Here is a 49,654-nt window from a genome sequence, read left to right on the forward strand (position 1 = left end):
TAGGTCGATGATGATGGCGTCGGGATCATACTTGTATGCCTTTTCGACAAGGTCCGGTCTGTTGCCGGGCGTGTAGAGGGTTACGAGCGGCTTTCTCATTTCCTCCCCCCGCAGAATCCGATTGTCGGAATTCCGGGCATCCAGGCGGTCCTTCCTTTCAGGAACTCTTCACCTCCAGGCTGGGCCTCTGCGCCAATCGTATCCGCCACTCAAAGCCCACCGCGAGGACAAAAAACGCCATCCCGACGAGACGGATCCCCGTCGCCGGAAATATCAGAAGCGCGGCTAACACCACGCAAAATGCCCTTTCCCACGGCTGGAGCGGCCGGTGCGTGTGCCCCTCCGCCGCCGCCGCAAAGGCATACAGGCTGCAGGCAATGGCCAGGCCGGCGAAGAGGATCTCGGTGAGGGTCCCATTGATGATCGTTCCATACGCCATCAGAACCGGTATCACATAGAGCCCGATACCAAGCCTCACCGCATACCATCCGATTCGGCTGGCGCTCGCGCCGGCGATACCGCTCGCCACGAATGCGCCGACGGCGACCGGCGGGGTCCAGAGAGCGGCCAAGCTGTACCACATGATGATCAGATGCGCATTGAAGAGAGGAAGCCCAAGCTCGACCAGCCCTGGCACCGCGATAACCGCCAGGATGATGTATGCCGCAATCATGGGGATACCCATGCCGAAGACATATGAGGTGATGATCATCAAGAAGAGCATCGCCAGGAGATTCCCCTGGGAGAGCATCACCGCGAAGGAGGCCACCTTGAGGGGGAGGCCGGGCAATACCAGCATGGACACGATGACTCCGATGGCCCCCGCGCTGGCCCCGACCGAAAGCTGTAGCTTGGCGCCATCGCCGAAGGTGAGAAAGGTCTCGGTCAGATTCATCCTGTCCGTGCCATAGGGCCGGATGAAATGCAGGAGGATGGTGGCGGCGATGGCCCAGAGCGCAGCCCTGTAGGGGCTCAGCCCCCCGAAGATCAGGATGAAGACCAGAGCGATGGGGATCAGCATGTGCCATCCCTTTCGCATGACCTCTGCCATCGGCGCCGCGTCCCTCACTTCGGGGATTCCCAGCTTGTGCGAGAGGAAATGAACCTGAATATAGATGCCCCAGTAGAAAAGCAGGGCGGGCAGGAAGGAATAGAGGGCGACCTTGCCATAGGGTATTTCGGTGAAGGAGGCCAGCACGAAGGCGGCCGACCCCATGATGGGCGGCATGAGCACGCCGCCCGCCGATGCCACGGTCTCAATCGCCCCCGCCACATGGGCGGGATATCCCACCTTCTTCATCACGGGTATCGTGAAGGAGCCGGTTACGGCGACGTTGGCCGCCCCGCTTCCCATGATCATCCCCACCGCTCCGCTCGAAACCACAGCGGTCTTGGCGGCTCCCCCCTTGAGACGGCCGACAAGCGTGTTGGACAGTTCAAGGAGAAAGGCGCTCATGCCGCAGGCTTGAATGACCGCTCCGAATATCACAAAAAGCATTACATAGGTGGCGTAGACGCCGGTGATGCTCCCATAAATCCCGTCGAAGCTGAAGATCTGGCCGATGGCGCGGGCATAAGTGAACCCGCGGTGCCCGAGCGCCCCCGGGATCACGAACCCCCAAAGCACATATGCCAATCCCGCGACCGACAGGATAGGGAGCGATAGGCCCAACACCCGGCGGCACGCCTCGATGCTCAGGACGAGGGCGACCGTGCCCATCACCATATCCTTCGGCCGCATCAGTCCCGGCTTCTCGATGTAGTATTCATATTCCATGAAAAAGAATACGGTCATGACAAGAGTCAGCGCGCCGAGAAAAACGTCGACGGCCGAAATCCGGCTCCTAGGGGAGGTCGCCGAGGCGGGGTAAAGGGAGAACACGAGGATATAGCAGAGGCAGATGTAAATCGGGCGCGTGACATAGAAAGGAAGAGTGACCGCGGTCGCGTACACGAAAAAGAGCGCGAATCCCGCCGCGGTCAGATTAACAAAAGAACGCTCAAAGCCTTGAAGTTGCCGCATCCCCTATGGCCCGCCCTCCTTCGGCGGCGTACCCCGCGAACGAAATCCGCTGACATTCCGTCAGTCCAGCCTTGCATCCTTTTTCGCGTTCAGGGCAATAGCGCAGAAGGGATACTCACCCCCTTCTCCTTCCAGTACCTCACGGCCCCGGGGTGCAGCTTCAGGCCTTCGAGGGCGAAGGCCCCTTTTTCCTCGATGTAGGTCTTGGTGTTCCACATGTTCCAAAGCCTGTGATTCCGCTTGAGATATGTGACCCCTTCGGGGCTCAGGTTGACCTTCAGCAGCTCGTGGACCGCCTCCTCCGGCACTCCCTTGTGGGCGACGATGTAGCCCAGGTAGCCGAGCACCGGCACGTCTTTCTTGAGCCAATCGTAGGCGCCGGCGGGAATCGTATCGAGGAAAACGGGGGCCAATTTCTGGATTTTCTTGAGACGTTCCATGTCGAGAGGAAGGATGTTGATTTTCTTCTGGGCGCCGGCCTGCATGACCGCGGGGTAGGGCGCCGGGCCTCCCATGAATGCATCAACCTGGCCGTCGACGAACGCCCGGCTGCTCTCCTCGTAGGAGAGACGGAGGATCTTGACCTTGCTCCTGACTTCGTAGGCGTCCAGGATGAGCAGCCCCAGGTCGGCAATCGCGCTGCCCGGAGGCCCAATGCTCACCGTCTTCCCCGCCAGTTCGGGGACAGAGTTGATCCCCTCTCTCGCGTTCCAGCTCACGTTCGTGCCATGGGTCACGGCCACTCCGCGCAGGTCCTTGTAAGGAGACTCGCCTTTGTAGGGCCCCAGGCCGCGGAAGGCCTGGAAGATCTGTATTCCGCCCGTGAACGCAAGATGGCTCTCGCCGCGCCCGACGAGCCTGATGTTCTCGACAAATCCGGCCGAGGTTTCGGCGGTGATCCGCAGCAGCTTCGTCTTGGTATTCGTATTCTCGGCAACGCCCGCCGCCAGCGTATAGGCAAGCGAGGCGGGGCCCGCGCCTGCCAGCCCGATTTCGAATTTCGCCGCGAAGGCGATTGTGGCCGCGGTCAACAGCATGACGGAAAAAATAACGGTTCCGATTCCCACTCTCTTCATTTCGGCTTCTCCTTCCCGGATGCGGTGGCTGTCCGTTGCGAAGACGGGCCCGGCCGAGTCAAATGATCCCTTCTGCCGCCAAATCGGTCATGTCGAGCTCGGAAAGGCCCAAATGCTTCTTGAAAATTTCATCGTTGTCGGCACCCATGCGTTTTCCCGCATGGCTCACGGATCCGGGAGTGAGCGTCATCTTGGGAAAGACGCCTTCCATCATCAGCGATTCCTTGTCTTCGTCCGGAACATGAATCACCATCTCCCTGGCCTTCGCATGGGGGTCTTTGATGATGTCGCGGATGTCATAGATCGGCGCCACGGGGATCTCGCTCTTCCTAAGCAGTCCGACGGTCTGATCCAGCGTATGCTCCGCCATCCATTTCCCGACGATCGCGTCGAGCGCGTCGACGTTCTTCACCCTGTTCATGTTCGTACTGAAGCGATGATCCCGGATGAGCTCCGGCTGGCCCATAACGGCGAAAAATTTTGTGGCCATCGTCTGGGTCGAGGCCGCGAGAGCCACCCAGCGTCCGTCCTTCGTCCTGTAGGTGTTCCTCGGGGCGCTCGCGGCCCTGTTGCCGATGCGCTTCGGGGGCTCCCCGGTGAGTTCATACGCGAGCGCATTTGGCCCCACCATCGCGTAAAGGCTCTCCCAGATGCTCACATCGATGACCTGGCCCACCCCGGTGCCGACGACGTCGCGGTAATGGACGGCGAACATCGCCGCCAGGGCGCCATGGAACGCGGCAAAGCTGTCGGCGAGGGCGAATTGAGGAAGGACGGGAGGGCCATCCGGCTCTCCCGTCATCGCGGCGAAGCCGCTCATCGCCTCCATGAGGGTGCCGAAGCCGGGGAAGCTGCTGTAGGGACCGTACTGGCCGTAGCCCGTCACCCGCACCATGATGAGACGGGGATTGATCCGGGAGAGGTCCTCGTAGCGTATGCCCCATTCCTCGAGCCGGCCCGGCCTGAAATTCTCGATGAAGATGTCCGCGTCCCGGAGCAGGCGGACGAGAAGCTCGCGCCCTTTCGGCTTGGAGATGTCGAGGGTGATGAACTTCTTGTTCCGATCGTAGCATTTCCAGAAGGGATTGATCCCATCGACGGAGAAGCCGAACTGCCTCAGGTGGTCGCCCGTCTTTGGGTGTTCCACGTGGATGACTTCCGCGCCGAAGTCGGCCATGAGCCGGCCGCACAGGGGCGCGGCTATGACCGTCGCGCATTCCACCACCTTCAGGCCCTGAAGGGCGTTGGGCTTCACACCATTGTCCGGGATCATCCGCGCCTCTCGCCGTGAGTGCCAAAACCGCCGATTGCCGGCGCCATCGCCCGAGCCCACGCCTCAACGGACGACGCATATCTCCGCAAGCGGGTACCTGTGCAGGTTTTCAATGCCGCTGTCGCTGACGACGGATGTGTCGCCGATCCAGATCCCCGCCGTCTCCGCCTCGTTCACCGGCCATGCGACCACATTCACGCAGTGGTTTCTCTCGAAGACGAAGTCGGGGTCGGTGACGGTGTCGCCGGACGCGCGGATGTCCGGAGGAGAGTTGTAGTTCGACCATCCGAAGATGCACGTCTTCGGCGTGTAGCCGCCTTTCCGGATGGCGTCGATGCACGGCCGCGCGAGATCACTCCCCTTGATGCCCGGCTTAATCGCGGAGTGGAGATCCGCGTGCGTCTTCTGGCCCAACCGGAACATCGCCGCGTACTGGGGCGTCGGCTCTCCCACGAAATACGTGCCCCAGATTTTCCCGAAATATCCCCCCCACCCGACCGCGATCTCGGTCATGATGACATCGCCCATCTGGATGGGGGTGGTCAGGGCGAGCTGATGGGCATAGATCATGTCCGGATTGCTCATGGGGGTCCGTCCCACATGGCCGAAAGGAATCTTCCCATCCATGTCGTGAGCGGCGCGCAGCACGATGTTGTACAGGTCGCAGGGCCGCACCCCCGGGCGCGTGGCCCGGACCATGAGATCGTAGGCGGCGTCCGTCATGGCCGCCGCCCTGCGCATGTAAGCCATCTCTTCATCGCTCTTGACCAGCCTCAGCCGCTCGAACCATTCGGTCACTATCTCGAAGTCCGCCTTGGGCAGCGCTCGGGTGATCGCGATGTGATGGTCGTAGGGAAGATTGATGTTGGCCCAGTGCATCGCTCCGACGATCCCGATGCGCTTCTCGTCGAGGCCTAGCTCCTTGAGCCGATCCGCCACCCGCAGGGGAGTCTGCGCCATGCCTCCGGCGCGCACGTCCTTCAGGTGGGTGGTCTGCTTCACGTTCTTGAGGTGATTTCCCCACGTCGTGAAGACGGTCGGCTCTCCTTCGAGCGGGAACACGACGTAGGTCTGGACGAATCCGGCGAAGCTGGCGATGTAGACCACGTTCGGCTGGCCGGGGTCCGTCCCCAGGTAGCCCCCGATCCCATAGACGATGAGGCCATCGAGGCTCTTCGCCCGCATGGCGGTCCGGATACGCTCATACCTGGCCGCGTATTCCTCCTTTGAGAACCAAGGCCAAAAGTTGTTTTGGCACTTCATGACGCCTTCCTCTCGGCAATAAAGCGCCTGATGGCGCACGGGCCGATCAGCCGGACTACAGGCCCGCGGCCACCTTGAGCCGTTTGATGTAGTTTCCGCCGTCGAGATGCTTGATGGAAAACGAGTCCCGCAGGAGCTTCTCGAAAGGGGCTTCCTTCATCACGCCCATGCCGCCCGCCAGCTCCGCAGCCTTGTGGGCGATTTCAAAGGAATGGTTGGTGCAGAAGCACATCACGGCGGGCACGCGCTTGGGATCCGGCGTCCCATGATCCGTGGACCATGCCACGTTCCACACGAGGGACCGCATCGCCTGGAGCGAGGCGTACATGTCGGCGAGCTCGCAGGCGATGGCCTGATGCTCGATGATGGGCTTGCCGCCCTGGACGCGGTTCTTGCAGAATTCGACGATTTCCTCGAAGGCCGCCCGGGCGACTCCAATGGACCGTGCGGCGTTCAGGATGCCGTCGTTCGCCAGCGACGCGCGGATGGAGACGATCCCGCGGCCTTCCGGCCCCAGCATCCATTCCTTGGGGACGCGGCAGTTTTCGAAGATGATCTCGGCGTTCCTCAGGAGCCGGAAACCCATCTTGTCGTGCACCCGGCCGTATCTCATCCCAGGATGGCCGTCCGGGATGAGGAAGCAGGTGCAACCGTCCAGCATGCCTTTGCTCGGGTCCGTCCTCGTGAAGACATAGTAGAGCTTGGCGATTCCGCCATGTCCGATGAACTGCTTCATCCCGTTGATCACGAAATGATCGCCATCCTTCACGGCCGTCGTCCGCACCCCCGCGCCGGGGGCGTTGTAGGGAAGGATGTTGTCGCCTCCGGAATCCGGTTCGGTCATCCCGACCGCCACGAGAAAGGTGGGGTCCGCGCAGAAATCCCTGAGCCACTTGTCGCGCACGTCCTCGGTCGTCACGCGGCGGTCGCTCAGCATGTGATAGAGCTTGCGGCCGTTGATCGGCAGGCTGCCGAGCGACACATCGCCCACGCCTAGCTCTTCGCACACGATAACCACCGTCACGGTGTCTTCGACGCCCCCGCCGCCGTACTGCTCCGGAACCGCGAGAGTCCGAAAGCCCAACTCGGAGCACCGCTTGATGAGATCCATGCTCACGCAGTCATCGGGCGTCTGGCCCTTATCGAGCTCCTTGACGAGGGGTTTCGCCTCGTTCTTGACGAAGTCTCGTGCCAGTTTTTGCAGCGCGACCTGCTCTTCGGATAATGCAAAATCGACCATGGAACCATTTCCTCCCGGAACGATCAGCGGTATTGCAACGGGACGGTTGAGGGCTCCGCATCGCGGAGGATGCGCAAACGGCTTCTGCGCATAAATTGCATGGCCAATGCGGCGGCCGCCATGCCGAAGCCGGCCATGTCGGTATAGAAGCCGGGGAAGATCAGCAAGAAAGACGCCGCCAAGAACAAGAGCCTATCGGCGGTGTTCGTCTTGACCACCAAGTATCCTTGGACCCCCGCGGCGAGGAACGCCGTTCCGACGCAGGCGGTGGCCGCCGCCATGAATATCTGCCATGGGGTCCCGACCATCAGAAGAGACGGCGCATATACGAACATGTACGGGACGATGAAGGCGGCGATGCCAATCCGCATTCCGGTGAAGGCGACGCTTATCGGATTGGCCTTAGCGATTCCGGCCGCTGCGTAAGCCGCCAAGGCAACGGGAGGAGTCGTCCCCGACACGATAGAGAAGTGGAACGCGAACATGTGAGCGGCGAGGGGCGGCACACCCATGTTGATGAGGGCCGGCGCCGCCACGGCTGCCGTGACAATGTATGCCGCCGTCGCCGGAAGGCCCATGCCGAGGATAATGCAGATGATCATCGTCAGGACGAGGGCCGGGAACAAATGGCCCCCCGAAAGATCCATGAGCAGGGCCGCGAACTTGAGGCCGATTCCCGTAAGCGAGATGATGCCAACGATGATTCCCGCCGTTGCGCAGGAGACGGCGACTTCCATCATCCCTTTCGGGCCTTCTTCAAGGGCCCGCATCATTCCCGGCACGCCCATCGCGCTGCGCCGGTCCACGAAGTAGCCGGCCCCCGCCTTGAGCATGGAAAGCGGGCTGAAGGCGGAAAAGCCTCCTCGGCGGACATAATCTGCCGCCGACTTCACCCACACAATCCCGACGGCCGCGGACAGCGACAGAAGAGATGCGCGTATGGGACTCGAAAATTCCACGACCAGCGAATAGATCAGCACCCCGAGAGGAAGAAGGAGATAACCGCCCGTCATCAGGACTTTGCGGATACTCGGAAGCTCTTCCTTCGAGAGGCCCCGAAGCCCTTCCTTCGCCGCCTCGAAATCCACCATCCAGAAGAGAGCTGCATAATAGATGAGCGCCGGAATCGCGGCGGCCAGCACCACGTCGTAATAGGGGATGTTCAGCAGCTCGGCCATGATGAAGGCCGCGGAACCCATGATCGGGGGCGTAATCATCCCTCCGCTCGATGCGATGGATTCCACTGCCCCGGCGAAGTGAGGTTTGTAGCCCGTTTTCTTCATCAGCGGGATCGTCAGCGTTCCCGTGGTGACCACGTTGGCGATCCCGCTCCCCGAGATGGTCCCGAACAGCGCGCTGGAGAAAATGGCGACCTTGGCGGGCCCTCCGCGCGTGCGCCCGGCGATGGCAAAGGCCACGTCCATGAAGACGGAGCTGACGCCCGTGGCGCGGAGAAAACCCCCAAATAGGACAAAAAGGAAGGCGTAGGCGGCCGAGGCGTGCAGGGGAACCCCGAGAAGGCCGCTGTCGCTGAGGAGGTAGCCGAAGATGCGGCTGAGGCTTTTTTCTCCGTGCTTGAGCATCCCCGGGAAATAGGGGCCGTAATAGGCATAAATCAGCGCGACCAGCGCAATGAGCACCAGCGGCAGACCCACCAGTCTCCGCGTCGCTTCAAGGACAAGAACCACAAGGGTGATGCCGGTTGCGACCATCCATATATCGGGGGCCGAAGCCGCGCTGAATTGGATGTCCTCCGCATGCAGGATGACGTAATACACCCCAAGGGCCCCAAGAGCGATCGCGGCCCAGTCAAGGCTTGAAAGCCGGCGGTCGGGGCTATTGGCCCTGCCTTTCAAGAGGGCAAAGACGAGAACCAGCGGGATCAGCAGATGCACCGAGCGGAGAATGAGCGGGTCGAGGGGATAGAATCCAAGCCCGACGATATGGAATATGGAGATGGCGACGCCGAACGCGAAGAGGCCCGCGGCTACCGCGCCGCCGACCCTCCGCGTGGCTCTTCCACCGCCGTCCTCCTGCCCCTCGGGTCCAGCTTGCTCAACCATCAGATCGGTCTCCGGCGCGGCACGTGAGGCCCTTCCTCACTTGCATCTTTTGAGCTCTTGTCAATCGATCGGCTTGGGGAGCGGTACGTTTTGCTCCTTGAAATAGCGCGCGGCGCCGGGATGGAACGGCACGATGTTGGCGAATTTGACGTTCTCCAGGCTGAGCTGGCGGCCGAATTCGCCCATGGTCTTGGCCAGCTCGTCTTTCTTGTCGAACGTCGTCTTCACCAGACGGTAGGCGACATCGGCGTCGAGCTTGGGATTGCAGATAAGGGACGCCAGCCAGGCCAGGGATTCTCCATCCTTATCGAGGTACTTATAGGCGCCCTTCTTGACCGTCCCGATCGAGTACTGGGGGTTCTTCTTGACGAGCCGCTCCAGGTCCGCGCGGTCGAGATAGAAGTAGTTGACCTTGTGGGTCAATTCCTGGTTCCTGAGCGCCCCAAAAGGAGAAATCGTGGAGATGAGGCCCACGTCGATCAGGCCATCGGCCATCTGGCCGAGGGCATCCCCCCAGCTCACGTTCACAATCCGCTTGGGCCTGAGGCCGAATTCCGCGACGATGAGGCGCAGGATGAAGTTGGCGGGCCCGGCGGCCGGGCCGGGCGTGATCACCTTGCCGTTCAGGTCCGACAGCTTGGTGATCTTCTTGCCCCCCAGGCTCCAGATGTCCGACAAGCCCACATACCAGGGGATGCAGGTATTGGTGTTGGTCATCTTTTTGCCCTTGGCCCAGGCGAGTCCCTTTTTCCCTTCGTACAAGGTTGTGGTTACTGAAAAGCCGATGTCGGCCGCGCCCGAATCGACGAGCCGGTAGTTGTCGAGATTTCCCCCCGTGGCCTCCACGTTCACGTTCAAGTCCGGGTTATGCTTCATGATGAAGGCCGCCCAGGCGCTCGACGCCAATTGGAGCGACCCTCCGACGGAGGCCGATCCCATCGTGATGATCTTCTTTTCCGCCGCCGAGGCCTTGCCCGCGCCCAGACCAGCGGCGAACATGACAGACCCGGCGAAAATGACAAGCGATCTCATCCTCATTCCCATGCCCCTCCCGTTCATGAAGCCAACGTTCCCGCCCCATCAGGGCCGATGAAAAGCGGCGCCGAGCCACGCTTTCCGTAGAATGCCGACCCGATCAGTCCCTTGGCCGCGGGGGTTTCGGTTTCGTCGCAATAGGGAATTCTTGGCATCGGGCATAACACCTCAGAAGGGGGACACGCCGCCTGGGCCTCCGACCCTTCAGGCGCACCCACCTGCGGGAGAGTTGCGAATTTCTGTAGAATCTAAGAAAAATATATCTGTAAATCTGTATTATGACAACCGCAATCCCTGCCGCGTGAGAGGGGCGAAGACCGGGGTGAGAATCTAATGTGATTGATTCAATTGGTGTTATCGGTGGAGGCTACGTGGGTCACGGCGTGGCCCAGATGTTCGCCCAGGCTGGCCTCTCCGTCGTCCTATTCAATCGCACCCGGGCAAGCTCCAGCCGGGCGATGGAAAATATCCGGAAGGGATTGGATCTGTTCGTGGCGGCGGATTTCTTGCCTCCCGCCGCAGCCGAGGCCGCCCTCAAGCGCGTCGAGCCGACGACCGATTTCTCCGCCGCTGTCCTCGCATCCGATTTCATCGTCGAAGCCGTCGCGGATGAACTGCCTCTCAAGCAGAAACTATTCAAAGAAATGGACGCCCTGGCGCCCCCTCACATCATCCTAGCCAGCGAGACATCGGGGCTCCACATCACGGATATCGCGCGAGATACCGTTCATCCGGAACGCTGCATCACGGCGCACAACTACACTCCCCCTCCCCTGATGCCGGTGGTCGAAGTGGTGCCGGGAGAGAAGACCTCGGCCGAGACGGTTCAGCTCACCTGCGCTCTTCTTCGGCGAATCGGGAAAGATACGGTCATCTGCAAGGAGGTTTCCGGTCATATCGGATCGAGATTCACCAATGCCCTCCGCCGGGAAGCCTTCCATCTCATCGAACAAGGACTCGCCACGCCGGAAGCAATCGATACCGTGATGCGGTCGGTGGGGCGCCTGTTCCCCGTCATGGGAATATTGCTGCTCACGGATTTTTCAGGGGTCGACATGGCCCGGAACAGCCAGCGGAACATCCTTCCGCGCCTGAGCCACGATTCCAAGCCGTCCGCGCTGATAGAGAAGATGACGGAAGCGGGAAAGCTGGGGATCAAGTCGGGAGAGGGATTCTACCAGTGGAATCCCGAGCGCATTCAGGAAATCGTGGAGGCCAGGGGACGGGAGCTTATCCGGTGGATGCGGGCGGCCCCTCTCCCCCCTCTGCCGCCACGCGCCGGTTTCCAAACGTCATCGACCACACGAAACGAGAGGTAAGCCCATGAGCGGCCGGCGCGAGCGGAAGGGGAGCATCCAACGGGGGGATCATTTCATCGAGGCTTGCACGCCGGGCCTCCGCCTTCACCTGCTCGAGAAGAGCCCGAAGCCCAGTGGTACCCGGACTGGCCGTCCCGCCCTGCTCATGGTCCATGGCCAGAGCCTGCCCTCGCCGGTGTGCTTCGACTTCCCCGTCCCCGGCTATTCGTGGATGGACCACATCGCCGCCCGGGGCTACGACGCGTTCGCCCTCACGCTCCGGGGCTACGGCTTGTCCAGCCGGCCCCTCGAGATGGCGCACGATCCCGCGTCCGCGCCTCCCGCCGTCCGGGCGGAGACGGCTTTGCGCGATGTCGAGGCGGCCGTCCGCTTCATCCGGGAGAAGCGAGACGGGAAATCCCTCAGCCTCCTGGGCTGGGCCCAGGGCACCATGCTGGCGGCCGCCTTCGCCGCGGCCCATCCCGCGCAAGTGGATAAGATCGTCCTCTTCTCGCCTCTCTACCTCAACGACCCCTCGGCCGCATCCTTGTTCGAGGATCCGGAGCGGCCCGGCCAGCTCAAACCGGAGTTCCGCGGGGCATGGCGCTGGGTGAACGAGGAAGGCCAGCAGCGGAACTGGAGCCGGCTGTTCCCGCGCGGAAAGAGCCGACTCTGGCGGGAAGCGCGCGCCGCGCGGGCCTATTGGGATGAACAATTGAAATACGACCGCACGGGGATGCGGCGCCGGCCCCCCGGCGTCCGAATCCCGAACGGCCTCATGGCGGACCACTTCGACCGCACGCGCGGGCGGTCGATCTATGATCCCGCCAAGGTGAAATGCCCGGTTCTCCTGATCCGGGGAGAGCACGACCTCGTCTCCGAGGACAAGGAGGCCCAGAGGCTTTTCCGGGCCCTCACCCGGACGTCCGGGAAGCGGTACGCAATCATCGGGGACGCGACGCACTTCGTTCAGTTCGAGAAGCGGAGGAATGAACTCTTCTCCGAAGTGCATGGTTTTCTGGAAGCCTGACCGGAATTTCGCAGGACCCGGGAGGAAGCGATGAAGGCGATGCGCGTCCACGAATTTGGCCTTGAGCATCCGATGCGGCTGGACGAAGTGGAGGATCCTCGACCTCAGGAAAACGAGATTCTCGTGCGAAGCCTCGCCGCCGGGGCGCATCCGGTCGATGTCGTCATCCGCGCCGCGAAGCATCCCTTCCACAAAAATTTCACGCTCCCCTATATCCCCGGCCCCGAAGCGGCCGGGGACGTCATCGCGGTAGGCGCCGGCGTGAAGAACTTCCGCGTGGGCCAGCGGGTCTGCGGCCGCTGCACCGGCGGCTCATACGCCGAGAAAGTCCGCATGAGCATTTCGTGGGCGACGGAGCTGCCGGAGAGCTACAGTTACGCCGAGGGCGCGGGCATTGTGGTCCAGTTCGCCACGGCCTGGAACGCCCTTGTCATCCAGGCCCAAGCGGGCCCCGGCGAGACGGTGCTCATCCACGGGGGCGCGGGCGGAGTCGGTATGGCGGCGCTCCAGCTCGCCAAGACCATGGGTTGCCGGGTGATCGCCACGGCCGGAACCCGGAAGAAATGCGGCCTGTGCGTGGACCTGGGGGCGGATCGGGCCATCAATTACCGCGAGGAGAATTTCGCGGAAGGCGCCCTCAAGCTGACGGAAGGGCGGGGAGTCGACGTCGTCGTCGATTGTGCCGCCGACGCGAATCTGATGAACGACGTGGACGCGATCCGCCCGGGCGGGCGGATCGTCGTGCTCGGCACGGCCAAGGCACTGGACGAAAAGGCCGCCTTCGGGGTCCAGCGGGCGCTGGTCAAGGACGCCCGGATTCTCTGCATGTCGATGCCGAATCTGACGCCCCACCTGCCCGGCCTGATGCGGCGCCTTTCCTCTCTTGTTTCGGAAATTCATTTCAAGATCCCCATCTACCGGGAGATGAAACTCGCGGAGGCCAACGCGGCGCATGAAATCCTCTGGAGCGGCGAGCATCATGGAAAAATTGTTCTTGCCCCTTAGCCCGCCGCCGTTCATGGGAGTTCTTTGAAGGGCCGCTCTCGCGTCATCCCGGGCGATGCATCCTAAACGCGCGTACTCATGCTCCATCGCATTGTGCTGCCCCCGCAAATCCTCCGAAGAAATACGCTCCATGCTCCAAGGCAAAGGCGGCCGACACGGCGACAAGGCCATCACACGCCCAAATAGCTCCCGCGCAGGGCAGGCATGGAATCCGAATAGGGAAAACGGGGGATTGCTGGGGAATAGGCTTCTCGCGTCGATTCCATCACGACTCGGGGGCGCTCTGCGATGAACGGTCTGGACCGTTGAGCTGCCTCTCCCGCCGGCCGCCTGGTCAGGCTATCGGTTCTCCCTCGGTCCGCTCCAGTTCGAGAATCTCCCGCCGCAGTTGCGCGGTGACGGGCCCCGGCGCGGGGATGGGACGCCCGTCCACCTCGGCCACCGCATGGACCCGGCTGAACGAAGAGGTGAGGAAGGCTTCGTCCGCCGTGTAGAGGTCGTAGAGCGTGAGGTCCGTCTCCTGGGCGGGGATGCCCGCCCGGGAGGCGATTCCGAGCACCGTCCGCCGCGTGATGCCATCCAATGCCTGATGGGCCCGCGGGGTTTTCAGCACCCCCTCCTTCACGATGAAGATATTCTCCCCCGCCGCCTCCGCCACGAAGCCCCTGAGATCCAGCAGCACGGCCTCGTCGCACCCCGCCTCGATGGCCTCGATGCGGGCGAGGACGTGGTTGAGGTAGTTCAGGGACTTCACGCGGGGCTCGAGACATTCGGGCGGCGTCTTGCGCACCCCCGCCGTCTTGAGCCGCAGGCCCCCGCCCTTGGCCTTATAGGTGGACGCCGTGGCGGCGGGAGGGCTCGGCTCGTGGAGGAGGACGGCCAGGGTGGGCACGGGCGCAGTGCGGGGGTCGAGCAGGGGATACCCCTCCCCCCGGGAGACGATGACGCGGATGTAGACGTCCGCCGCCTCCGAGCGCCGGATCGCCTCCTTCACGATCTGGGCGATGCGCTCCTTCGTCTCGGGGAGCGCGAGCCGGAGCGCCCGGGCCGAGCGCTCGAGGCGGTCCAGGTGCTCCCTGAGCCTGAAGATGCGGCCTCCGCTGGCGGTCAGGCTCTCGAAGATGCCGTCGCCGTAGAGGAAGCCGTGGTCGAAGGCCGAGACCTTCGCTTCCTTGGCCTCGATGAACTCCCCGTTCACGTAGCAGATGAGGGGCATGGCAGATCTACATGGCGCACCAGCCGTCGTCCACGACGAGGTCGTGGCCATGAACGGCGCTGGCGTCGTCGGAGGCCAGGAAGACGGCGGCTCCCGCCATCTCGGCGGTTGAGATATAGGCGCGCCCCGTCGGGGTGTAGCTGGCCATGAGCTTCACGAACTCCGGGTCGTCCTGGAGGTGCCGGTTGAGGGGGGTGGCCGTGTTCCCGGGGGAAATAGAGTTCACGTTGATGCCGAACTTCGCGATCTCGGCCGCGAGGGCCCGGGTGAGCATATGGACGCCTCCCTTGCTGGCGCAGTAGGGCAGTGCGTTCGGGAAAGCGTGGGTGCCCGCGATGGAGGAGATGAAGATGATCTTCCCGGACCTGTGCTTCTTCATGCGAGGCACCACCGCCTGAGCGAGCAGGAAGTTGCCCTTCAGGTTCACGGAGAGGGTGAGGTCCCAATCCTTCTCCGAGTAATCCTCCATCGGCTTGTTGATCATGACGCCCGCGTTACCCACCACAATATCCACCGGGCCCAGGTCCTTGGTCACCTTCTGGACGAGGTCCCGGACGTGGGCCTTCTTGGAGACGTCGCAGCGGTAGGCGCGCGCCCGGCCTCCATCCTCCGCGATGGACTTGGCCACCGCCTGGCCGCGCTTGGGATTGCGGGCGTTCACCACGGCCACCTTGGCCCCCTCCTTGGCGAAGCGACGGCAGATGGCCTCCCCGATGCCCTGCGAGCCTCCGGTCACGATGGCCACCTTGTCCTTGAGCTTCATGGCGCGGCTCCCCTCATATCGCGTTTTCCGGCTTCAAGACGCGGCCATGGCGCGGCGCCTGGCCGCGGTAGCCTCTCGATCCACCTGGCCGGTCCCGTCCAGGATCACCCCATACACCTCCGCCGCCCGTCCGCGCGAGACCCAGCGTTCCTCCACGTCATAGCGGACCTTCTCGGCCGGACGCTCCCAGGGCGGGCCGTACCCTCCGCCGCCCGTGCAGTAGGAGGCCACCGTCTCGCCCGGCTCCAGGATGATGTCGGCGCAGGCAGGCAGCTCCACCAGTTCTCCGCTCCTTTTCCGGCGGTAGTTCCGGGAGGGGACGCCGTCCAGCCCCCCCCGCGTCCCCTGGGCCGGGTGGATGGCGCCGTCCGAGACGTACGCCACCTCGAGCTTCCCGCCCCCCACGGGGCCGTACTCGGCGAAGCCCGAAGGCGCCCCAACCGTGCGGCCCGCGCCCTCGGTGTCGATCAGGAGGCGGCGCGTCTTGATCAGGATGGGAAAGTGGAGCTCGTCCAGCTCCACGCTGTCCACGAAGCACATCCCCGAGTTGCCGGCGTGGAGGATGGTCAGCCAGGCGTCGGTCTTGCCCGCCCCCGCGCCCCCCGTGACCATCAGGAAGAGGTGGTTCACGAAGGGCTCGTTGTTGTTGCGGGGATCGAAGCCCGACACGACCCCCATCGAGGCGGGGAAAATGGCCCCGCACTCGGCCAGGCCGATCCCGTCCTGGATCTGGGAGAAAGCGCGCTGGACGGGATTCGTCACCCGGTCGGCCAGGTTCGTCGTGGCCACGGACATGCTGGTGGGGTGCCTCCCGCCCCCGGCGATCGAGCCTTCCCGGATGTGGACCCGGATGCGCCGGAAGCTCCCCGAGTTCGTGGGCACGATGTCGTCGATGCTGTTGAAGATGCCGATCATGGCCCCGGTCCGGGCGCAGGCCTCGGAGAGATTCAGGCCGCAGGGCATGGCGTCCGGGTTGTCGCGCAGGTCCACCTCGATCATGGCCTTCTCGCTGTCCACGCGCACCTTCACCTTGATCGGGACGCCCTCGGGCGGGGTGCCCGGCACCGCGTCGTGGATGCTCACCGCTTCGGAGTAGCCTGTGGGGAGCTTCCGGATCGCGGAAATCATGATCTTCTCGCTGTAGTCAAACCACTCCTGGGTGAAGGCGTGCAGCATCTCCCAGCCGTACTCCCGGCCCATCGCCAGCACCTCGCGCTCCCCGATGCGCGCCGCGCCGATCATGGCGAGGTAGTCGCCGTGCCACTGATTGGGGACGCGGATGCGCATCCGGCAAAGGCGGACGATGTCTTCGATGTCGCGGTAGTCCTCCTGCACCTTGGTGGGAGGAAAGATGAGGGCGCCTTCCTCGTAAACGTCCCGCGCGTGGCCCATGTAGGTGGTCGGCTGGCCGTTGCCGCAGTCGGCCTGGTGGGCCTTCACCCACACCGTGAAGTGATGGGCGCCGCGTTCGTCGATGACGGGGACCAAGATGGTGTGGTCCGCCGGATGGGAGCAGCCGTGATAGGGAGAGTTATGCAGGAAGGCGTCTCCCCGCTTGAGGTTCGGGTGGAGCTCCATCATCGAGCGGGCCATGAGGTCCGCCCCGCTCAAGTGGTGGATGGGGAGCGACTCGGCCCCGGTCAAAAGCTCGCAATCCCGGGTGACGACGCTGGTCGAAAAGTCCCGCGCCAGGTTCAGCACCCCGGAGCGGCCCGTGCGCAGGAGGGTGTTGGCCATCTTGGTGGTGACGGCCTCGAAGCGCTTGCTCAGGACGGCCAGGGTGACGGGGTCGAGCCGGGCCTGCTTTTTTCCCCGGGGCGGCGCCTTTCTCGGGGAGCCCGGCCCAGTCCCCCGGCTTCTCCCTGCGGCTCTGGCCATCCTCTTCCTCCTTTGAGGCTCGGCGCCCTCATCCCAGGGGCCGCCGACGGAACCGAGGTGAAATTTTTTTTGCCTATAACACCGGTGAATATCGGTGAAAATCCTTTGAAAATGGACCCTATTTGCCCTCTCAGGCTCCTCCAGGCCAGCCGAAATATCGTGAAATATCCCGGAATTTACCGAACAATCCTTCCTCGCATCCCGGGCGGCGGCCCTGTTCCTCTGGGCCAGAAGCGGCGGCGCCGGCAGCCGCTCCCATCGGGAAAGATACGCCCTACCCGCCCCCGGCCACCTACCGCAATTTCGCCCACCTTCCGGCACGGGCCGCTTTTTCGCTCCCTAGGGGCGGATCACCAAGTTCCCCGCCCGATTCCGGTGGGCCGACGCCCCCGGTTCGATGACCACTGTGGTGAAGGGGGACTCGATGACGGCGGGCCCCCGCACCGGGGCGTCCACCTTCAGGCTCCCGAAGAGCGCCACGCGGGTCTTCTGGCGGCGGCCGTCGAAGTAGGCCATCCGCGAGGGGGCGAGCTCCTTCTCGTAGAGCCCCTCGCGGGCGAGGCGGCCGAGCTGGCCCTTGCGGAGCCGGCACCGGGCTGCCGCGCGCCAGCCCACGAACTCCACCTCGGACCCGGGGTCCCGGAAGGCGAAGATCTCCTCATGGATGCCGTCGAAGGCCTCGCGCGCCCGCTGGATGTCCTTCGGCGACTTGAACCGCCCTTTCTCCAGCGGGACATCAATCTCCCAGATCTGGTGCCGGTAGCGGGCCTCGGCGTAGAAATCGATCGCGTGATCCACCGCGCCCCGGCCGGGGCCCTTGATGAACGCCCGGCACTTTTCCTCCAGGGAGCGCAGCGCCGCGTTCACGCCCTCGAAGTCGAACTTGCCGGTGACCGTATAGAACAAGGAGCGGTAATCCGCCTGCAGGTCGGACATGAGGGCGCCCGCGGCCGATAGCGCGGCCCCGAGGTGAGGGATGATCACCTGCCTGCAGCCCAGGCGCCGGGCGATGGCCACGGAATTGAGCCCGGCGGCGCCGCCCCCTCCTATCAGGACCGCCTCCCGGGGATCGATCCCCTGGTGGATGGTGATCTGCTCGATGGCCCCGACCATGTTCTCGGTGGCGAGCCGCAGGATGGCGTCCGCCGCCTTCTCCAGCGAGAGCCTGAGCGGCCGGGCCACGTGCGCCTCGATGGCCCTGGCCGCGAGCCCCGCATCGAGCTGCATCGTCCCGCCCAGGAAGAAGAAGGGATCGATGTGGCCCAGGACGAGCGAGGCGTCCGTCACCGTGGGCAGCTCTCCCCCCTTCCCGTAGCAGGCCGGCCCCGGCACCGCCCCGGCGCTCTGGGGGCCGACATGGAGGAGCCCGCCCTCGTCCACCCAAGCGATGCTCCCTCCTCCCGCCCCAATGCTCTTCACGTCCACCGAGGGGAAGCCCAGGATGTGGCCCCGGTAGCGCTGGCCCAGCCAGGTCTCGGGCGTCATGGGGATCACCCCCCGCCTCACCAGGCTCACGTCGTAGGTGGTGCCGCCGGTATCCGCCACGATGGCCGTCTCGGCCCGGGCGTCGAGCCGCGCGAAATGGCGCCCGGCGATGGGGGCCATCGAGGGGCCCGAACCCACGGAGTGGATGGGCGCCTTGGCCAGCTCGCCGGCGTCCATCACGCCGCCCTTGGAGGTCAGCATGAGGAGGCGGCCGCGGAAGCCCTTTTCCCGGAGCCTCTCCTCGAGGCCGCCGATGTAGCGGGACATGAGAGGCTTCAGGGAGGCGTCGATGCAGGCGGAGGAAGCCCGCCGGTACTCCCGGAGCATGGGGTTGAGCGCATGGGAGAGGGTGTGGGGGACTTCCGGAAGACGCTCGCCCAGGAGTTCCCCTATCCGGACCTCGTGCGCCGGATTGACGGTGGACCAGAGCAGGCACACCGCCACCGCTTCCACCTCGATCTCCCGCAGCCGGGAGATGATGGAAACCACCTCCTTCTCGTCCAGAGGCTCGTGCACCGTTCCATCCGCCCCGATGCGCTCGGGCACCTCGAAGGTGAGGGCGCGGGGGATGTAGGGCTTCGGGAATGGAACGAGGAAGTTGAAAGGCTCGAGCCTGCCCCCCTCCCGGAGCACCAGGATATCGGGGTGTCCCTTCGTGGTGAGGAAGGCCGTCTTTGCGGTGCTTCCGGTGACGATGGCGTTCGTGGCGTGGGTGGTGCCGTGGATGAACAGCTCGCCGGCGTCGAGAAGCTCCTCGACGGTCGTGGAGAAGGACTCGGCGGCAGCGGCCACGGCGGCCAGGATGCCCTCTGCCGGCTGGTGGGGGGTCGTCGGGGCCTTGAACATGTGGAGGGCGCCCGCGTCGTCTTCGAGCACCAGGTCGGTGAAGGTGCCGCCGGTGTCCACGGCAAACCGCATCGGGTCCCTCTCCCTCCAATTGGCCGCGACTCAAGGATGAATGTGAATGGCATCTTACCCGCAAACGCGGGAAAGATCACCATTCCCGGCCCCCAAACCCCAAGCCGGCCGCCGGCTCTCTTCTTCGCCTCATTCGGCGGATGCCGCCTGAAGGAGGCAACGGCCGGGGTATCGCCCTGCGACGGAGCATCCGGCGGAAGAAATCCGGACAGCCGGTCCCGTTGAACTTCCCGGACGGCAAGCTGCCCCGCCATCACCTGACGCAGCCGGCGCTCAGCATCGCAACCGGATGGACCGCCGCATCCCAGTGGGGAATCCGGCGCGATTCACTTGAACCTTCCACCCGGCCGCCAATGGGACAATCAGGCGAAGACGTTCATTTCACATGAGGGCGAATTCTCACAGAGCACAGGGGCGGGCCTGCGGCGATTCCCCGCCCGATTCCAAAAAAATCCGGGCGACATGCGCTTGAGGCAAGATACGTCACGCGCATCACCGCCATTTCAATTTCTCGCCATCTGCTGAAGAACATAGGGGATGAGCCCCCCGGACGCCAGCAGCTCCTGCATGAATGCGGGGATGGGCATGGCCTCGAAGACTTCCCCCGTGGCTTCGTTTTCGACCCGGCCGCCGTCCAGGTCTACCCTTAGGCGGCTGCCCGTGCGTATCGACCCGGCAGGATAGTCAGACTCCAGGAGAGGAAGGCCCCGGTTGAAGGCATTGCGGTAGAATATCTGGCCGAAAGAGCGCGCAATCACGCAACTCACGCCCAGGGCCTTGATGGCGATGGGGGCATGCTCGCGGGAGCTGCCGCAGCCGAAGTTGTGACCCGCCACGATGATGTCGCCCGGCTGAATCTTCGAGGCGAGGGATGGGTCCAGGCCCTCGAAGCAATAGGGAGCCAAGCGGTGGGGGTCGAAGGTAATCAGATATTTGGCGGGGATGATCACATCCGTGTCGATATGCTCTCCGAGCACCCAGGCGCGCCCCGTCAGAACATTCGCCACGCCCGCGCCCCTCACAGCTCGTCCGGCGAGCCGAGCCGACCCAGCACCGCGGTCGCGGCGGCGACGGAAGGATTCACGAGATAGATCTCGGCCTTCGCCGAACCCTGGCGGCCGACAAAGTTCCGGTTTGAGGTGGAAACCGAACGCATCCCGTCGGCCAGTACCCCCATATGCGCTCCGATGCAGGGGCCGCAAGTGGGGGGGCTGAAGATTCCTCCCGCGTCCAGGATGATTTCGGCAATCCCTTCCCGCAGGCACTGGCGGTAAATCTGGGTGGTGCTGGGAATGACGATCAGCCGCACCCGCTTGGCGACCTTCCGGCCCTTCAGGATCTCCGCCGCGGCCCGCATGTCCGTCATCCAGCCGTTCGTGCAGGAGCCGATGTAGACCTGATCCACGGCGACCCCGCCCACTTCCGACAGGAACTTCGTGTTGCTGGGAAGGTGCGGCATGGCGACCACAGGCTCAAGGCCGGAGACGTCCAGCTCATGGAGGGCGGCGTAGTCGGCATCCGGGTCCCCGTAAACGGGAGTGAATGGGCGCCGGGCGCGGGGCCGGACGTATTCCAATGTCTTCTCGTCCGGCTCGATGATGCCGTTCGCCGCTCCCGCCTCGACCGCCATGTTCGGAAGGGCGAACCGCTCCTCCATGGGAAGCCGGGCGATCGCTTCTCCAGCGAATTCCATGGCTTTCCCCTGGGCGCCGTCCACGCCGAATTTCCCGATCGTAAAGAGGATGAGGTCCTTGCCGGTCACCCACCGGGGAAGTTCGCCCTTGTAAATGTAGCGGATGGTTTCGGGCACGCGGAGCCACGTGCGGCCCGTGATGAGAATGGCCGCAATGTCCGTGCTGCCCATGCCGGTGGCGAAAGCGCCGACGCCGCCCCCCGTGCAGGCGTGGGAGTTGCCCCCGGCGAGAAGCTCGCCGGGAAGCACCAGACCCTCTTCCACGGCCAGGCAATTGTGGATGCCGGCGTTTCCCCCCTCGTAGAAGCGCTCGACCCCCATGCGCTCGCAGAACTCGCGCATCTTGCCGATGGTGTTGGCCACCTCGATGCTCTTGCTCGGCGCGTTCACCATCGCCGAGACGAAGAAGCGGTCCGGGTCGAATATCCTCCGGACGCCGTGCTCCTCCAGGATCTGAAAGGTGATGGGCCCTCCCAGATCGTCCGCGTAAGTCTGGTCGACGCGGACGGAAAGCGTCTCCATGGGGCGTACCCGGTCGCGGTCCGCGCGGCCGGCCAGGATCTTCTCCGTGAGGGTCATGCCCATCGGCGACTCCACCCGCCGCATCCGCGGCGAGGATGCGGCCCCCGGCTACGCGGGGCCGTTTTCCTGAAGCAAGCTCACCCGCTCAGGAGGCACAAAGAGACTCACTGTGCTTTCAGGCTGATACCTGAGCCAGGAGCCGTTTTCGATTACGGTGAGGGTTTCCTCCCCCATCTTGACGCGGTAGACGCTATGCGTGCCGAGGAAGTCCGCCTTGACCACCTCAGCGGGCCACACGTTTCGCCGCCCCCCCGCGGAGTTTCCGGCCGGCTCCAAAAAGATATTCTCGGGCCGCAGGCTGAGCTCCACTTCGCTCCCCGGCGCCGGCGCGCCCGGCGCGGCGCAACGCAACTCCATGCCTTCCGCCAGGCGGACCACTCCCTCGCCGTCTTTCACCCATTCGAGGCGGCCCCGAAGAAAATTCGTGGCGCCGGTGAACTCCGCCACGAAGCGGTTGGACGGCCGGTTGTAGAGGGAAACCGGGTCGGCCAGCTGCATGATGCGGCCGGCGTTCATGACCGCGATGCGGTCGCCCAGCACCACGGCCTCGGCCTGATCGTGCGTCACATAGAGGGCCGTGACGCCCGTCTTCCGCTGTATCTCCTTGAGCTCGAACCGAAGACTCGCCCGGAGCTTGGCGTCGAGATTGGAGAGAGGCTCGTCCAGAAGAAGGATCCCCGGCTCGTTCGCCAGGCTCCGGGCAAGGGCCACCCGCTGCATCTGCCCGCCGCTCAGGGCCGTCGCCGGGCGCTCTTCCATGCCGGAGAGACCCACGAGAGCCAGCTTCTCCTTCACCTTCCGGCGGATCCCCTCCCGGGGATGGCGCTTCACGACGAGGCCGTAGGCCACGTTCTCGAAAACCGTCATGTGGGGCCAGATGGCATAAGACTGGAAGACCATCCCCAGGTTCCGCCGCTCGGGCGGGACCATGATGCCTTGCGCCGCATCCGTCATGGGAGCGCCGCCGATCAGGATGCGGCCCGCATCGGGTTCCTCGAACCCCGCCACGCAGCGAAGGGTCGTGGTCTTGCCGCAGCCGCTCGGGCCGAGCAGGACGAGGAATTCCCCTTGGGAGACCCTGAAGCTCACGCCGTCAACGGCGAGGACGGCCTCGCCGAAACGCTTTCTCAGCCCTTCGATGGCAAGTTCCATGTCAGGCGGGCCGCCTCATTCGCTTCGCTCCTACGGCTTGTAGCCGAAGATTTGGTTCCAGCGCTTGGTATAGGGAGCGCGCAGCTTGACGTAGTCGTCCTCCTTGGCCGACCAAATCTTCACCTTCTTCGGCGCCGTCGCGGGCGGGTCGATGTCGGTGCGGGCGGAGAGGCCTCCGACCTGCTTCGTCCAGACCTCCTGTCCCTCGCGCGAGAGGGTCCAGTTCTGCCAAAGCTTCGCGCCGTTGGGATTCTTGCCCACGGTGGTGATGCCATTGTTGAAGAGGATCATGACCACGCCCTCTTCGGGATAAACGAACTTTACGGGGGCGCCCTTCTTGATGTCGGCCACGGAGACCACGTCCAGGGCCACGGCCGCGGGCGTCTCGCCGTTGATGAGGGTCTTGCCGATGCCGCCGGCGCTCGTGAAGAAGCGCGGCTTCTGCGCGGCGAGCTTTTGCCAGTAGCTGTCGCTGTTGTTGCCGAGGACCTGGTACTGGAACAGCGCCGTCATCCAAGGGGTGCCGCCCAATTCCGCCGGAACGAGCCCCAGCTGCCCCTTGAAGCGCGGATGGACCAAATCCATCCAGTTCTTGGGCGGATCCTTCACCAGGACGGGATTGTAGGCGATGAGATAGAGATAGGGATAAGTGGGGTAGACCTCGCCGGCGATCTTGGTGTCCGCGGGATATTTGGCGTCCGTGGGCGGGGTGTGCTTGCCGATGATCCCCGCCTTCATCTCCGCGCGCATGAGCCCGCGGTCGGACATCTCGATCACGTCGGCCACGAGTTTTCCGGCCGAGTGCTCGGTCAAGATCTTCCGGTGGAGCGCGCCTCCGCCCAGCCGGACGACGTCCACCCTGACTCCGGGAAACCGCTTGCCGAAATTCGTCTCCATGATCTTGGTGAGGGAAAGGATGTTCGCGGTGTAGACCACGACCTTGCCCTCTTTCTTGGCGTCGCGGATGAGCGCCTCCCCGCCGAATTCCTCAACCGGCGAAGCGGCGAATGCCGGGCCGCCCATGAACGCCGCGATCACTCCCAGAACGACAAGCCATCCATTCATCCGGGTCATTTTTGTGCCCTCCTTCACCTTTGGACGAGCCTTCCTCTGCGCCGGTCAAGCCGCCGCCTCGGAGCGCATCACGTAGCGGCGCGCGGCGATCACCACCACGACGAGAATCACCGTTTGAATAAGGCTCAAGACCGCGGTCGCTCCGTACTCGGCCGACTCCCACTGATTGTAAATCTGGACGGAGAGAACAATGCTGTCGGTCGTGTACAGGAATATGGAGGAGCCCAGCTCGCGCACCGCCAGGATAAAGAGCAGGATCACGCTGGAGAGGATGCCGGGCCGGGCGAGAGGGATGATCACCCGGCGGAGAGTCTGCCAGAAGCCCCCTCCGTGGATGCGGCTGGATTCTTCGAGCTCCTTGTGGATCTGAAGGAGGTTCACCCCCGCCGCGCGCACGCCATCGGGGATGAAGCGTGCGACATAGGCCAAGGCGAGAATCCAAATGGTCCCATAAATCGGCACCGGAAAGGATATCCACGCCCACAGATACGCCACGCCGATCACCAAGCCGGGCACCGCGATCGGAATCATGCTCAGGTAATCCAGGCTCTTCCTTCCCGGGAGATCGGTTCTATGGACGCAGTAGGCCGTGAGGAAGCACAAGATGGAACCCACGATGGCCGCCAAGGCGCCCATCTGAAGGCTGTTCCAAATCGACGCGAAAGCCTGCTCGTGGGTCCAGAGGAAGCGGAAATGCTGCAGGGTGAGCACATTGAAATCGAACACCGACCAGAAGCTGGGAAAGAACATGAAGCTCCTGAGGCTCAGAAGAAGCAGCGCGAAGTAGGGAAGCACGACCGTGACCACGAGATAGATTGCGATCAAGGCGACGACGGCGGGCTTCCATCTCCGCAGCCTGAACATCCGCGGCTGGCTCGCCTTTCCGGTCACCGTGATGAAGCTCCTCCGGCCGATGACCTGTCTCTGAAGAAAAACACCCACGAGGGTGAGCGCGATCAGCAGGACGCTCACGGAGGCGGCCTTCTCGTAGGCCGGGGGATTCCCCGTGACCAGGTTGAAAAGGTAGGTCGTCAGAAAGTGGATGTTGGCGGGCACCGCTATCGTCGCCGGAACGGCGAACAGGCCCAGCGTGATCACGAAGACCAAGAGCGCCGCCGAGAGGATGGGATGAATGATGAGCGGAAACGTCACCCGCCGCACCGTCTCCCACGCGTTCGCCCCGCTGATCGCGGAGGCCTCCTCCAGAACCGGATCCATCCGCCTGAGGGCGGGCGTCAGGAACATGTAGGTATAGGGGGCGTAATAGACGCCGAGGACGAACCAGATGCCGGTGAAAGAGTAGATGTTGAGGCGGAAGTCCAGCCCCAGGTCCTTGAAGATGAGGTTCAGGATCCCCGCCCGGTCGCTGGCCAGGGTGGCCCAAGCCATGGAGGCGATCAGGGGCGAGACGAACAGCGGCATGATGGCGATGATCTCGATCAACCCCTTGCGTCTGATGTCGGTCCGGGCGACCACCCAGGCGAAGAAAAGGCCTATCAGCATGGCCAAAACCGCTCCCCCGGCGCATCCCACAAGGCTGTTGTATGTCGCCTTGTAGAGCGAAGCCGTCCCGTACATCTCAATGTAGTTGCCAAAAGTCAGATGGCTGAAGGCCTGCCCCAAACGGGTAGGCTCGACCGTCGAGAGAGAGCCCAGCAGCAGGATGCCGATGGGGTAGGGAATGAAGAAGAAAAGGAGGAGGAATATCGGCGCCACGGCCGCCAAGGCGAAGAGGCGGCGGCGCGTTCGATGTGAGGTGACGCCCGCCTGCTGGGGAATGGTCGATTCCATCGTCCCCGTTCCTCTTCAGGAAGCCTGCATCTTCTCCAGGCGCTTCTTCAGGGCGGGAAGGCTCCCTCCCAGCGCGATGATCTCCCGGAGCTCGGCGGGCAGCGGCTCCGCTTCGTGGACGAGGCCCTGGGTGAGGTTTTCGATCTTGCCCCTTTCAAAATCCACCCTAATCCGGTCACCGTCCGCCACCTTCCCGCCGATGCCGGCACAGAAGGGGAGCGAGGGAAGGCCCGCCGCGACGAGCATCCGGTAGGTGAAGTGGGGCACGCTCTCCGCAATCAGCCCCAATCCCAGGCCCGTCATGCCCAAGAGCCCATAGATATGAGGGTTGCCCTGCCCGAACCGCTTCCCGGCCACCACGATGTCGCCCGGCTTCGCGCGCTGCGGAAAGTCCGGGATGAGGTTCGTGAACACATGCTGCTTGAGGTATTCGGGGTCCGACACGCGCACGCCCTGCACGAACACCTTGGCGAACTCGATGATGTCGTCGTCCAGGGAAAGATTGTCCCCGAGCTTCCAGCAGCGGCCTTCCAGCACCCAGTTCACGGCCTCTCCCTCAGCCCAGGAACTCGCGCGGATCCGTGATTTTTCCCGTCACCGCGGAGGCGGCCACCGTCGCCGCGCTCGAGAGGTAAATCTCCGCCTTGCGGCTGCCCATCCGGCCCACGTCGTTGCGGGTGACGGTGGCGATGCAGGTCTCGCCGTCCGCCAGAGGCCCTCCCTTGCCGATGGCGCATGGGCCGCATCCGGGCGGGCCGACCAGCGCACCCGCTTCCACGAAAATCTGCATGAGCCCTTCCCGGATGCAGCGGTCGGCGACCTCGCGGCTGCCCGGCGTCACGATCATCCGGACTCCCGGGGCGACCCGGCGGCCCTTGAGGATGGCGGCGGCCTCCGCCATGTCCTCGTACTGGTCCGCCGCGCATGAGCCCAGATAGGCCGCGTGGACCGGGATTCCGAGCGTCTCCCGCAGGGGAACCACCTGCTCCGGCCGCGGGGGAATGGCCACCATCGGCTCAAGCCGGGAAAGGTCGAATCGATGAACGGCCGCGTATTCGGCGTCCAGGTCGCTGGCGAGAGGCTCATGCACCCCCAAGCCGCGCTCCTCCATCCAGGCGGAGGCCTTGGAATCGAAGGGAACGATAGCGCTCTTGGCGCCCACCTCGATCGGCAGGTTGCAGAGCTTCACCCGGGCGTCCACGCCGAGGTCCCCGATGGCGCTCCCCCCGTACTCGAACATCCGGTAGTCGGCCTCGTCGGGCCCGATCTCCTTGATGATGAGCGCCGCCGCATCGCGGACGGTCACCCCGGGCGGGAATTTCCCTTCGAGCTCGACCCGGATCGTTTCCGGCACGCGGAACCAGTGGCTCCCCGTGGCGAGCACGGCGGGGAACTCGAACACCAGGGAGAGGCCGAGGCACCCGAGCGCGCCGTAATTCGTCACGTGGATGTCGTAGGCCAGGACGAGCATGCCCGGCTTCACGAGCCCCAGCTCCATCGGGAAGACGTGGCCCTGGCCCCGCCCCACATCGAAGAAGTGGCGGACGCCCCAGCGCTTCACGATGTCGCGGATGTTCTTCGCCCGGTTGGCGATGGCGACGGTCTGAGGGATGGTATCGTGGTCGAAGCACACCAGTACGCGGCCGGGGTCCCAAGGGCGCTCGACGCCCACTTGCAGAAGCTGCCGATCGGCTTCGACCACGTAAAGATCGTGGATGGTGGCCAGATCGGGCTCGGGATAGACGATGTCGCCCGGCTTCACGACGGAAAGGCCGGAGGCCCGCGCCATGATCTTCTCGGTGAGGGTCATGCCCATCGGCGGTGCCCTTGGAATAAGGCTGGAAGCGGCCGTTCCCGGTAGCTATCGAAACACGGCGGCGCCCGAATAATTCCTCGCTAAGCTTTCTTGATTTTCAAGACCATAGCATTACCCCAAGCCGCGCGCAAATTTGCGGAAAATAGGCGCGTCATTCATCCGGCGTATGCAGGCGGAGGGCGGGGGGCGTTTGCCGCGCCACGCTTGGACTGATACCGTTCGCTGAACGGTTAACGGCACATGTCTGGGGGCGGGGCCAAATATGCACCCGAGCGAAATCGCGCGCCTCCGCGCCGAGCTGAAATCCTACCCGGATATTGTCCGGGGCGAGATCGACGGCCTGACCTGGGAGCAGATGTGCTACGCCGCCCAGGAGCCCGCCTGGGCGCGCTGGTGCATCGATCTCCAGATCCGCCACATCGCTCTGGTCACCCCCGTATGGCTCTCCCTCCGCGCGGAGGAGGTGCTCCGCCGGGAGGGATACCGCTTCCCCGAGACGGCGGCGGCCATCAAGGGGCTCATCGCCTCGGGGCAGCGCCACGTGCCGCCCGAGATCGCGCCCGCCCGCGCGGGCGTCATCGCGTTCATGCGGCCCTGGGCGGACCTTTGCTGCGAGATCATCGATCGCGAGGGGGCGGAGGGGCTGGAGAAGCGCACCTTCACCTTCTACACCGACCCGGATTGGGTGCGCCCGGGCGACCCGAAGAAGCCGGTGGAGTATCACCGCATCGCCGCGCGGCTCCACCCGGACGGTTTTCGGGAGGACGCGGAGAAGCCGGGCCTGTTCCACTTCCACATCGGGGCCATCCTGCGCCACATCTGGTGGAATGTGCTGGCCCATCTACGCACCGCCCAGCGGCTCAAGATGCTGCAGGGGCTGCCCGTCGTCCATGACTTGCCGCGGGAAGGCTATCTCACGCTGCCGGAGTTTTACGCCTGACGGCCGGAAGAATCGCCCTCCGGCTCAATCCGTCGTGAACTTCTTCGCGAGCAGCGGGAAAAGGCCGGCCATCGCCTCCCCTTTCGCCGCGCGCTCTTTCACCTCCTTCTCGATGGCCCGGATCCGCTCGACTTGGCGCTTCACCTCGGCGAGCCGGGTCAGCGGAACGGCCGCCACCCCATCGATGTCGGCGACGATGATGTCGCCCGGCTCCACGCGCACCCCGCAGCAGGTGACGGGAGTGTCCATGGCCACCACCTCCAGGCGCCGCGGGAAGGCCAGGCTCCAAACCGACTTGCAGAACACCGGGAACTTCAGGTCGCGGATGTCCTCCACGTCCCGCGTCGCCCCGTCGATCACGGCGCCCACCGCCCCGCGCCGGGAGCACACCCCGCTGGAACCTCCCCCCCAGGCGGCGAGCGGGGAGCCTGCCGCGTCCACGACCATGACGGCCCCTTTGGGGATGACGTCCACCACGTCGTAGAGGCTGTAGGGAGCCTTCACCCCTGGGGTGCGGACGGGCGCGAAGACCATTGTGGCCGCCGGGCCCGCGAACCGCGGATATGTCTCCGGCACGACGGGGCGGGGCCCTTCCATGATGAGGTTCAGCCCGAGCGCCGTCGCGGCGTCCGCCAGCGTGGCCGTGGCGACGCCCGAAAAGAAATCCGCATCCACGCTCATCGGAGCCTCCTCCCGCCTTGGCGCACCCCGCCCCTGGATGCCGCCCCCGTTTGTCCTTCCTGCACGGCGATCAGTAGGTCAATCCGCCGAATCCCTCGAAGAAGCGCGCGAGGAACTTCTCCGATCGCAGCAGGCCCTCCACCTGGCAGTACTCATTCGCCGCGTGCTTGCGCATGGCATTGCAGGGAAGCCCCCCGATCCAGGGGATGCCCAATTCTTCGGTCCAGAGCGCAACCGGCATCCCCGCGGGATGGACGGGCCAGACCTCGGGGTCCGCCCCCATCTCCTTGTGGGCCCGAAGGAAGCACGCGATGAGAGGGTGTTCCGGCGAGGTGGCGCCGCCGGCATAGTGGTTGTTCACGACGAACTCGATGTCCCCGAAACCGCCCTCCTCGAGAATCCGGCGCACGTTCTCGATGCGCTCGTCCGGGTCCTCGCCCGGCAGAAAGCGCATGTTCACCACCGCCTGGGCCTCGGAGGGGATGCTCACCTTGACGGATTTCCCCTCCCCGATGAACCCCGCCTGGAGGCCGATCAGGGTGAACTCGGGGCGGAAGAGGTGCGCGCGCACCGCCGCATGGAAGTCGTCCTGACGAAACCGCTTCACCCCCAGGCTCCGCCTCAGCCGTTCGGGATCCATGCGCTCGGAGAGCCGGCGGCAGAGCCTCTCTTGGACCGGGCTCGGCATCCAGCCCTCTCCGCGCTCGTAGATCTCCTCGAGGCGCTTTTCAAGATAGGCGACCGCCTCGACCAAGCGGTCGGCGGGGTTTCCGATCCAGTTGCTGTTCAGGGCGTGGATCTCGTTGCCGATGGGGCCGCCCCACTCGCCCGGCCGGCAGAAGAGCCTTCCCATGAGGTTGCCCTTCAGGCCGAGAGGGACGATGGGGGTGCCGTCGGTCTGGGCCATCGGGCAGAGCCAGTAGGCGGCGTTCGCCCGTTTCATCTTTTCCTTGTAGCGCGGAAAGAAGTCCTTGAGCCCGCCGCTTCCCAGCTCCGAGGCCTCGTGGACGAACATGAGATTGAGCGGGAGCTTTTGGCCCGCGGCGCGGGCGGCGTACACGGTGTTCATGACGCCGGCGATGCCCGTCTTCATGTCCTCTGCGCCCCGGCCGACGATGCAGCGGCCCAGGCCGTCGAGCTGGTGTATCCGCGGCTCGAAGGGCGGGTTCAGCCAGCCCGGCTCCTCCGCCGGGGTCACGTCGTAGAGGCCGTGGCAGAGCAGCGTCCGCGGCGCGCCTTCGTCAATCAGGCCGAAGACGACGGGGAACTCGGCGGTCTCGACCACCTCGGCCGTCCCCCCCACCTCGCGGATTTCCCCGGCGAGCATCTCCGCCATCTCGCGGTTGCCCCAGTCCAGGGCCGACACGCTCGGCTGCCGGATGTAGTCCAGAAGGCGGCGGACGTGGCTGTCTTCGAAATCCCTTTCGATTTGAGCGACTACGCGATCGACTTTCATCCGCTCCTCCCTCAAGGGATCATCAAGCCGAGCAGCGGGCCGTGCTGCTGGGCGCCGTAGACATCGCGGTCGCCCGGCGCGCCCGAGGTGGGCCCGGTTCGCGGTATGGTGATCTTGATGGCGCGGGCCGCGTCGAACTGGATGATCCGGACCTCCTCGGCCTCGACGCCATAGAGCGCGGCCACGGCGCCGGGCGTCAGGGCCTCGCTGCCGGCCACCCGCCTGTAGGTCCCCTCATCGGCGAAGAGCAGATCCAGGGTTATATAGAGGGGCCCCGCGTTCTTGCTCCGCAGGACTTCCGCCAGGTCGTAGAGGCGATCCAAGCCCCCCCCTAACCCACCCGCTCGAACTCGACCGCGAAGGGAGCGCCCGCGTCCTCGAGCTCGATGAGATGGTAGATGTGGAACTCGTAGACCGGGCCGCCCCGGAAATCCGAGGGCGAAAAGGGAAAGGCCAGGTTGCCGGCCGTCGCCTTGCGCCCTTCGAAGCCGCAATGAAGGTAGGTGCTGCGCGTGAGGGACAGAACGGCGTCGGCCGTGGCTTGGTCTTTGGCGATGGCCTCCATCACGAGCCCCACCTCATGCGCCGTCCTCGGACCCTCGGGGCCCGGGCGGCCGAGCACGCCGTCGCGGCCGTAGTAGACGAAGCGCAGCTCATAGTCCTCGGGCGCGAGGCTGCCGCGCAGCATGTCCGCCACGGTTTCCCGCACCCGCTCCTCCACCTCGTCGAGCCGCCGCAGCAGGCTCGGGTCGGTCATCCCCGCCACCGCGATGGTGCGCCAGCCGCGCAAGCGGACGCCCTCGAGTTTGATCGTGGGCCGCTGAGCGGCGACGAAGCGGCCGCCGCTCACCCGCACCCGCCGGTCGTCGAGCTGTTCGAACTCGGTCGCCTTCAGGTCCACCATGCCCTCAGGCTCGTAGAAGAGGTAGGGATCGGGCTGCTCGTACATCATGTGCGCGGCCACGGAGTTGGGCGTCAGCCGCTTGCCCATGTTCATGGGTTCGAGCTCGAAGTGGTCCTTCCGGAGCGTGCCCAGAATGCAATCGTTCGCCCCGATGGGAAGGGCGCATTGCGCGCCGCACTCGATGATCTTCGACATGTGGAAGGCGAGCCCCAGGTCGTAACCCCGCATGGCGGCGAACGCGGTGTAGATCGCCGTGTCGCAGGAGCGGCCCGCCAGGACGACGTCCGCCCCGCCCTCCAATGCGCGGATATACGGCGTCAGGCCCATCTGGCCCACGATGCGCACGCTCTCATCCACGGCCTCTTCGGTGAGAGCCGGGAGCTTGCCCAGAGAGCGCGTGCGGCCCTCCCGGATGGCCTTCTTCACGAACTCCTTGTCCATCTCCGAGCGGATGATGGCGAGCCTGAACTTGAGGCCGTCGCGCCTGGCGAGCTGGTGCATGACGCCGAGGACGGCATCCACGTGAGGATTGCCTCCCGCCGTTCCCGCCGAGCCGATGAGGTAGGGGATGCCCTTCCGGCGGGCGGCGCGGAGGGAGAGGCCCAGGTCGCGGACGATCTGCTCGCGCCGGGTGAGCTGCTCGCCGCTGCCCAGATAATAGGGCCCCGCGTCCGTGGAGCCGTTGTCGGCCCCCATGTAATGAGGATCGCGCGCGATCCCGTTCTCAAGCGAAGAAACCGGGAACCCATAGCCCAGGTTCCCGCAGACCGAGAGGACACGCAGCTCGTCCATCGGGCGCTCTCCATCAAAGCATCCGGTGAGATGAAAGAGACTATCAGATCCCCGGCACGCGGCAAAACAGGGAAATTCGCGCGCAATTGCCCTCGCCGGCTCCGGCTCGGGCCTTACGTCCGATGCCGGCCGGTGGGCCCGCGGCGCCGGGGGAAGTCACGCCTGTCCCCCGGGCTCGGCAATCCCGGCGCGCCAGCCCAGCTCTTCTTCGCACCAGCGGGCCGCCGCCAGGAGGCCCGCCTCGCCGAACCTCCGCGCGCCAAGCTGGATGCCGAAGGGCAGGCCCTCCCCGCCCCGCCCCAGGGGGAGGGTGACGGCGGGCTGCCCCGACAGCGAGAAGGGCTCGCAGAAGAGGCCGCTCCCCGTCGAAACCTCCCAGGGAGGCGACAGCTGATCGAACGTGGGGAGCACGATCAGTTCATAATGCCCGTGGAGCCGGTCCACCGCCCGGATGAACCGCGACCGCAAGCGCATGGCGTTGACATAGTGAACGGCGGGCACCATGAACCCCGCCGTCACGGTCCGCCGGGTCGAGGGGGGGTAGGCGTCCATGTTCTCCCGGAACATCTCGCCGTGATAGCAAGCGGCATCCACGGCGCGGATCATCGCGTGGACCGAATGAATCAGTTCGCGGTCCATCGGGAGCCTTCCCTCCTCCACCTTCACGCCTTTCTCCCGCAGAAGAGAAACCGCCCTCAGCGTCCAATCCGCCACCTCTGCATTCGCCAAGGGCAGATAGTCTTCCTTCAACAACAGCGCCCGCCCCGGACGCCGGGGGGCGGAAGCGGCGGCGAAGTCTTGCGCGGGGATATCCGGGGCCCCATCGTCTCCCGGCGCCGGCCCGGACATCACCGTGAGGAGGTGCGCCAGGTCTTCCACCGACCGGGCGATGAGGCCCACGTGGTCGAACGTCCACGACACCTTGACGATCCCGGTCCGGGGTATCCGCCCGTACGTGGGCTTCAGGGCGCACACGCCGCAGAAGGCCGCGGGGCGTAGGGTGGAGCCCGTGGTCTGGGAGCCCAAGGCGACGGGCACCATCCCGGCCGCGACCGCCGCCGCCGAGCCGCTGCTCGATCCCCCGGGGCTGCGGGCGAGGTCCCACGGGTTCCGGGTGACGGAAGGGTCGGAGTTGGCGAAGGGGGTGGTCACCGTCTTCCCGATGGCGACCGCCCCGGCCGCCCGGAGGCGGGCGATGGAAACCGCGTCGGCATCGGGAACGTGGCCCCGGTAAAGGGGGGTCCCCGCCTCTCGCCGGAGGCCCTTGATGTCGAAGATGTCCTTGGCGCCGAAGGGCGCGCCCGCAAGCGGGCCTAAGGGGCGGCCCTCCGCCCGGCTCCGATCCGCCGCCCGGGCCGCCTCCAGAGCGCCCTCCCGGTCCACCTGCGCCCAGGCCTTCAACCGGTCTTCGCATTGGCCGATACGGGATAAGATGGCGCCCACCCACTCCGCCGCCGATAGGGTGCCCTCGGCCATGCGGCGGAGCCCTTCGCTCAGGGTGAATTTCCAGGACTCGGTCATCGAGGTCCTCCATTCCCCGCCGCGGCAATTCGCACCGGCTCCCGCCTTCGCGCGGCAAACCGCGGCGGCTCGCCCGTCCTGAACATGGCACGGCTTTCGTCGGGAATGATATTCTAGCATCATTCATTTTTCACGGCGCCGTCGGCGGATTCCGGATGGCCTGGGCGGGAAACCCTCAGGAGTTCTCTTGGGTGAAGGAGCCGAAAATGAACGAGCGGAGACGTCGTCTTCGGGCCTTGCTAGAAAGCGGGGATCCGCTGCTCGCCCCCGCCTGCATCGATGCGTTCAGCGCGCGCATGGTGGAGCAGGCGGGCTTTCATGTGAATTACCTGACGGGGAACGGGGCATCGGCGGCCCTGCTCGGCCGGCCGGACGTGGGCCTCATGACGTTGCGGGAGGTGGCCGACGTGTGCCGGAACATCAGCCTCGCCACCGCCATTCCGCTCATCGCGGACGCCGACACGGGATATGGAAACGCCATCAACGTGATTCGAACGGTCCGGGAACTCGAGCTGGCGGGGGCCGCCTGCCTTCAGCTCGAGGATCAGGTTACGCCGAAGCGATGCGGGCACCTCCCCGGCTCGAAGCCGGTGGTTTCGCTTGGCGAGCAAGTGGGGAAGCTCAAGGCCGCCCTGGACGCGCGCCAGGATCCCGATCTGCTGATCCTGGCACGGACGGACGCGGCGGCCGATCACGGGTTGGACGAGGCAATCCGGCGGGCGCATGCCTTCAAGGAGGCGGGAGCGGATCTGATTTTCATCGAAGTGGATGGAACGAGAGAGGAGCTTGTCCGGATCGGAAAGGAGGTCCCCGGGCCGCTGGCCGTCACGGTGGACGAGTCCCGGCGGGACGCACCGTTTTCTCCACAGGAGCTGGCCGCGCTCGGCTTCCGGCTGATCATATATCCCGGGATCATCCGCTGCACATATTTAAAGGCGGTCACGGATGCTCTGAGGATATTGAAGAAGGAAAGCTCGACCCTGGCGGCCAAGGATCGACTCGCCTCTTTCCGGGATTACAACCAAGCGCTAGGCATCGAGGAGATCAACGCCTGGGAAGAGAAGTATCTCTCATCCATCCGAAATCCGGCGTGATCTCGAAAGGACATCCTGGAGGGCGGGATCCGGCGGCCCGGCTGTTTCATCGCCGGGCCTGATCCCGCGCCTTTTCAAATGAACCAGCCAACCAGATGCCCAATCCGTCCCTGAGACAAGGCTAGGCCAGTGCGCCTCCGTCCACCGGAAGGACCGTCCCGGTGACCATCGAGGAGGCTTCGCTCGCCAGAAACACCGCCGCCCCCGCGCAATCTTCCGCCTCCAGCAGGCGGGGGATCGGCTGGAGGGAGAGAACGCGCTGGAGTTTTTCTTCATTTTGCCAGGTGGCAGCCGAAAAATCCGTGCGGGTGAGTATGGGGGCGATGGCATTCACCGTAATTCCATAGCGGCCGAGCTCGGAGGCGAACTGGCGCGTCATCATGATCTGGGCGGCCTTGCTGATGCTGTAGTCGCCGTAGCCGGCCCGCGCCTTGAGGCCGGTGGAGGAGACGACATTGATCACCCTTCCCCACCCGCGCCCGGCCATGGGCCGGGCGAGCATCTGGATCATCTGGAGGTAGCCGCTCACGTTCGCGCGCATGGTGGCTTGCCAGCTTTCGAGAGGGCAATCCAGCAGGGGGCCGAGGGTGCCCCGGGCGGCGGCGTTGTTCACCAGGATGTCAATTCTTCCAAAGGCTGGCTCGGCCTTCCGGCAAAGGTCGAGGATTCCTTCCTCCCTGGACAGGTCCGACTCGGCCAAGGCGATCCTGCCTCCACCCGGGGGAATGCTTTCGGCCGCCCTCTTCAGCCGGACGCCATCCCGGCCATGCAGCACCACGTCCGCTCCGGCGGCCGCGAAGGCGCGGGCGATCGCGTGCCCGATGCCCCGGGCGCTGCCCGTGACCAAGGCGGTCTTCCCCCTCAGCGAGAACATGGCCTCTCCATCAATCCAGCAGGACGGAACGGATGTAATCCTCGTTCCAGGCGAGGCCCAGGCCGGGCTTTTCCGAAAGGACGAGGGCGCCGTCCTGGAAATCGAAACCCTCTTGGAACAGCGGCTGCCACCAGGGCTGGTAGGTCTGCCAGATCGCCCCTGGCGTGGCCGCCTGAAGGTGAGCGCTCACCTCCATGAACATGTGGGGGGTGATCGGGACGTTATAGGCGTGGCACAGGGCGGCGGACTGGCGCCAGCCGGTCACCCCGCCGATCCGCATGAGGTCCACCATCAGGTAGTCCGCCGCCCGCCGGCGCAGGAAAGGCAGGAGGCCCTGGGTGCCGAAATTCGTCTCCCCCGCGCAGACGGGGCAGTCGAGCGCCTGGCTGACCCGCGCGCACCCCTCGATGTCCTCGTGCGGAACCGGCTCTTCGAGCCAGTAGGGGCGGAGCGGCTCCATCGCCTTGCCCGCCTGAATCGCGGCCGGCGCATCCCATCCCTGGTTCACATCCACCATGATCTCGATCTCGGGCCCCAGCGCCTCGCGGACGATGCAGCAGCGTTCCACATCATCCCGCCAGTCCTTCTTGCCCACCCGGAATTTAACCGCCCGGAAACCCCGCTCCTTCAGCTCGGCGGCCTCCTCGGCGAGTTGCTCCCGCGAGGCGTGGAGCCAGAGCGCCTCTCCGGCGTAGACCTCGGCCCGGTTCTTGAAGCCCCCGAGGATGCGGAAGAGCGGCAGCCCGGCGGTACGGGCCAGAGCGTCCCAGCATGCGGTGTCGATGGCCGCCATCGCGATCAGGGCGGAACCCGCATGGCCGATGAACGTGGTGGCGCTGTACAGCTTCCACCAGAGGGCCTCGGGAAGAAGGGCGCTCTCGCCGATGGCCGCCGCCGCGAGATCGCCGGTCAGGGCCGCGATGGCGGCGATGCGTTTTTTCCCGAAGCAGAACGACCAGCCCATCCCCTGCACGCCGTCCCGGGTTCGCACGGTGACGAGGACGCTCTCGACGGTGTCGCTCCGGAAGGTGGCCGTGATCACCGGCCGGGCGATGGGCACCGAAACCGTCCTCACCTGAATCGACTCGATGAGGCCGCCCGGGACGCTCATGCCAGCGCCCCTCCATCCACGGGAATGACCGTCCCCGTGATCATTCCCGCCTCATCCGATGCCAGGAAGGCGGCGAGCGCCGCGACATCGTCCGGCTCGGCCAGCCGCTTGATGGAAAGCATGCGCATGACTTTTTCCTTTTCCTCCTCATCCTCCCACTGCCACTGCGAGAAATCCGTGCGCGTGAGCGTGGGGGCGATGGCGTTCACCGTGATACCGTACTGGCCCACTTCCACCGACAGTTGCCGCGTCAGCATGACCTCCGTGGCCTTCGTTATCGCATAGTCCCCCATGCCGGGCCGGGCCTTGAGGCCGGTCGAGGAGGTGACGTTCAGGATGCGGCCCCAACCGCGCCGGCGCATGTCCCGGGCCGCCGCCTGGCAGAGGATGAAATAGGCGGTCACGTTCACGGCGAACAGCCGCTCGAATGACTCCAGGGGAACTTCCATGATGGGCTTCCGGGAGGGCTTGGCAGCGGCGTTGTTCACCAGGATGTCGATCCGCCCGAAACGCTCCATGTGGCGGTCCAGAACCCATTGGCAGCTCTCCGGGTCGGCCAGGTCGGCGGGAAGACCATGCGCGTCGACATGTAAGGCCTTCAGGGACGCGGCCGCCTCATCCAGCGTCTTCTCGTCCCTGCCCACGATGGAAACCCCCGCCCCTGTCCGGGCGAAACGCCGGGCGATGGCGAGGCCGATGCCCCGCGAGCCGCCCGTGACCATCGCCGCCTTGCCCGCGAGGGTGCCGCCCGCTCCCGGATGGTTCATGCCCTCATTTCACCTCGTATTTGGCGACCGCTTTCTCGTCCCATTCGAAGCCCGCCCCCGGGATAGGCTTCAGATGGATCAGCCCCTCCCGGAAATCCACGGGCTCTCTCAGCACCGGCTCCCACCACGGCTGGTATTCCTGCCAGATGGCATTCGGACTGGCCGAGAACAGATGGGAGCTGAATTCCATGAAAAGATGGGGGGTGACGGGCAAGTGGAACGCCTGCGCCACGCGGGCGGCCTTCATCCATTCCGTGACGCCGCCCATCCGCATGAGGTCGGGCATGAGAATGTCCGCGGTTCCGAGTTCGCACATCCGCCGGAAATCCTGGGAGGTGTAGTTCGTCTCGCCCGTGCAGACGGGGGTATCCAACGCCCGGGATACCTGGGCGCAGCCCTCCAGGTCCTCGTAGGGGAGAGGCTCCTCGATCCACGCCACGTCGAACTCTTCCAGGCGGCGGCCCATCTGAATCGCGGTCGGCGCGTCCCAGACCTGGTTCACGTCCACCATGAGCTTCGTCCCGGGCCCGACCGCCTCGCGCACCGCCCGGACGCGGGCGATGTCCTCCTCCCTGTCCGGCTTGCCGACCCGCATTTTGACCCCCTTGAAGCCGCGCGCGGCGAATGAGGCCGCCTCCTCCTGGAGCTCGTCCACGGTCTGGTGGAGCCAGAGCCCCTGGCTGGCGTACGCCTCGACGGATTCGCGAGCGCCGCCCAGCAGCTTGTAGAGCGGCAGGCCCGCCACCTTGGCCGCGATGTCCCACAACGCGGTGTCGATGGGTGACATGGCTATGACCGCCGCCCCGCTGTGGCCGATGAAGGTGACGGCGTTCCACATCCGACGCCAGCAGCGCTCGATTGCCAGGGCGTCCTCCCCTTCGAGCATCTCGCCCAGGTCGTCGATCATGAGCTGGATGCCGCGCACCTTTTTCCGGCCGAAGGCGAATATCCAGCCGATGCCGCTCACCCCCGCGTCGGTGTCCACGTCAACAAGAACCGAATCGATCCCGTTGATAGGGAAACTGGCCGTGAGGAGCGGCCGCTCCAGGGGAATGGAGACGAAGCGGGTGCGGACCTTCTTGATGCGGACCGGCTTGCCTGCATATCCGGAGGCCATCAGCCCACCACGTCCTTGCAGCTGATGAACTCGACCTCCTCGTCGACCGCCCAATTGGAGTGCTCCGCATTGGCGGGGATATAGACGGCTTCGCCGGGTCCCAGTATCTTCTCCTCATCGCGGACCCTGGAGCGGATGCGCCCCTTGAGGACCGTGATGATCTGCTCCTCGGGATGGGCATGAGTCTTCGCTCCGGTTCCCGCGGAGTAGCGGTAGTAGCCCACTTCGACCTTCTTGCCCTTGATGGTCGGACCTTCGGCGGTGGAATATTCGGGCCTGATCACGCTCCGGCTGATGTCGGCAAGCCTGAAGAAAGTTTCCATGTGTCCTCCTGGGATGGCCATGGGAGGCGACGATGAGGTTCAAATGCGAGAGGGTTCAGCGCCGATGGGCAATTGTATCCGCTCTACCGTCGAATCTCCAGCGCCCCGCCGAATCCCCTGCCAATTCAACAAGAACACAGGAGAGAGGCAAGAAATCCGGACAGGGAACGCTCCCTTTGTTTTGGCGAACTGAAAAACACGGTAAGATTTGGATGAAATTCCGCCCATACCATAAAGATTTTGATCTCCATCGGGCTTTTATCCTGAGGCAAAGGGATACTCCATGACCGAAGCTTTCGAGCGGAAGCGGTTGGCCTCCAAAGCCCTTTTTGAGCGCGCCAAGGGAACAATCGCGGGCGGCATCACCAGCGAATTGCGCGCGGCCGAGCCCTTCCCCATCTTCATCGAGAGGGCCGAGGGCTCCCGCAAGTGGGACGTCGACGGGAACGAGTACGTCGACTACTGCATGGGCAGCGCCGCCCTTCTGCTCGGCCACGCGCATCCGGCCGTCGTGAAGGCCGTGTCGGACCAGGCGGCCAAGGGCACCCTCTACTCCGCCTTGACGGAGCTGGAGCTCCGCTGGGCCGACTTGGTGCGGGAGCTTTACCCCAGCGCCGAGCGGGTGCGGTTCGTCGGGACGGGGACCGAGGCGAACATCCTGGCCCTCCGGCTCGCCCGGGCCTTCGCGGGAAAACCCAAGGTCCTGCGCTTCGAGGGGCATTTCCACGGATGGGGCGACGACACGGCAGTCGGCGTCAAGATTCCCTGGAACGAGCCCCCCACTCACGGGCTTCCGCCCGGGGTGCGGGAAGCCACCGTCGTCTGCCCGGCCGAGAGCGGGGCCGCCGCCCGCGCTCTGGAGCAGGATTCCGCCATCGGGGCCATCATTCTCGAGCCTTCGGGGGCTTCCTGGGGGACCGTGCCCCTGCCGGCGGGCTTCCTCAAGGACCTGCGCGCCCTGGCGGACAAGCACCGGGTGCCCCTCATCTTCGACGAGGTGATCACGGGCTTCCGGTGGAGCCCCGGTGGCGCCCAGGCGTCCGAGGGGGTCAAGCCCGACCTCACCACCTTGGCCAAGAACCTCACGGGCGGCCTGCCAGGGGGGGCGGTGGCCGGCCGGGAGGAAATCCTCTCCCTTCTCGACACATCGAGGGAGTACAAGGGCAAGAAGGCGGGCGTGTTCCACCGGGGGACATTCAACGCCAACCCAATCTCGGCCGCGGCGGGGGTCGCGGCGTTGGAGATCTTCCGGACGGGCGAGCCCCAGCGCCACGCGGACCGCCTGGCGGCCCGGCTCCGCGAGGGGATGCAGCGGATCCTGCGGAAGAGCGAGGTCGCCGGGGCGGTCTATGGCGACTCCTCCACCTTCCACATCTTCCTGGGAAAGGGAGCCCGGGGGACCATCGAGGGGCTCTCCCCGGTGGACCTCAAGGGGATACCGCCCAGGACGGTAAACGCCCTCCAGCGCGCCCTCCGGCAGCGGGGGGTGGACCTTCTCTCCTACACGGGCGGGGTCACGTCCTCCGCTCACACCGACAAGGACATCGAGATCACCCTCTGCGCCTTCGACGAGACCGTCCAGGAGCTGGCGGAGGGCAGAGCCATCGAGCGGCTCTAGGGCCTTCCTCTCAGGCGCGCCGTCTCCCCGGCGTCCAGAAGGGCGCCGGGGCGGACCGCCACGCCGTAGTCCGCGCGGGCCGCTTCGGCCGAGACGACCCCATCCCGCACGTCGCGGAGCACCTCCTCGGCCGGCCGCTCGAAGGGATCGCCGAAGCCGCCGCCCCCGCCCGCCTCGATGAGCAGCCTCCCCGGCGCGAGGTCCACATTGGCGTACTGGGGCAATTCCGCCGGTTCTCCGCCCTCCGGGGCGAAACACACGCGCGAGATCGCGCCGGGCTTTCCCCCCAGCAGACCGAAGGAGGTGACCGTCCGGCACGATTCGCCGCGCGCCGAACAGGAGACCGGGGTAAGGAGATCCGCCTCGTAAATCACGCCCATCCCTCCCCGCCAGCGCCCCGCCCCGCCGCCGTCGGTGCGGATCTCCTGGCGCAGGAACCGGATGGGATAGACCTGCTCGTAATGCTCCAGGTTCGGCACGGTGAGGGCGCCGAGGGTGGGCATGTTGCCGCTCAGGTCCAGGCCGTCGCGCCCCTGCACCGCTCCCGTGCCCGGCCCGCCCCCCCCGTGGTAGGTCACGAAAAACTCTTTCCTCTGATCGAAGCCCGCCGTGACGGGATAGGCCGTCTTCGCCCAGGCGGCCGAGACGCGGTCCGGCACCGCCCCGGCCAGGGCCTTCCACACGCACTGGACGATCTCGTGCGCCGGAAACACGGTGCAGAGGGTGACGGGGGCGGGGAAGCTCGCGTTCACCACCGTCCCGGACGGCGCGATGATGCGCACGGGGCGGTAGGTCCCCTCGTTGTGGGGGATCCGGGGGTCCACCAGGGAAGACAGCCCGACGTACAGCGCCGAGCAGGTGTTGGCGATGGGGGAATTCTTGTAGCCTTTGATCTGGGGGGAGGTCCCCGTGAAGTCGGCGGTCAGATCCGTGCCCTTCTTCGTCAGGGTCAGGCGGATCGGGACGTCCACCGGGGAGAAGCAATCGGTGTTCATCACCTCCTCCGCCTTGTAGACTCCGTCCGGGATCCGGGCCAGCTCGGCGCGCATGAGGGCCTCCGCGTGAGCGAGAATCCCCCGGAAGCCCGCCAGCAAGGCGCCCGCCCCCATCTCCCCCGCGATCTCCTCCAGCCTCTGGCTGCCGATCCGGGTGCTGCCGATCATGGCCGAGAAGTCGTGGGCGATGACCTCGGGGGCGCGGGTGTTCGCCAGGATAAGGCGGATCACGTCCTCCCGCCGCTCGCCCCGCCGCTCGATCCGGATGGGGGTGATGCGGAAGCCCTCGTGAAAGATTTCGGTGGCCTCGGAGTTGTAGGTGCCGATGACGCCGCCGCCCACATCCACCTGATGCGCGCGGTTGCATACGAAACCGCACAGCTCGCCGCCGTGGTACACGGGCGCAATCACCGTCCAGTCGGGGAGATGGTTGCCGCCTCCGATGTAGGGGTCGTTCAGCAGGTACAGATCGCCCGGCGCCATGGTGTCCCGGAAGGCATTCAGAATGCCCCGCACGGCGAAGCCCCCGCTCCCGGTGTGGATGGGCAGGCCGTCGGCCTGGGAGACGAGCTGGCCCTCCGGGTCCGTGATGAAACAGGAGAAGTCGTGGGCCTCGCTGAAGATGGTCGATCGCGCCGTGCGCTGCATGATGATGCCCATCTCCCGCGCCACCACGTCCAGGCGCTGCTGGAGGATGGCCACCGAGACCGCCTCCGGCCCGCCCGCGGGAGAGGCGCTCCCCCCGGCAGGCACACCGCCCTCCAGGCTGCCCAGCCGGATGACGAAGGCGCTGCCTCCGCCGAGCGTCAGGACGTCGCCGGGCTCGACCAGGATGGTGGTGGTAGGCTCCTCCACGACCGCCGGCCCCGTGATCTCGGCCGAGCCCTTGATGTCCTCTCCGCGGAAGACCGGGACGTCCTCCCATGCGCCGGCCGATTCAAGAAATACCCTCCTCCATCCGGACGGGCAGGGCCCGGCGGCGGCCGGCGCCGGCTCCCCTAGGCGCAGGGGATCCGCCGGCTCCTCGGCCCGGACGCGGAAGCCCATGATCTCGACCGGCTCGCCGGGCCGGTGATGGCCGTACGCGGCCTCATGAAGGGCGTGGAAGCGCTCCGCGAGACGCTCGGGCCCCTCGCCCGCGGACCCGTCCGCCTCCACCGTCAGATGCCAGGACTGGCCCGGGTAGCGCATGTCCACGGAAGTGATGAAAGAGAACTTCTCCGGGTCCTCTCCGCCCCGGAGGATTTCCGCCCGCAGCTCGGTGGCCAGGGCGTCCAGCTCCTGGCGGAGGAGCCCGCCGCTCACCTCCCCGGCCCGGAGGCGGCGGCTCCGGAGCCGGTCGTAGCGCACCGCGCCGCCCACCATTCCCACGGCGCAGCAGGCTGCCGCCTCCCGGGGAACGATCACCCGGGGCATCCCGCAGATGCGGGCCACGGCGGAGGCAGAGAGGCCCCCGGCCCCGCCCCCGGCCACCAGCGCCATCCGCCGGGGATCGGAGCCGTGGCGGGCGCAGATCGTCTGGACCGCGCCCGCCATCTGGCGGCTGGCCAGCCGGATGGCCCCCACCGCAGCTTCCTCCGGACTGAGGCCGAGGGATTCGCCCACCCGCTGGAAGGCTGCGCGGGCGCTCTCAACAAGGAGCGGTATCTCCCCGTCCAGCAGGCCGCGAGGGTCGAGGCGCCCGAGGAGGAGGTGCGCGTCCGTGACGGTGGGCTGATCGCCCCCCTTGCCGTAGCTCGCCGGGCCCGGCTCCGCCCCCGCGCTCATGGGGCCCACCCTCAGCCCTCCGCCCGCGTCCATCCAGGCGACGGTCCCCCCTCCGGTGCCGATGGTGTGAACCTCCACGGCCGGAAGGGCCACGTGGTATCCGCCCACCGCGGACTGATCCACCATGCCCGGCTGGCCTCTTTGGAGCACGGTGACGTCGCAGCTCGTCCCCCCCATGTCGAAGAAGACGGCGTCCTCCGCCCCGCACAACCCGCCGTAGATCCGGCCCGCCGTCACCCCCGCGGCCGGCCCGGAGAGCACCAGGGCCGCGGGCAGAAAGCGGCTGTGCGCCACGGTCGCCATCCCACCGTTGCTCTGCACGAGCAGCAGGGGGCCCCCGTAGCCCTGCCCGCGCAGGGCGCTCTCCAGGCGCGCCAGATATTCGGTGAGGACGGGCCCGAGGCAGGCATTCACGGCCGCGGTGGAAGTGCGCTCGTATTCGCCCATGATGGGCGCCACGCGCGAGGAGAGCACCACGTGGACGCCGGGGAGAAAGCGCTCCAGCAGCGCGGCGGCCTGCTCCTCATGCCCGCCATTGAGATAGGCGTTGAAGAAGCAGACGGCGACGGCCTCCACCCCTTCGCGGGCAAAGATCTCCGCGGCTTTCCGGACGTCCTCCGCCACGAGCGGGGCTGTCTCCCGGCCGTCCCGGTCGATGCGCCCGCCGACCGGGAGGCGCAGATACCGGGGGACCAGGACGGGAGGATTGGGGGCCCGGTGGTCCCAGACGTTCTCGCGGAACCCGCGGCGGAATGAGAGAGAGTCACGGAACCCCGAGGTGGCCAGCAGGCCGACCCGTGCCCCATGGCGGGTGAGAAGGGCATTGGTCGCGACGGTGGTGCCGTGGACGAAGCGGGTGCAGTCGCCTAGCAAATCCGGCACCCGCACGCCCAGCTGGCCCGCGGCGCGTTCGAGGGCGGCCAGAACCCCCCGCTCAGGGTCGCGGGGCCGGGAGGGCGCCTTGGCCAAGCACAGCAATCTTCCCCGCCCGTCGGCCACGATCAGGTCGGTGAAGGTGCCTCCGACATCCACTCCGATGCGGCAAGCGTCGCCCATGCACTCTCCCGGGAATCTTTATTGAAGCGTCAGGCCGCCATCGGCGACAACGAGCGAGCCGGTCATGTATGAGGAAGCCGGGGAGCACAGAAAGACAACCAGGGGCGCAAGCTCCCCCGGCTGGCCCACGCGCCCGGCGGGGATTCGCTTTACGTAAGCGCTCAGCGCCTCCGGATCGTTCAGCAGGGGGGCCCCCATGTCCGTGTCGAACTGCCCCGGGATGACGGCGTTCACCCGGATGCCATACCGCGCCCAGTCCACCGCGAGCGACTGGGTGAGGCTGTGGACGGCCGCCTTGGAGGCCGCGTAGGCGAGGACGTTCGGGCGGGCGCGCAGGCCCGCCACCGAGCCGAAGTTGACGATGCTCCCTCCTCCGGCGCTCCGGACCTTTTCTTCGCTCAGGTGGGGAAAGGCCGCGGTGCATAGGTGAAAGGCGCCGCCGGCGTTGACGGCCAGCGTGCGGTGGAATTCACCGGGCGAGGTTTCCATCGGGGAAAGGCGGGGACATACGCCCGCGGCGTTGATCAGGAAATCCAGGCGCCCCAGTTCCCGGACGGATTCCTCCACCACCCGCCGAGAGGCGGCGGCATCGGTCACGTCCAGGGGGAATACGGCCGCGCGACGGCCATGCCTCTCGATGGCGGCGGCGGTCTCCCTCAACGCCGGCTCGTTTGTCGCGGCGACGGCCACGTCCGCCCCCGCTTTCGCGAGCGCGAGGGCACAGGCCCTGCCCAGCCCCCGGCTCCCGCCGGTCACCAAGGCGGCCCGGCCGGTCAGGTCAAATGATTCCATTGGGCCACCCCCCCTCTTCCGCACCAGCCCGGAACTGGAATTCTCTCTGCGATGGCGCCCGACCCGCACCCCTCCCATTGGATACGCCGGGCGGGTGGCGGGAGGCTCGTCCATTGCGCCCTTGCGGGGCGGGATTGTCGAGTCCCTCCTGAAGATTGACAAGGAATGGATATTACGATGCCATAGTCTTTGAATTCAATTCGAATGAGACTGGAGGCATGAATGGAGCGGATCCGGGTTTGCCAGATTGGCCTGGGGGCCATCGGCTTGGCCTGCGCGGCCGAGGCCAGGCGGCGCCCGGGGCTCGAACTGCTTGGCGGCGTCGACATCGACCCGGGTCTGGAGGGGAAAGACCTCGGCCTTCTGGCGGAAGGAACCCGCTGGAGCCTGCCGGTGCGGAGGGATCTCGAATCCGCGCTCAGGGAATGGCGGCCCCGCGCGGCCCTGCTGACCACCGTCTCCCAGGTGGAGCGCCTGGCGCCCGTCCTGGAGACGCTCATCCGGGCGGGGGTGAATGTGGTTTCCTCCTCGGAGGAGCTTCTGGTCCCAAGACACCGCGCCCCCGAAGCCTCCGCAGCGCTCGATGCCCTCGCCAGGTCGGCCGGCGTTACGGTCATGGCGGCCGGCGTGAACCCCGGGTTCACCATGGACCTTTTCCCCCTGTTCCTGTCCTCCATGTCCAGGCGGGTGGAGAAGGTGGAGGTACGCCGATGCCTGGACGCGGCGGCCCGGCGGGAAAGCCTGCAGCGAAAGGTAGGAGCCGGGCTCTCGCTCGATGCGTTTCATGCCGGCCAGCGAGAGGGATGGATCGGCCACAAAGGGCTCATGGAGAGCCTCGTCCTGATCTGCGAGGGGCTCGGCTGGCGGCCCGACCGGTCGGAGGAAACCATGGAGCCCATGATCGCCAGCCGCGGCCTGAGGACGGATTTCCTCGAGGTCGCCCCGGGCCAGGTGGCCGGCGTCCACCACACCGCGCGCGCATGGCGCGGGGAGAGGTTGCTCGTGGAGCTGGACCTGAAGATGTACGTCGGGGCGAAGAATTCCTACGACAACGTCCGCATCCTTGGAGAGCCGCCCCTCGATGTGACGGTCCAGGGGGGAATCGCGGGCGACGCGGCCACGGTGGCTGGCTTATTGAATGCCGTTCCGCTCGCTGTCTCGGCATCCCCCGGCCTGCTGTCTCCTTTGGCATCACCTCTGCCCCGTGGTTTCGGAGCATAAACGCGCCCCATCGCCACAACGCCAGAAGGTCCAGAACCCCGGCGACGTCGGAATGACAGTGAGGTCCACGTGCCAGGCGTGGTTCGGATGCGCGGCCGTTACGGTACGGCCGGGGGGTTCGTCGTCAGATCCAGGATCGGGGAGTCTTTCCTCCTGGAGGATCCGGCCGGTGGCCGTCGCACCGAGGTGCAGCCCCGCCCGGCAGAGAGTATCCGCGATGCGGACCTTGCCCGCGGTGGGACATAAAGTCTTGAGGCGCCGATCGCGGCCAAATCATGAATAGCGGAAAGAGGCTCAGCATCGGTTTTCCAGCCAGCCGTGCCGGGCCGCTGCCTCGCCGGCGCCGCCTGCAGCTGGTTTCATTCCCGCGCAAAATCTCCGGCCTTTTTCCCCATCTGCCGCATCATCGAGCCTGCGATCATTGTCTCGTCTAGATCCGCGGTTTCTCCTTTCGGAACGTCAAAATGAAGCCTTTCAGTGTACGGCGCCGGCCGGTTCATCATGAAGGCGCTCGCGGTTTCGGCATAGAACGTCCGCGCCTCCTCGACATTCCTTTTGCCGGCCACGATGTCGTGCGCAAGGTTCAGGGCCAGGAGGTTCATTTCCTCCTCCTTGTGGCAGCAAAATGGCGGCAAATCAGAAGGGGCCGATTTCTGTGGAACACAGGGTCCTGCCGTCAATTTTCATGCTTAAGCATGATGGGCTGGCCGTGAGGGGTCGCGCGGGCGGCGGCATCCCACTCCCCCTTTCGGCGGAGGAGATTATCGGACGCCACGAGACCCTTCCTGGCGACTATTTTCTCGAGGGCGGCCAGCCAATGCAGGTAGTAAGTATCGCCTAAGTCGGGTTCTCCCCGCTTTTGGGCCGCTGCAATCTCCGCACCCAAACATTCCGTCCATTCTTTCCAGGTGAAGTGACCTCGCTGGTGGAGCATCAAGGTCATGGAGAAAGCCTGCGCCTCCCAAGGCTCACGGAAGACAGGTCCCTCTTCATCCCGCGGCAAGGAGGGAATCGCATCCAGGTTCTTTAAGTCGTCCATCGTCTAATCTCATTCTTAGGCCAGGCGTAAGGGCTCAAGCATTGTCCAGATAGTCGTCCCACATGTCGAGATAAACAGAATCCCGGGCCCCCGCCCCGGGACCCCAGAGGTCGCGGGACATGAAGCGGACATTGTAGAGGTGCTGGGGCTTCTTCCCCTCGCCCCGGGCATTGGTATCGGGGAAGATGAAAACGCCATAGTCTCGCTCGATCACCCCTTGCCTGCCGCGGGCGTAGCGCGGAAGGCGGGTATGACCTGTCGGATTGATGTCGCGGGCCCGAACGCGATCGCCGGGCGCGAACCTGGGCGGAATGTCTTCGTCCACTTGAAAACTGCCTCCCAGGCGCAGGATGTTCGGCACCATGTCCTTGGTGAGCAAAGGCATCAGGCCTCCTCCCTTGCGAGCTCGGCCACGCGCTCTTCGATTTCCTCCCGCGTCAAGAACCCCTTTTCCACCAACAGGGTTTCGAGGCTATATAAAAATCGCTCATAATAACTCGACCCCAGGTAGCGGGCGGGCGGAATGCGCTCGCGCGCGTGGCGGGACATATCAATGTTCCACCGCTCCCATACGCTCATGGCGCGCATGAGGGCGAATATGCGCCGCTCCCACTCGGCGTGGAAAACGGGCTCGTCCTCCTCGAGGACGATGGGACCCATCCCGTGCATGCCACCCATATCGTGCACGCCGTTCACGCCGATTCTCCTTTTGCGCTCGGGGCCTGGACCTTGGCCGTCCCTATCAGGGAGTTGCGGTTGACAATCTCGGCCAGCTCATCTTCGCTCATGCCCTCGGTTCCGGCCGGACGTTCGGGCAAGACGATGAACCGCACCTCCGAGGTGCTGTCCCACACGCGGACCTCGACGTCTTCGTCGAGCTCGAGGCCGAACTCCTTTAAAACACCGCGGGGATCGATCACCGCGCGGGAGCGGTAGGGGAACGATTTATACCAGACGGGAGGAAGGCCCAGCACCGGCCACGGATAGCACGAGCAAAGGGTGCATACCACCATGTTGTGAATCTTGGGCGTGTTCTCCAGCACCACCATGGTTTCGCCTTGCCGCCCTTCGTAGCCCATCTCGGCGAGGGCCGCATTTGCATCCTCGAGCAGCCGTTTCTTGAAGCCGGGGTCCGTCCATGCGCGGGCGACCACTTTCGACCCGTTGCGGGGGCCGATCTTTTTTTCGTAAGTGTCGATGAGTTCATTGAGGGCGTCCGGCTCCACCAGACCTTTCTCAGTGAGTAAGGACTCGAGTGCCCGCACCCGAAGTTCGATATCCGAAAGCTCGGTGCCCCCATCATGGGTGTGCCCGCTCATAAGGGCCTCCTTATTGATTATTCGGGGTGCATTTCACCGACATTTCCCATATCCCCCTTGGATGGCGGCAGTATAGCAATAAAGCTCAGAATCCGGGTTTGGGATGGTGCCTCGACCACCGGAACCGCTCCCGCTGTGCTGGTCCACTGATTTTCGCGGTCTGGCTCGTCTGAGTGAAAAACCCTTGAAAGATTAAATATGTGGTTATCTCCAGGGTCCGGCAATCAGGATTCTCCCAGGGGCCATCATGCGGGCAAGAGGTCCGACCCTGCATAGATATGTCGCCAAGGTGCCATCTCTGGCTCAAGGCCCCCCTCTCCAAATCCCGCTGGGTGTGGGGGCTGAGCAAGAGGAGAGAGCCCGGAAGCTCGGGGTGGACCCGAACTTCCGGACGAGGCGAGAGGGAAGGGGCGTAACCAAGGAACGAAGGCTGGCGGCGGGCGCAGTCCGCCGCGAACCCTTCTCCGCCCAAATTCCCGTTAAACGGAAAATACAGGGAATTTCCGGAAGTTGAAACGCCCCTTGGGAAGAGAATCCCCAGCCGCCCGGAAACCGAACGGAGAATTTAACCGACTTATCGGATTATTTCAAAA

The 49,654-nt window shown here is 65.4% G+C and carries 41 protein-coding genes and 1 pseudogene (1 of these 42 cut by a window edge); 7 read left to right on the plus strand and 35 right to left on the minus strand.

The window, feature by feature from the left end:
* From HYZ11_05100 to HYZ11_05135, 8 genes are all read right to left on the minus strand, one after another.
* Nucleotides 1-99 carry the 5' portion of a CoA ester lyase gene (locus tag HYZ11_05100; protein ID MBI3126964.1) on the minus strand. The gene continues 753 nt to the left of window position 1, outside the view, so only the first 99 of its 852 coding nucleotides appear in the window; the start codon lies at nt 97-99; the stop codon falls past the left edge of the window.
* Nucleotides 100-157: 58 nt separating this feature from the next.
* Nucleotides 158-2,023: a TRAP transporter fused permease subunit gene (locus tag HYZ11_05105; protein MBI3126965.1), complete on the minus strand. Its 1,866-nt coding sequence runs from the start codon at nt 2,021-2,023 to the stop codon at nt 158-160.
* 89 nt (nt 2,024-2,112) lie between these two features.
* Nucleotides 2,113-3,099, minus strand: coding sequence for a TAXI family TRAP transporter solute-binding subunit (locus HYZ11_05110; GenBank protein MBI3126966.1), 987 nt, complete (start codon nt 3,097-3,099; stop codon nt 2,113-2,115).
* A gap of 58 nt (nt 3,100-3,157) precedes the next feature.
* On the minus strand, nt 3,158-4,372 hold the full coding sequence (locus HYZ11_05115; GenBank protein ID MBI3126967.1) for a CoA transferase: 1,215 nt from the start codon (nt 4,370-4,372) through the stop codon (nt 3,158-3,160).
* Between the two features lie 63 nt (nt 4,373-4,435).
* The gene (locus tag HYZ11_05120) at nt 4,436-5,557 is read right to left on the minus strand and encodes an aminopeptidase P family protein (GenBank protein ID MBI3126968.1); all 1,122 of its coding nucleotides are present in this window, start codon (nt 5,555-5,557) and stop codon (nt 4,436-4,438) included.
* Between the two features lie 133 nt (nt 5,558-5,690).
* Nucleotides 5,691-6,875 (minus strand): acyl-CoA/acyl-ACP dehydrogenase, encoded by a 1,185-nt coding sequence (locus tag HYZ11_05125; GenBank protein MBI3126969.1) that lies wholly within the window; start codon nt 6,873-6,875, stop codon nt 5,691-5,693.
* A gap of 23 nt (nt 6,876-6,898) precedes the next feature.
* On the minus strand, nt 6,899-8,938 hold the full coding sequence (locus tag HYZ11_05130; GenBank protein ID MBI3126970.1) for a TRAP transporter permease: 2,040 nt from the start codon (nt 8,936-8,938) through the stop codon (nt 6,899-6,901).
* Between the two features lie 60 nt (nt 8,939-8,998).
* Nucleotides 8,999-9,976 (minus strand): TAXI family TRAP transporter solute-binding subunit, encoded by a 978-nt coding sequence (locus HYZ11_05135; protein ID MBI3126971.1) that lies wholly within the window; start codon nt 9,974-9,976, stop codon nt 8,999-9,001.
* Between the two features lie 368 nt (nt 9,977-10,344).
* On the opposite strand from HYZ11_05135, the gene HYZ11_05140 reads away from it, so the two are divergent.
* From HYZ11_05140 to HYZ11_05150, 3 genes are read left to right on the plus strand one after another with little or no spacing between them, the layout of a single operon-like run.
* A complete protein-coding gene (locus HYZ11_05140; GenBank protein ID MBI3126972.1) occupies nt 10,345-11,292 on the plus strand; it encodes a 3-hydroxyacyl-CoA dehydrogenase family protein in 948 nt (315 codons plus the stop codon).
* A gap of 4 nt (nt 11,293-11,296) precedes the next feature.
* Nucleotides 11,297-12,301: an alpha/beta hydrolase gene (locus tag HYZ11_05145; protein MBI3126973.1), complete on the plus strand. Its 1,005-nt coding sequence runs from the start codon at nt 11,297-11,299 to the stop codon at nt 12,299-12,301.
* 30 nt (nt 12,302-12,331) lie between these two features.
* Nucleotides 12,332-13,306: an NADPH:quinone reductase gene (locus HYZ11_05150; protein MBI3126974.1), complete on the plus strand. Its 975-nt coding sequence runs from the start codon at nt 12,332-12,334 to the stop codon at nt 13,304-13,306.
* Nucleotides 13,307-13,640: 334 nt separating this feature from the next.
* Here the strand turns inward: HYZ11_05150 and HYZ11_05155 are convergent, their stop codons facing one another.
* The 11 genes from HYZ11_05155 to HYZ11_05205 form a co-directional block, all read right to left on the minus strand.
* Complete coding sequence (locus HYZ11_05155) at nt 13,641-14,522, minus strand: aminotransferase class IV (GenBank protein MBI3126975.1); 882 nt, start codon at nt 14,520-14,522, stop codon at nt 13,641-13,643.
* Nucleotides 14,523-14,529: 7 nt separating this feature from the next.
* A complete protein-coding gene (locus tag HYZ11_05160; GenBank protein ID MBI3126976.1) occupies nt 14,530-15,285 on the minus strand; it encodes an SDR family oxidoreductase in 756 nt (251 codons plus the stop codon).
* Nucleotides 15,286-15,318: 33 nt separating this feature from the next.
* The gene (locus HYZ11_05165) at nt 15,319-17,163 is read right to left on the minus strand and encodes a hydantoinase B/oxoprolinase family protein (protein MBI3126977.1); all 1,845 of its coding nucleotides are present in this window, start codon (nt 17,161-17,163) and stop codon (nt 15,319-15,321) included.
* Between the two features lie 339 nt (nt 17,164-17,502).
* The gene (locus HYZ11_05170; GenBank protein ID MBI3126978.1) at nt 17,503-19,566 is read right to left on the minus strand and encodes a hydantoinase/oxoprolinase family protein; all 2,064 of its coding nucleotides are present in this window, start codon (nt 19,564-19,566) and stop codon (nt 17,503-17,505) included.
* Between the two features lie 503 nt (nt 19,567-20,069).
* Nucleotides 20,070-20,573, minus strand: coding sequence for a 3-isopropylmalate dehydratase small subunit (locus HYZ11_05175; protein MBI3126979.1), 504 nt, complete (start codon nt 20,571-20,573; stop codon nt 20,070-20,072).
* Nucleotides 20,574-20,584: 11 nt separating this feature from the next.
* The gene (locus HYZ11_05180; GenBank protein ID MBI3126980.1) at nt 20,585-21,844 is read right to left on the minus strand and encodes a 3-isopropylmalate dehydratase large subunit; all 1,260 of its coding nucleotides are present in this window, start codon (nt 21,842-21,844) and stop codon (nt 20,585-20,587) included.
* 45 nt (nt 21,845-21,889) lie between these two features.
* Nucleotides 21,890-22,993, minus strand: coding sequence for an ABC transporter ATP-binding protein (locus HYZ11_05185; protein MBI3126981.1), 1,104 nt, complete (start codon nt 22,991-22,993; stop codon nt 21,890-21,892).
* Between the two features lie 30 nt (nt 22,994-23,023).
* Complete coding sequence (locus tag HYZ11_05190; protein MBI3126982.1) at nt 23,024-24,067, minus strand: extracellular solute-binding protein; 1,044 nt, start codon at nt 24,065-24,067, stop codon at nt 23,024-23,026.
* 45 nt (nt 24,068-24,112) lie between these two features.
* Nucleotides 24,113-25,858 carry an iron ABC transporter permease gene (locus tag HYZ11_05195; GenBank protein ID MBI3126983.1) on the minus strand — a complete coding sequence of 582 codons (1,746 nt, stop codon included), beginning with the start codon at nt 25,856-25,858 and terminating at the stop codon, nt 24,113-24,115.
* Between the two features lie 15 nt (nt 25,859-25,873).
* Nucleotides 25,874-26,404, minus strand: coding sequence for a 3-isopropylmalate dehydratase (locus HYZ11_05200; protein MBI3126984.1), 531 nt, complete (start codon nt 26,402-26,404; stop codon nt 25,874-25,876).
* 10 nt (nt 26,405-26,414) lie between these two features.
* Entirely contained in the window at nt 26,415-27,674 is a 1,260-nt protein-coding gene (locus HYZ11_05205; protein ID MBI3126985.1) for a 3-isopropylmalate dehydratase large subunit, read from the minus strand.
* A gap of 262 nt (nt 27,675-27,936) precedes the next feature.
* Between HYZ11_05205 and HYZ11_05210 the strand changes: the two genes are divergently transcribed.
* The gene (locus HYZ11_05210) at nt 27,937-28,614 is read left to right on the plus strand and encodes a hypothetical protein (GenBank protein MBI3126986.1); all 678 of its coding nucleotides are present in this window, start codon (nt 27,937-27,939) and stop codon (nt 28,612-28,614) included.
* A gap of 24 nt (nt 28,615-28,638) precedes the next feature.
* Here HYZ11_05210 and HYZ11_05215 read toward each other — a convergent pair whose 3' ends face one another.
* From HYZ11_05215 to HYZ11_05235, 5 genes are all read right to left on the minus strand, one after another.
* Nucleotides 28,639-29,295: a hypothetical protein gene (locus HYZ11_05215; protein ID MBI3126987.1), complete on the minus strand. Its 657-nt coding sequence runs from the start codon at nt 29,293-29,295 to the stop codon at nt 28,639-28,641.
* Nucleotides 29,296-29,365: 70 nt separating this feature from the next.
* Nucleotides 29,366-30,751, minus strand: a complete 1,386-nt coding sequence (locus HYZ11_05220; GenBank protein MBI3126988.1) for a M20/M25/M40 family metallo-hydrolase — start codon at nt 30,749-30,751, stop codon at nt 29,366-29,368.
* Between the two features lie 11 nt (nt 30,752-30,762).
* On the minus strand, nt 30,763-31,074 hold the full coding sequence (locus HYZ11_05225; GenBank protein MBI3126989.1) for a DUF4387 domain-containing protein: 312 nt from the start codon (nt 31,072-31,074) through the stop codon (nt 30,763-30,765).
* A gap of 8 nt (nt 31,075-31,082) precedes the next feature.
* Nucleotides 31,083-32,447 (minus strand): acyclic terpene utilization AtuA family protein, encoded by a 1,365-nt coding sequence (locus HYZ11_05230; protein MBI3126990.1) that lies wholly within the window; start codon nt 32,445-32,447, stop codon nt 31,083-31,085.
* Between the two features lie 156 nt (nt 32,448-32,603).
* Nucleotides 32,604-33,968 carry an amidase gene (locus tag HYZ11_05235; protein MBI3126991.1) on the minus strand — a complete coding sequence of 455 codons (1,365 nt, stop codon included), beginning with the start codon at nt 33,966-33,968 and terminating at the stop codon, nt 32,604-32,606.
* 206 nt (nt 33,969-34,174) lie between these two features.
* Between HYZ11_05235 and HYZ11_05240 the strand changes: the two genes are divergently transcribed.
* The gene (locus HYZ11_05240) at nt 34,175-35,062 is read left to right on the plus strand and encodes an isocitrate lyase/PEP mutase family protein (GenBank protein MBI3126992.1); all 888 of its coding nucleotides are present in this window, start codon (nt 34,175-34,177) and stop codon (nt 35,060-35,062) included.
* Nucleotides 35,063-35,183: 121 nt separating this feature from the next.
* Here the strand turns inward: HYZ11_05240 and HYZ11_05245 are convergent, their stop codons facing one another.
* From HYZ11_05245 to HYZ11_05265, 5 genes are read right to left on the minus strand one after another with little or no spacing between them, the layout of a single operon-like run.
* Entirely contained in the window at nt 35,184-35,936 is a 753-nt protein-coding gene (locus tag HYZ11_05245) for an SDR family oxidoreductase (GenBank protein MBI3126993.1), read from the minus strand.
* Between the two features lie 10 nt (nt 35,937-35,946).
* Nucleotides 35,947-37,047 (minus strand): mandelate racemase/muconate lactonizing enzyme family protein, encoded by a 1,101-nt coding sequence (locus tag HYZ11_05250; protein MBI3126994.1) that lies wholly within the window; start codon nt 37,045-37,047, stop codon nt 35,947-35,949.
* Nucleotides 37,044-37,814, minus strand: a complete 771-nt coding sequence (locus tag HYZ11_05255) for an SDR family oxidoreductase (GenBank protein MBI3126995.1) — start codon at nt 37,812-37,814, stop codon at nt 37,044-37,046. The genes HYZ11_05250 and HYZ11_05255 overlap by 4 nt, the downstream gene beginning before the upstream one ends.
* Before the next feature lie 4 nt (nt 37,815-37,818).
* Complete coding sequence (locus HYZ11_05260) at nt 37,819-38,931, minus strand: mandelate racemase/muconate lactonizing enzyme family protein (protein MBI3126996.1); 1,113 nt, start codon at nt 38,929-38,931, stop codon at nt 37,819-37,821.
* Nucleotides 38,931-39,254 (minus strand): cupin domain-containing protein, encoded by a 324-nt coding sequence (locus HYZ11_05265; protein ID MBI3126997.1) that lies wholly within the window; start codon nt 39,252-39,254, stop codon nt 38,931-38,933. The genes HYZ11_05260 and HYZ11_05265 overlap by 1 nt, the downstream gene beginning before the upstream one ends.
* A 283-nt stretch (nt 39,255-39,537) precedes the next feature.
* Between HYZ11_05265 and HYZ11_05270 the strand changes: the two genes are divergently transcribed.
* A complete protein-coding gene (locus tag HYZ11_05270) occupies nt 39,538-40,872 on the plus strand; it encodes an aspartate aminotransferase family protein (GenBank protein ID MBI3126998.1) in 1,335 nt (444 codons plus the stop codon).
* Here the strand turns inward: HYZ11_05270 and HYZ11_05275 are convergent.
* Complete coding sequence (locus HYZ11_05275) at nt 40,869-44,690, minus strand: hydantoinase B/oxoprolinase family protein (protein MBI3126999.1); 3,822 nt, start codon at nt 44,688-44,690, stop codon at nt 40,869-40,871. The two genes, HYZ11_05270 and HYZ11_05275, sit on opposite strands and share 4 nt — an antisense overlap.
* A gap of 18 nt (nt 44,691-44,708) precedes the next feature.
* Complete coding sequence (locus HYZ11_05280; GenBank protein MBI3127000.1) at nt 44,709-45,482, minus strand: glucose 1-dehydrogenase; 774 nt, start codon at nt 45,480-45,482, stop codon at nt 44,709-44,711.
* Between the two features lie 222 nt (nt 45,483-45,704).
* On the opposite strand from HYZ11_05280, the gene HYZ11_05285 reads away from it, so the two are divergent.
* On the plus strand, nt 45,705-46,703 hold the full coding sequence (locus HYZ11_05285; protein ID MBI3127001.1) for a dihydrodipicolinate reductase: 999 nt from the start codon (nt 45,705-45,707) through the stop codon (nt 46,701-46,703).
* Between the two features lie 359 nt (nt 46,704-47,062).
* Here the strand turns inward: HYZ11_05285 and HYZ11_05290 are convergent, their stop codons facing one another.
* The 4 genes and pseudogenes from HYZ11_05290 to nthA all read right to left on the minus strand — a co-directional run bounded on the left by HYZ11_05290 (nt 47,063) and on the right by nthA (nt 49,061).
* Nucleotides 47,063-47,305: a hypothetical protein gene (locus HYZ11_05290; protein ID MBI3127002.1), complete on the minus strand. Its 243-nt coding sequence runs from the start codon at nt 47,303-47,305 to the stop codon at nt 47,063-47,065.
* A 74-nt stretch (nt 47,306-47,379) separates the two neighbouring features.
* Nucleotides 47,380-47,742 (minus strand): nitrile hydratase accessory protein, encoded by a 363-nt coding sequence (locus tag HYZ11_05295; GenBank protein MBI3127003.1) that lies wholly within the window; start codon nt 47,740-47,742, stop codon nt 47,380-47,382.
* Nucleotides 47,743-47,776: 34 nt separating this feature from the next.
* Nucleotides 47,777-48,438: pseudogene (nthB, locus tag HYZ11_05300) on the minus strand (nitrile hydratase subunit beta).
* On the minus strand, nt 48,435-49,061 hold the full coding sequence (nthA, locus tag HYZ11_05305; protein ID MBI3127004.1) for a nitrile hydratase subunit alpha: 627 nt from the start codon (nt 49,059-49,061) through the stop codon (nt 48,435-48,437). Before nthA ends, nthB begins: the two are co-directional and overlap by 4 nt.
* Between the last annotated feature and the right edge of the window lie 593 nt (nt 49,062-49,654).

Source organism: Candidatus Tectomicrobia bacterium, assembly GCA_016192135.1.
In the GTDB taxonomy this organism is placed as follows: domain Bacteria; phylum UBA8248; class UBA8248; order UBA8248; family UBA8248; genus 2-12-FULL-69-37.

Bases quoted from the DNA above. Each gene is read 5' to 3' on its own strand.
- HYZ11_05105 (MBI3126965.1), bottom strand. From the start codon at position 2,023: ATGCGGCAACTTCAAGGCTTTGAGCGTTCTTTTGTTAATCTGACCGCG.
- HYZ11_05110 (MBI3126966.1), bottom strand. From the start codon at position 3,099: ATGAAGAGAGTGGGAATCGGAACCGTTATTTTTTCCGTCATGCTGTTG.
- HYZ11_05115 (MBI3126967.1), bottom strand. From the start codon at position 4,372: ATGATCCCGGACAATGGTGTGAAGCCCAACGCCCTTCAGGGCCTGAAG.
- HYZ11_05120 (MBI3126968.1), bottom strand. From the start codon at position 5,557: ATGCGGGCGAAGAGCCTCGATGGCCTCATCGTCTATGGGATCGGGGGC.
- HYZ11_05125 (MBI3126969.1), bottom strand. From the start codon at position 6,875: ATGGTCGATTTTGCATTATCCGAAGAGCAGGTCGCGCTGCAAAAACTG.
- HYZ11_05130 (MBI3126970.1), bottom strand. From the start codon at position 8,938: ATGGTTGAGCAAGCTGGACCCGAGGGGCAGGAGGACGGCGGTGGAAGA.
- HYZ11_05135 (MBI3126971.1), bottom strand. From the start codon at position 9,976: ATGAGGATGAGATCGCTTGTCATTTTCGCCGGGTCTGTCATGTTCGCC.
- HYZ11_05145 (MBI3126973.1), top strand. From the start codon at position 11,297: ATGAGCGGCCGGCGCGAGCGGAAGGGGAGCATCCAACGGGGGGATCAT.
- HYZ11_05150 (MBI3126974.1), top strand. From the start codon at position 12,332: ATGAAGGCGATGCGCGTCCACGAATTTGGCCTTGAGCATCCGATGCGG.
- HYZ11_05155 (MBI3126975.1), bottom strand. From the start codon at position 14,522: ATGCCCCTCATCTGCTACGTGAACGGGGAGTTCATCGAGGCCAAGGAA.
- HYZ11_05160 (MBI3126976.1), bottom strand. From the start codon at position 15,285: ATGAAGCTCAAGGACAAGGTGGCCATCGTGACCGGAGGCTCGCAGGGC.
- HYZ11_05165 (MBI3126977.1), bottom strand. From the start codon at position 17,163: ATGGCCAGAGCCGCAGGGAGAAGCCGGGGGACTGGGCCGGGCTCCCCG.
- HYZ11_05170 (MBI3126978.1), bottom strand. From the start codon at position 19,566: ATGCGGTTTGCCGTGGACACCGGCGGCACCTTCACCGACCTGGTGCTC.
- HYZ11_05180 (MBI3126980.1), bottom strand. From the start codon at position 21,844: ATGGGCATGACCCTCACGGAGAAGATCCTGGCCGGCCGCGCGGACCGC.
- HYZ11_05185 (MBI3126981.1), bottom strand. From the start codon at position 22,993: ATGGAACTTGCCATCGAAGGGCTGAGAAAGCGTTTCGGCGAGGCCGTC.
- HYZ11_05190 (MBI3126982.1), bottom strand. From the start codon at position 24,067: ATGACCCGGATGAATGGATGGCTTGTCGTTCTGGGAGTGATCGCGGCG.
- HYZ11_05195 (MBI3126983.1), bottom strand. From the start codon at position 25,858: ATGGAATCGACCATTCCCCAGCAGGCGGGCGTCACCTCACATCGAACG.
- HYZ11_05205 (MBI3126985.1), bottom strand. From the start codon at position 27,674: ATGGGCATGACCCTCACCGAGAAGATCATGGCGCGGGCCTCCGGCCTT.
- HYZ11_05210 (MBI3126986.1), top strand. From the start codon at position 27,937: ATGCACCCGAGCGAAATCGCGCGCCTCCGCGCCGAGCTGAAATCCTAC.
- HYZ11_05215 (MBI3126987.1), bottom strand. From the start codon at position 29,295: ATGAGCGTGGATGCGGATTTCTTTTCGGGCGTCGCCACGGCCACGCTG.
- HYZ11_05220 (MBI3126988.1), bottom strand. From the start codon at position 30,751: ATGAAAGTCGATCGCGTAGTCGCTCAAATCGAAAGGGATTTCGAAGAC.
- HYZ11_05230 (MBI3126990.1), bottom strand. From the start codon at position 32,447: ATGGACGAGCTGCGTGTCCTCTCGGTCTGCGGGAACCTGGGCTATGGG.
- HYZ11_05235 (MBI3126991.1), bottom strand. From the start codon at position 33,968: ATGACCGAGTCCTGGAAATTCACCCTGAGCGAAGGGCTCCGCCGCATG.
- HYZ11_05240 (MBI3126992.1), top strand. From the start codon at position 34,175: ATGAACGAGCGGAGACGTCGTCTTCGGGCCTTGCTAGAAAGCGGGGAT.
- HYZ11_05245 (MBI3126993.1), bottom strand. From the start codon at position 35,936: ATGTTCTCGCTGAGGGGGAAGACCGCCTTGGTCACGGGCAGCGCCCGG.
- HYZ11_05250 (MBI3126994.1), bottom strand. From the start codon at position 37,047: ATGAGCGTCCCGGGCGGCCTCATCGAGTCGATTCAGGTGAGGACGGTT.
- HYZ11_05255 (MBI3126995.1), bottom strand. From the start codon at position 37,814: ATGAACCATCCGGGAGCGGGCGGCACCCTCGCGGGCAAGGCGGCGATG.
- HYZ11_05260 (MBI3126996.1), bottom strand. From the start codon at position 38,931: ATGGCCTCCGGATATGCAGGCAAGCCGGTCCGCATCAAGAAGGTCCGC.
- HYZ11_05265 (MBI3126997.1), bottom strand. From the start codon at position 39,254: ATGGAAACTTTCTTCAGGCTTGCCGACATCAGCCGGAGCGTGATCAGG.
- HYZ11_05270 (MBI3126998.1), top strand. From the start codon at position 39,538: ATGACCGAAGCTTTCGAGCGGAAGCGGTTGGCCTCCAAAGCCCTTTTT.
- HYZ11_05275 (MBI3126999.1), bottom strand. From the start codon at position 44,690: ATGGGCGACGCTTGCCGCATCGGAGTGGATGTCGGAGGCACCTTCACC.
- HYZ11_05280 (MBI3127000.1), bottom strand. From the start codon at position 45,482: ATGGAATCATTTGACCTGACCGGCCGGGCCGCCTTGGTGACCGGCGGG.
- HYZ11_05285 (MBI3127001.1), top strand. From the start codon at position 45,705: ATGGAGCGGATCCGGGTTTGCCAGATTGGCCTGGGGGCCATCGGCTTG.
- HYZ11_05290 (MBI3127002.1), bottom strand. From the start codon at position 47,305: ATGAACCTCCTGGCCCTGAACCTTGCGCACGACATCGTGGCCGGCAAA.
- HYZ11_05295 (MBI3127003.1), bottom strand. From the start codon at position 47,742: ATGGACGACTTAAAGAACCTGGATGCGATTCCCTCCTTGCCGCGGGAT.
- nthA (MBI3127004.1), bottom strand. From the start codon at position 49,061: ATGAGCGGGCACACCCATGATGGGGGCACCGAGCTTTCGGATATCGAA.